The sequence below is a fragment of the Saccharopolyspora gregorii genome (assembly GCF_024734405.1).
In the GTDB taxonomy this organism is placed as follows: Bacteria; Actinomycetota; Actinomycetes; order Mycobacteriales; family Pseudonocardiaceae; genus Saccharopolyspora_C; species Saccharopolyspora_C gregorii.
The window spans coordinates 4,926,911-4,984,581 of the sequence record NZ_CP059556.1; the positions used below are offsets into that span (position 1 = coordinate 4,926,911).

At 69.5% G+C, this 57,671-nt stretch carries 27 protein-coding genes and 1 pseudogene (2 of these 28 running past the window's edge); 8 read left to right on the forward strand and 20 right to left on the reverse strand.

Annotation, left to right across the window (positions count from 1 at the left end; genetic code table 11):
* The 13 genes from H1226_RS21415 to H1226_RS21475 all read right to left on the reverse strand — a co-directional run.
* On the reverse strand, nucleotides 1-21,756 hold the 5' portion of the coding sequence (locus H1226_RS21415; RefSeq protein WP_258342249.1) for a DnaJ domain-containing protein. 11,085 nt of this gene lie to the left of the window's left edge; only the first 21,756 of its 32,841 coding nucleotides appear in the window; it begins with the start codon at nucleotides 21,754-21,756; its stop codon lies off the left edge, out of view.
* Between the two features lie 200 nt (nucleotides 21,757-21,956).
* A complete protein-coding gene (locus tag H1226_RS21420) occupies nucleotides 21,957-22,694 on the reverse strand; it encodes a hypothetical protein (protein ID WP_258342250.1) in 738 nt (245 codons plus the stop codon).
* Nucleotides 22,691-23,128 carry a YbaB/EbfC family nucleoid-associated protein gene (locus H1226_RS21425; RefSeq protein WP_258342251.1) on the reverse strand — a complete coding sequence of 146 codons (438 nt, stop codon included), beginning with the start codon at nucleotides 23,126-23,128 and terminating at the stop codon, nucleotides 22,691-22,693. Before H1226_RS21425 ends, H1226_RS21420 begins: the two co-directional genes overlap by 4 nt.
* A gap of 114 nt (nucleotides 23,129-23,242) precedes the next feature.
* Entirely contained in the window at nucleotides 23,243-26,554 is a 3,312-nt protein-coding gene (locus tag H1226_RS21430; RefSeq protein ID WP_258342252.1) for a right-handed parallel beta-helix repeat-containing protein, read from the reverse strand.
* Between the two features lie 225 nt (nucleotides 26,555-26,779).
* On the reverse strand, nucleotides 26,780-29,533 hold the full coding sequence (locus tag H1226_RS21435; protein ID WP_258342253.1) for a hypothetical protein: 2,754 nt from the start codon (nucleotides 29,531-29,533) through the stop codon (nucleotides 26,780-26,782).
* A 7-nt stretch (nucleotides 29,534-29,540) separates the two neighbouring features.
* On the reverse strand, nucleotides 29,541-30,890 hold the full coding sequence (gene eccB, locus H1226_RS21440; RefSeq protein WP_258342254.1) for a type VII secretion protein EccB: 1,350 nt from the start codon (nucleotides 30,888-30,890) through the stop codon (nucleotides 29,541-29,543).
* A 4-nt stretch (nucleotides 30,891-30,894) separates the two neighbouring features.
* The gene (eccD, locus tag H1226_RS21445; protein WP_258342255.1) at nucleotides 30,895-32,292 is read right to left on the reverse strand and encodes a type VII secretion integral membrane protein EccD; all 1,398 of its coding nucleotides are present in this window, start codon (nucleotides 32,290-32,292) and stop codon (nucleotides 30,895-30,897) included.
* Nucleotides 32,289-36,296, reverse strand: coding sequence for a type VII secretion protein EccCa (gene eccCa / locus H1226_RS21450; protein WP_258342256.1), 4,008 nt, complete (start codon nucleotides 36,294-36,296; stop codon nucleotides 32,289-32,291). The genes eccD and eccCa overlap by 4 nt, the downstream gene beginning before the upstream one ends.
* A 40-nt stretch (nucleotides 36,297-36,336) precedes the next feature.
* Nucleotides 36,337-37,410 carry a hypothetical protein gene (locus H1226_RS21455; protein WP_258342257.1) on the reverse strand — a complete coding sequence of 358 codons (1,074 nt, stop codon included), beginning with the start codon at nucleotides 37,408-37,410 and terminating at the stop codon, nucleotides 36,337-36,339.
* Between the two features lie 389 nt (nucleotides 37,411-37,799).
* The gene (locus tag H1226_RS21460) at nucleotides 37,800-39,302 is read right to left on the reverse strand and encodes a WXG100 family type VII secretion target (RefSeq protein ID WP_258342258.1); all 1,503 of its coding nucleotides are present in this window, start codon (nucleotides 39,300-39,302) and stop codon (nucleotides 37,800-37,802) included.
* A 137-nt stretch (nucleotides 39,303-39,439) separates the two neighbouring features.
* Nucleotides 39,440-40,234: a hypothetical protein gene (locus H1226_RS21465; RefSeq protein ID WP_258342259.1), complete on the reverse strand. Its 795-nt coding sequence runs from the start codon at nucleotides 40,232-40,234 to the stop codon at nucleotides 39,440-39,442.
* 115 nt (nucleotides 40,235-40,349) lie between these two features.
* A complete protein-coding gene (locus tag H1226_RS21470) occupies nucleotides 40,350-40,649 on the reverse strand; it encodes a WXG100 family type VII secretion target (protein WP_258342261.1) in 300 nt (99 codons plus the stop codon).
* A gap of 62 nt (nucleotides 40,650-40,711) precedes the next feature.
* Nucleotides 40,712-41,035: a WXG100 family type VII secretion target gene (locus H1226_RS21475; RefSeq protein WP_258342263.1), complete on the reverse strand. Its 324-nt coding sequence runs from the start codon at nucleotides 41,033-41,035 to the stop codon at nucleotides 40,712-40,714.
* Between the two features lie 317 nt (nucleotides 41,036-41,352).
* On the opposite strand from H1226_RS21475, the gene H1226_RS21480 reads away from it, so the two are divergent.
* On the forward strand, nucleotides 41,353-41,697 hold the full coding sequence (locus H1226_RS21480) for a CAP domain-containing protein (protein ID WP_258342264.1): 345 nt from the start codon (nucleotides 41,353-41,355) through the stop codon (nucleotides 41,695-41,697).
* Nucleotides 41,698-41,719: 22 nt separating this feature from the next.
* Here H1226_RS21480 and H1226_RS21485 read toward each other — a convergent pair whose 3' ends face one another.
* On the reverse strand, nucleotides 41,720-42,889 hold the full coding sequence (locus H1226_RS21485) for a hypothetical protein (protein ID WP_258342265.1): 1,170 nt from the start codon (nucleotides 42,887-42,889) through the stop codon (nucleotides 41,720-41,722).
* A gap of 666 nt (nucleotides 42,890-43,555) precedes the next feature.
* Between H1226_RS21485 and H1226_RS21490 the strand changes: the two genes are divergently transcribed.
* On the forward strand, nucleotides 43,556-44,296 hold the full coding sequence (locus H1226_RS21490) for a response regulator transcription factor (protein WP_258342266.1): 741 nt from the start codon (nucleotides 43,556-43,558) through the stop codon (nucleotides 44,294-44,296).
* A 114-nt stretch (nucleotides 44,297-44,410) separates the two neighbouring features.
* On the opposite strand, the gene H1226_RS21495 is transcribed toward H1226_RS21490, so the two are convergent.
* The gene (locus H1226_RS21495) at nucleotides 44,411-45,805 is read right to left on the reverse strand and encodes a helix-turn-helix transcriptional regulator (protein ID WP_258342267.1); all 1,395 of its coding nucleotides are present in this window, start codon (nucleotides 45,803-45,805) and stop codon (nucleotides 44,411-44,413) included.
* A 424-nt stretch (nucleotides 45,806-46,229) separates the two neighbouring features.
* On the opposite strand from H1226_RS21495, the pseudogene H1226_RS28375 reads away from it, so the two are divergent.
* Both H1226_RS28375 and H1226_RS21505 read left to right on the forward strand, forming a co-directional pair.
* Nucleotides 46,230-46,496 (forward strand): annotated as a pseudogene (locus tag H1226_RS28375) (ATP-binding protein); the annotation flags it as partial.
* Between the two features lie 264 nt (nucleotides 46,497-46,760).
* Complete coding sequence (locus H1226_RS21505) at nucleotides 46,761-48,737, forward strand: LuxR C-terminal-related transcriptional regulator (protein WP_258342269.1); 1,977 nt, start codon at nucleotides 46,761-46,763, stop codon at nucleotides 48,735-48,737.
* A gap of 198 nt (nucleotides 48,738-48,935) precedes the next feature.
* Here H1226_RS21505 and H1226_RS21510 read toward each other — a convergent pair whose 3' ends face one another.
* The 4 genes from H1226_RS21510 to H1226_RS21525 all read right to left on the reverse strand — a co-directional run bounded on the left by H1226_RS21510 (nucleotide 48,936) and on the right by H1226_RS21525 (nucleotide 53,612).
* Nucleotides 48,936-49,619, reverse strand: a complete 684-nt coding sequence (locus H1226_RS21510) for a helix-turn-helix transcriptional regulator (protein WP_258342270.1) — start codon at nucleotides 49,617-49,619, stop codon at nucleotides 48,936-48,938.
* Between the two features lie 335 nt (nucleotides 49,620-49,954).
* The gene (locus tag H1226_RS21515; protein WP_258342271.1) at nucleotides 49,955-50,305 is read right to left on the reverse strand and encodes a hypothetical protein; all 351 of its coding nucleotides are present in this window, start codon (nucleotides 50,303-50,305) and stop codon (nucleotides 49,955-49,957) included.
* 419 nt (nucleotides 50,306-50,724) lie between these two features.
* Nucleotides 50,725-51,606 (reverse strand): response regulator transcription factor, encoded by an 882-nt coding sequence (locus tag H1226_RS21520; RefSeq protein WP_258342272.1) that lies wholly within the window; start codon nucleotides 51,604-51,606, stop codon nucleotides 50,725-50,727.
* Nucleotides 51,607-52,616: 1,010 nt separating this feature from the next.
* Nucleotides 52,617-53,612, reverse strand: coding sequence for a PQQ-like beta-propeller repeat protein (locus tag H1226_RS21525; RefSeq protein ID WP_258342273.1), 996 nt, complete (start codon nucleotides 53,610-53,612; stop codon nucleotides 52,617-52,619).
* A gap of 531 nt (nucleotides 53,613-54,143) precedes the next feature.
* Here H1226_RS21525 and H1226_RS21530 point away from each other — a divergent pair.
* The 4 genes from H1226_RS21530 to H1226_RS21545 all read left to right on the forward strand — a co-directional run bounded on the left by H1226_RS21530 (nucleotide 54,144) and on the right by H1226_RS21545 (nucleotide 57,241).
* Nucleotides 54,144-54,506 carry a BlaI/MecI/CopY family transcriptional regulator gene (locus H1226_RS21530; protein WP_258342274.1) on the forward strand — a complete coding sequence of 121 codons (363 nt, stop codon included), beginning with the start codon at nucleotides 54,144-54,146 and terminating at the stop codon, nucleotides 54,504-54,506.
* Nucleotides 54,503-55,441 carry a M56 family metallopeptidase gene (locus H1226_RS21535; RefSeq protein WP_258342275.1) on the forward strand — a complete coding sequence of 313 codons (939 nt, stop codon included), beginning with the start codon at nucleotides 54,503-54,505 and terminating at the stop codon, nucleotides 55,439-55,441. The genes H1226_RS21530 and H1226_RS21535 overlap by 4 nt, the downstream gene beginning before the upstream one ends.
* Nucleotides 55,442-55,652: 211 nt before the next feature.
* Nucleotides 55,653-56,360, forward strand: coding sequence for a DsbA family protein (locus tag H1226_RS21540; RefSeq protein ID WP_258342276.1), 708 nt, complete (start codon nucleotides 55,653-55,655; stop codon nucleotides 56,358-56,360).
* Nucleotides 56,357-57,241, forward strand: a complete 885-nt coding sequence (locus tag H1226_RS21545) for a cytochrome c biogenesis CcdA family protein (protein WP_258342277.1) — start codon at nucleotides 56,357-56,359, stop codon at nucleotides 57,239-57,241. Before H1226_RS21540 ends, H1226_RS21545 begins: the two co-directional genes overlap by 4 nt.
* Before the next feature lie 152 nt (nucleotides 57,242-57,393).
* Here the strand turns inward: H1226_RS21545 and H1226_RS21550 are convergent, their stop codons facing one another.
* Nucleotides 57,394-57,671, reverse strand: the end of a protein-coding gene (locus H1226_RS21550; RefSeq protein ID WP_258342278.1) for a peptidoglycan recognition protein family protein. 631 nt of this gene lie beyond the right edge of the window; only the last 278 of its 909 coding nucleotides appear in the window; its start codon lies beyond the right edge, outside the window — the gene reads right to left on this strand; its stop codon occupies nucleotides 57,394-57,396.

The window sequence follows — 57,671 nt, forward strand, 5'->3', positions numbered from 1 at the left end:
CTGTCCTTCGGCGAGCAACCGCATCAGCGGGGCGGGCCCACCGTTGCCGTCGGACGCAAGCGCGTGCGGGAACAAGTTCTGGGCGATGGGCCAGGACTTGAGCTTCTCGTGCGCGGCAGCGGCGATCTCGGCGCGTGCTTGTTCGCTGTCCGGGTAGGACGCGCCGAACCGCTGGTTGAGCCGGCGGATGCGGGCGATGGCCCTGCCGCGATCGCGCTGGTGGAATTGCGCACCGCGCAGCTCGGCGGCCATCAGCGCCCACGACTGCGCCGGGGTGAGCCGGTCCCAGCCCTGCCGGTAGTTCGGCGATTCGGGGTCGCGCGCCTGCGCGAGCCGCGCCACTTCCGCGCCGTCGGGCACCATCCAGCGGTTCTCGTTCTCCGGGTCCCCGAGGTCGTCCAGGTCCCGGCTGCGCATGCCGAGCGGGAGCGTGCGCCCCTCGTCGAAGCGGACTTCGATCTCGCGGTCGCTCAGCGGCGATCCGCCCGGCTCACCTTCCGCACCGGGGCCAGCGGATCCGGAACGCTCGTCCCGCGACTGCGGTTCCGCCTCCGGCGTGGAACCTCGTGCGAGGTCCCCTTCGACCACCGGGTCGCTCGCTTCATCCGGCATCGGCGGGCTTTGGGCCTGCAACGGCCCGCTCTGGTCTTCCCCGTCGGAGCCCGGAATCTCGAAACCGAGGTCGACGAGCCCCTGCCGATCGACGAGGAGGGGAATGGGATTGTCCCTGCCGGTGCTGATCGGGTGTTCCCACCCCGGCCGGTTGCCCCCGCCCCGGTAGCTCGGTTCGAGCCGCCACCTGGGAACCGCCGAGACCAGGTACATCGTCCGGTGCTCGGTGTCCGCGGCCTCGATCTTCGCGGACAACGCCGTGGACTGCTTCCGGTTCCGCTGACCGAGGGGCCTCTCGAAGTCGGCGACCTGCTGGACGGGCCTGAAGTTCGAGTTCTGGATGTTGGGCTCGCGGAACTGGAGCGTGAAGGTGGGCCCCCAGTCGAGGCCTTGGTCGGCCGCCCACTTCACGAGCCGTTCCTCGACCTCGCTCGGCTTCAGCGAACCGTCCAGCACCTGGTGCAGCTTGCGCTGCGTCAGTCCCGCCTTGATCACCACTCGAGCGAGGGGGCCGCTGGTCAGCTCGGCCCGGTAGCCGGCCTCGGCCATTCCCGCGGCCAAGTTGGTGCGCAGCTTGTCGACGTGCACCTCGGTCAGCAGGGAGTAGGCGTCGCCGGGGCGGAGCCGGGGACGGCCCTCGTCGCTCCCGAGGATGAGGTTCTTCACGGCCGCGCGGAGCTTCGGCGCGTCGAAGCGACCGACGTGCACGACAGCGTTCGCCGAGAACCCGAGCGGCAGTCCCCGTTGCCGTTGATCGTGCCGAAGGGACCAGGTCTGCTCCGCGAGCGGTTCCGGGGCCGGGGAACCGGGCGTGACGGTCTCCTCGACCGGCACCGTCGAACGGATCGCGTCGGGCACGGTGAAGCTGCCCGACCACGGCTCGCTCAGCACCGGGGAAGTCAGCGTGGATATCCAGTCCGGCAGGAGCTTGCGGTAAGCGCCCGGTGACGCGTAGGGGTACACGTCGATCTCGACGTCCAAGTCGTGGACGAACTGGTGGCTCGGTCCCTCCAGCCCGGCGAGTGCACCGGTGGTGTGCTCGCGCACGTGCTCCGGCTGGGTCACCGTGTTGTAGGTGATCGCGCCGCCAGGGGCGATCAGTGCCGCCGGAACCCCGGTCTCCGCCGGGTAGGCGATGACGGCCGCGGTGAGCTTGCCCAGGAAGCCTCGCGTGTCGTACCGACGCGTCTGGTGGGTGAGCTCGTGCCCCGAGGAACGCTCGGGCGCGCCGGGGTCCGACGGTCGTCCGATCGTCTGGTGGTAGCGGCCTCCCCGCGGGGTGCCGTGCACCACCACGAGCTGCTCGACCCGGCCGAAGGCCTGGTCGGTGACCACCAGCAGCGGCCACCCCCCGTTGACGATCTCCCTCAGCACCGGGTCGCCCTTCAGCGAACCGAGCACCGGCCACACCGAGTCCCGCATCATGCGTTCGTTGAGCGAGTCGAACAGGCGCTGCGCCGCCGGCGGGGAGATCGACGTCTCCGCCGTGCGCAGCGCTCGCAGCACGGCGGACAACGTCTGGAACCGCGCGCTGGCCGACTGCCCGTTGACCCGCGACCGGCGGGCCAGCTGCCGGGCGATCCCCTCCGCCAGCTCGCCGCCCACTTTCAGGCGGTGCGCGCCGATGTCGCCCTTTCCACGCCCGACGTCGTCCGGGGGGCGGACCTCTGGGGACTCGTGCGGCGACTCGCCCCGGACCTCGTCCTCCTGCGGCTCCACTTCCCGGTCCGGCGCCGAAGACGGGGCCTCCGGCGCGCCGTCCGCCTGCGCGTCGCGCCCCCGGCGGTAGCGCTCGGCGTCCTCCGGCCGGAGCTTCGCGACGTCCTCCTCGGCGAGCGTGCCGACTTGGTCGATCACGCTGGCCGGAACCCACACCTTGACGTAGCCGGGTTGCTGGAGCGACTTCGTCGCGTGCACCGCGGTTCCGTCGTACAACTTGCGCAGGACGCTCTCCCAGCGCCGCCGCACCGAGGTCCGCGCCGTGTGCGCTCCGTCGTAGCGGATCAGGTATCCGCGCTCGTAGTGGCCCGTCTCGTCGGTGCTCTTGGCGTTGCCGGATTCGGCCGTGCCGGAGCCGCGGGTGTACGAGAGTTCGCCGCCCGCCGCCGCGCCGACGCTGAATTCCTTGTTCACCGGGAAGAAGGCGAACACCCCGGCCCGGAATCGGCCTATGCGGGACTTCTGCTCGCTGACGGCGCGGTCGGTCTCCGAGTTGCTCTTGTCCGCGAACCAGTGGTGGTCATCGACCCGGACCGGGGTCGGATTGCTCAACCGCGTCCGCAGCGAGATGTCCCCGTGCAGCTCGCGGCTGCCGATGATTCCACCGTTGTTGTGGGTTTTCAGCTCTCGGCGGTCCCCGAGCAGCACCGCCCCGCCGAAACCTGCCATCCGCTCTTCCGGCGAGCTGAAGACCTCCAGCCCTCCCAAGCCGGCGTTGCGCTCGTTCAACGCATCCTCACCCGGGTCGTTCGACCGGCCCGCGTTGAGGCGCAGCCGGTGGCCCCGGTGCTCGTCGAACTTGACGGGCGCGCGCCCGATGAACGGCCGCTTCAGCACTTCCCGCCAGCGGTGGTACGGAATTCCGCCCAGCATGTCCGCCGTGGTGCGCCGCAAACCGGGCACCGGAGCCAGCGACTCCAATTCGAAACCGGAGGGCAGGTCGCCGTCGAGCCCGTGGCGCTCCGCGTCACCGTCCTGCCAGGCGTCTTCAGGCCGGGTTTCCCCGCCGGGCTCGCCGAGCGCGGTGCCGGGCGAGTCCGACACCTCCACGTGGACTTCGCCGCTGACGCCGGGCAGAGCCGTCCCGGGGTTCGACCAGGTGCCGCCGAGGCGCGTGGTGAACTCCGCCGGATACGCGTACCGCCGGACCTGGCCCTTCCCGGTGTACGGCTGCTCGTGGGCGACCTTGCGCGCGATGGTGTCGCCTGCGGTGTTGGCGTGGTCCAGGGTCAACCCGGTCAGGCCGGGCCAGATGTTGTCGGCGTAACCCATCGCGCCGATCCCACCGACGCGGGTCCGGTCCTTGTCCTGCCCCGTGATGCGCTGGTAGGCGGACACGAGCTTGCCGCCGATGGTCTTGCCGGGCTCGTCGACGGCGGGCTTCGCCCGATCGAGGTCCATGGTCCCGTGGAAGAACACGTCCGGCGCGTCCTTGTACAACGCGCTCAGCGGGAACCTGACGCCGTCCCCGCGAGTGATCTCCCTCGCGTGATCCTGGACGAAGCGCCGCATCCGTTGCGCGGCCCGCGGCAGCTCGCGGGCCGCCACGTCGCCCCGCACGGCCAGTTCGGACAGCGCGGGACCGACGAGCGCATCGACCGCGGCCCTCGGCAACCGGTGGACCGCGTCCACCCGGTCCGGGGCGTTGCGGGACTGCTCGGCGTCGGCCTCCCGCTCGGGAGACCCGGCCGGCGTGGTGGAGACGCTGTTGGTCCACCCGTGCTGCTCGGCGTTGTGCGGCTTGAGGCGGCTGGTCGCCGTCCCGGCCACCAAGGTCGGCTCGCCCGAAGCGGCGCGCGCTTCGCGTGGCGCGACGTCGACCACGAACATCAGGTTCGCCAGGTGCTCGTCGAGCGGACCCTCGTAGTTCTCCGTGGTCTCGTGCTCGTGGCTCGCGACCGCCGCACCGTTGTGGATCTTGGCCCGGACGTCCTCGCCCTGGGGGCCGAACAGCAGGCCGGTCAGTCCGGTGACATCCCCGCCCGCGATTCCACCGCCACCGCCGTGCTTGAACGTGATCACTTCCCCGGAGGAGATCTCCCCGCCGGTCATCTCCTTGCGGGTGAGCGTCGCCTCGGAGGTGGCGGCCCGCAGCGGCCGGACATCGGCGACGCCGATGAGGACGTCGACCGGCTTGCGGGCGTTGGCGAAGTCGAAGGTCTTGCGCAGCACCTGACCGCTGAGCAGCGACTTGCCCTCGTCACCGAGTTCGGCGAGCACGGTGCGGAAATCGAGCTCGGCCGGGTCGTTCGGGCGGAAGTCGCTGCCGAGCTTGTCGCGCACAGCCCGGTAGATGCCGCCGACGCCGGAGAAATCGACGTGCTCGATCGCCTCCGGGTGCCCCATCCGCGGGCCGCTCTCCGAGTTCAGCTCCGAGCGCAGCGGCCACTTCAGCCGCAGATCGACCAGCGCATCGCTGGAGTGATGCTGCGGATGACGTCCCGCGGAGGTCGTGGAGATCCGGTAGCGGGCCTGGTGACCGGCGCCGATGACCGGCAGGTCCGGTTCGGTGATCTCGGTCGACGTACCGCGCTTCGCGGCGGAGCTCATGTTGGATCCGCGCTGGTGAGCGGACCCGACGAGCTTTCCCGACACCGCCACGAACGGAGTCGGCACTCGGACCGCGGCGGAATCCGTGCGCGCCTTGGCTCGGCTGCTGGAGACCTGGTGCAGCACCCGCTCCCGGCCGCCGGAGGTCCGGACGTCGTCGGAGCCCGGCAGCGGATTCCCGGGCTCGGAAAGGTCTGCCACGTCCAGGACCACGCGCGGACCTCGGCCGGGCTTGTCCCCGAGGTCCACGATGTGCAGACCTTCCAGGCCGGAGCGGAAGGCGTCCTTCAGGTTCTGGTCCGAGAACGCGATGTCGACCCGCTCGGCCAACTCGGTGTCGTCCGACTTCTGGTCGCGCACCAGGTCCTTGATCACCGATCGGATGCGGGTGCCGTCGATCTCGCCGTCGACCTCGGGGCGTTCGAGCAGGGCGTGCTCGACCATCGAGCCCTGCGGGGCCGTGTCCTGCTGGGTGGTGTCCTGCTCCGTGGTGTGGTCGGCGGGCTCCTCGGCGATCGTCTCCAAACCGCCCTGGCCCGCACCGCGCCCGGCGGCGACGCGATCGCCACCACCGCCCGGTCGCGTCGAGTCCGACTCCGCCAGGGCCTCTCGCGCCTGGGACAGCACCAGCGAAGGCGACTCGGGCTCCGGGCCACCGGTGGTCTCGTCAGCGGTCTCCGGCTCGGCGGGCTCCGTCGAGAGCGTCGTCAGCTCGTACGCCTCGACCCCGTCCATGCCCAACGGCGACTCGAGCCGCTGACCTCCCTCGCCCTCCGGCTCGGCCATCGGCGACGGGCTCAACGGATCGAACTCCAGCAGGGCGAACCGGGCCCGCGAGCGGATCCGCTCGTCCGACGCCGCGGATTTCGGCTCACCGGAACCAGAATCGGACGGCCGTTCGTCCGCACCGCGGTGCTCGGTCACCGGCCACGGTTGCCGTACGTCCACCGGGTATTCGCGACTGATCCGCTCCAGCTGGTACTCGTCGTACTGGGAGCCCTCCCACACCGCGGACGGAGTACGCAGCGGGTTCCGACCGGCCCGGGGATAGCTGCGGAAGCCGCGGTTGCCCGAGACACCGACCACGAGGTGGTTTCCGTCGAGACTCATGTGCAGTCCCAAGGCGCCCCTGGGGAAGTCCGCCGCGAACGGGTACCTGGCCGCGCGCAGCTGCTTCATGAACTGGAGCGAGTGCTGGTTCTCGGTCATCGAGCACGCCATCGCGAACAGCGAGCCCTGCAGGTTCAGCGCGTAGGCGTTCCGGAAGTGCTGGGAGTGCTCGTGCACGATGGCCGTGCCACGGCCGTCCGCGACGACCTCCGTCCACTGGCCCAGCGCCTGGCCTCGCAGGAACACCGCCCCGGGGGGAAGGCTGAAGTGCCCGCCCTCGGGGCCGAACTGGAGATCGGTGATGATCGGGTACTTGTCACCCCAGAGCGGCTGCACGGTGCCGCCGGGCCGGTTCTGCCGCAGCGCGTCCGCCAGGTCCTCCACCGGGGTCGTCCGCACGACCCGGTCCATCAACGGCATGCCGACGCTGGTGTAGAAGTTCGCCAGCGGGCTGGGAGTCCAGAGGAAGCTCACTCCGATCACGACCTGGCCGCGCGGATCGAACCGGGCCTGGCTGAAGATCGGCCGCTGCGCGGGGAGATCCGGGCGGAACCACACGTCCTCCCAGTACGACATCTGGCCGGAGGAGAACCGCGACCGGCCCTGCACCAAGCCGAGCTGCTCCGGTGAGAAAGCCGGCCCCGCGCTCGGGCGCGTGTCCTCGCGTTCCGGCCGAGTGTCCTGCTCGAACCCGGTGTTCCGGCGGCGGGGACGCTCGTGCTGGCGCCGCGCCCCCGCAGCGGCGGTGCCCCGACGCTTGGGAGGCCGCTGGGAAGGCCGGGCATCGGCACCGTACTCCGCGTTGGCCCGGGCCCGGGCCCGGGTTTCACGCTCCATGAGCTCGTCGTCGTACCCCTGGCGCTGCGCCGGATCCGACAAGACCTCCCATGCCTTGTTGATCGCGATCGTGTTGGCCTCGGCGACCTTCCTGTTGCCGGGGTTCTTGTCCGGGTGGTTCGCCAGCAGCAGCTTGCGCCACTTCTTCCTGATGTCGGTGATGTCCTCGCCGCGCTCGCCTCCCAGCACGGCGTAGTGGTCCGTGCTCGACGACAGGTCGGGATTCAGCTCCCGCTTCGGTTCGGGCTTCTCCGGCTCGGGCGCAGGCTTCGGCGCAGGCTCTGGCTTCGGCTCGGGATCCGGCTTCGGCTCGGGCTTCGGCTCGGGATCCGACTTGGACCGCGCATCGGGCTTCGCCGACTCCCCGGCGCGCGGACCCGAGTGCTCCCTGTCGTACCGCGCGCGCTCCGCCGGGTCCGACAACACCTCGAACGCGACCTTCGCCTCCTGGTAGCGCTGCTGGTCCTCCCGGGAAGCCCGCCGCCCGTCCTGCGGATGACGCAGTTGGAAACCGCGCCACGCCTGTTCCAACTCCCGCAGGGAGGCACCGACATCCACGTTCAGCGCGGCATGAAGCCCATCAGATGGCCGCGATCCCGCCTGCGGCTTCGACGCGGTTCCAGGTTCGGCCTTCGGCTGCGGTTTGGGCTCGGCCTCGGCCTGCGGCTGCTTCGGCTGCGACTTCGCGTCGTACCTCGACGGCTCCGCCTTGGCCTGCGGCCGGGACTCGGGACGTGCACCAGAGCTCGTCTCGGCCGCGGACTGAGCCTGCGCAGCAGACCTCAACTTCGCCACAGCACGCTCGATCTCATTAGCCCGCTCCGGCTCTATCCGGTCCGAATACAGCAGACCCGCCAGCGCACGCTCCAACCGATAGACCGGCGCATTCCGCTGAACGCCCAACTCGTCATACATGTCAACCGAACCCGACGACCGCGGCTTCGACCCCTCCGCGCTCGATCGCGGCTCGGCCGCAGGCTTCGGCTTCGACTGCTCCGCCTCCGGTTTCGACTCCGGCTTCGGCTCGGATTGCTGCTGCGGCCGGGACTCCGGCCCCGGTTCAGGGCGGGTTTCCGGTTGCTGATTCGAACTTCCTTCGGCCCGCGCCCCCGGCCTGCTCGCGCCAGGCACTTCCTCGGCGTCGGAATCGGTGTCGGAGCCGGAGTTCGAGGACCCGTCGTCGTCGACGTCCGACTCCACGGTGAAGTCCGAACCGACCTCGGACTTGTGGTCGTCGTCGATGTTCTCGGAATCGTGCGAATCCGACCTCCCCTCGGGATGCCCGTCAGCACGGCCCGCCGGTGCGGGCCGGGGGGCGCCTCCGCGCTCGATCTCCGCGAGTTCTTCCGGCGAGTACCGGGTGGAAGAGAGCGTGGTCTTCTCGACCACGTATCGGGGCTTGCGGACCGTCCGGGGGAAAGAGCTGCCCACGGTCTCGGTCTCCACTCGCCTGCGCGCTCGGAAGCGCACCAGGCCCCGGTTCTCCGCCACCGCGAATCCACCACCGGGCAGCGGCGAGGATCGGCTGCTGCCGACGAACACGTCGACGTTGTGCCCGAGTTGCGCCAACCGCCGAGTCAAGTCCGCGAGGAGCTTGTCGTTCTCCATCGAATCGGTCAGCAGCAGGAGCTCGGGCTTGCCGCCCGAACTCTGCGATTCGGCCAGCAGTTTTAGGAACCTGTCGCTCTTGTCCAGGTATTCCGCGACGGTGCTGCCGCTCACCCGACCGATCTTGGTGCCGCTTCCACGCTTGATCGGAAGCTCGAACTTCCCTCCGTCGTTGCCGATCGCCACCACGACGGGCTCGCCGAAGAACACGTCCGCTTCGCTGCCCGGGAAGGCCGCCGCGGCACGAGTGGGCAGCCCGGGAACCGTCCGCAGCACGCGGATGCGGTCCGCGGTCCTCGCCCACTTCCGGACCCAGTCCGCCCGGCGCGGATCGGGTTCCAGGGAGATCCCTATCGGATGCTTGTCGGCGGTGCGCAAGGTCCCCCTTGCGACGTCCTTGCGCCGGAACTCGAGCGGGCGCCCCCGTGAGTCCTCGGCTCTGAACCAGGACCGCCGCTTGCGACGGCTGGACGGCCCCGCACCCCTGCCGGTAGGACCGGAGGGCAGAGGTTCGTCCCCGGTCTCCAGCGGAGCCGGCGACAGGTGCAGCTCGTCCTTCGACGTCACCGGGGCGATCCACACCTCCAGCGGATTCGTGCCGAGATCCGCGAACCACCCGATCTGGTCGTCCAGGAACACCGCCCGGCCGCCGATGTTCTTGACCCGGAAGAAGTGGCCATCACCATCGCCCTGGTCCCGGTACACCACCGCCTGCGAACCCTCCGGCAGGCCCTTGACGTACTCCTCCGCGCCCGCATAACCGTCCGGCTGCTCGGAGAACTCCAGTCCCGTCTCGGCCTCCACCTCGCGCACGTACCTCGGGCCGCTCGGCTGCGCCGTGAACTCGGCCGCCCGCTCCGGATGGTTGTCCGCGTTCACGCCCTGGATCGTGGCGAGGATGCAGTTCGTGGCGCTGCCGGGAACACCGTCGAGGTAGTTCCGCCGGTTCGCCAGGCCGAAGTTCGGTGCGTTCTCGCGCAGGAAGTCCGCCCCGGACACGGGATCGTTCGCGAACGTCTCCGCCGACACCACGTCCGGCAGCGCACGCCCGCCCCGCTCACCGGGCTCGGTCGGCGCGACCGACTCCACGCCGCCCCGGCCGTACCGCACGGCCGATTCCAGCGCCTGGTAGCCGCTCCCCCGTTCGCCCGCGAAGCCGTCGCGGTCGCTTCGGCGCGGCCGGAAGATGTCGAACATCCCCGGCGTGCCCTCCGAATCCACGGCAGCGGACAAGAACCGGAACGAACCGTGCTCGGACAGCTCGTCGAACGTCTCCTGTTCGAGCGCCGTGCCGAGCAACCGCCCGCCCTCGCCCAGCGGGCCGCTGGAGTCGAGCGGACCGGTCGAGGCGAACGGCCCTTCCGGCACCAGGGGCTCGCCGGTGTCGAGCGCCATCGTGTCGAACCGTGAGTTCCACAGGTCCTGCTCAGGCCCGTTCCCGGTCGACAGGATCGACTCCCGGACCTGCCGCAGCAGAGGGGCGTAGTTCTTGACGTCGCCGTTGTACATCGCCAGGGCGTGGACAGCCCGCTGGCCGCCGAGGTGTCGCTGGAGGTGGTGCTGCGCCGCCACCAGCGACAGCCCGGACCTCGTGTAGTCGACCAGCAGCACGTTCTTGTCCGCCGGGATGTCGCCCAGGAACTCGTCGAAGTGCTGCCCGAGCAGTTCCCGCTCCGAGTCGCCGAGCGCTCGGGTGCCCGGACCGTCGAACGCGCCGTACGCGGCGGAATCCGGGTCCGGCGCCGCCCGGAAGCCGGACAGCGGGATCGACACGGCCTGGTGCCCGCGCGATTCGAGGGCCGTGACCACCGGTGCCGGGCTGCGTCCCACGCCCACGTAGGAGAACCGGTCCGGCGGGTACTGGTCGGTGATGCGCCGCGCCAGCTCGTTCGTCGCTTCGATGACGCGCTGCTGGTCGATCAGGTGCTGCCTGCCCCGCTCCGGACCGGCCGCACCACCCCTGCCGGTGGGGCGGTCGCCGTGGCCGGACCGGTCCCGTCGCTCGCCGCGCGAGGAGTCCGCGGGCACGACGTCGTCGTAAGTGGGAGGCGCGTCTCCGGGCTCGTACAGGGGAGGCGCCTGGACGTGCCCCTCCGGCATCTCGTACGACGGAACCGGATCACGGACCTCCTGCCCCATCCCGGTCTCATGCGGCGGTTCCGTCTCGAGAGCCCGCGCGAGAACCCGCGGGGCTTCCGTCACGTCCTCCGCTGCCGGATCCGGCACACGCCGCAGCTGCCGCTGCCGCTCGACATCGCGCACCGCATCCGGATCACTCTCCCGCGTGATCGGCGCCGCATCGGTCCGCAACGTGGGAACCGTCCGAGCACCCGAACTCCCCGGTGCGGACCGACGCGGGTTGCGCCTGTCGGATCCGCCCGCGTCCCTGCCCCGCGCTCCTTGCTCCACCGGCATGTGGGCAGGCGCCATCACCCGGTCGGTCGGTGCCGGCGCGAACCGGACCGCCACCGAAGGCGTGCTCGTGACCCCCAGATCGCCGGCCTGCCCGTCGAAGTACACGACCCAGCCGTGCAGGTCGTGCGCCGTGATGAAGTGCCCGACATCCGCCTGCTCCTGGAAGACCACCCCGTGGGGGGAGTGCCGCTGCCGCGTGAGGTAGTCCTCGATGTGCGCATAACCTTGGGCCTCGTCGAATCGCAACCCCGCGAGCCCCGCGAGCAAGCCCCGGTTCACCGGAGCGCTCGGCCTGGTGCGGAACTCACCCCGCCTCGCACGATGCGGGAAGTTCCTCGAATTCAGCGTGTTGATCGAGGCCGGACCGCAATTCGTCCGGTGTCCGGTGACGTCGCGCTCGAAGTTGTCCCGGTTCACCTGCAACTCCGCGGGGAAGTACCTCCGCACGAACCGGTCCCGGCGAGCCGGATCGTCCGCGAAGGTCTCCCGGGAGATGACCCTCGGCCGTCCGGTGGTGTTCGGCGGGGCTTGGGCCAGATCGTCGTTGAGCTGGTCGAGCAGGGCTCTCGTGTGCTCCGCATCGGACCGCGACGATTCCGCACGCAACGTAGGAACAGCACGAGCACCCGAACGCCGCGGATTCACACCAGAACGACGCGGATTGGCCCCATCCGGACCGTGGACGAGGTCATCGGCGTCGGTGGGCCCGTCCACCGGGGCGGTGATCTGCGGCAGTATCCGATTCTTCGGTGCTACGGCAAACCAAATCGGACGCGGGCCCGACGGCAGCCTTTCTTCCGGCAGATTCAAATGGTTGAGAACACCATCATCATCCTTGTGGAAGAACGTCGCCTGCGACCCATCGATCACCAGGCCGGTCGAACCGTTCGGCAGTTCCGCGAGCCGATCGTTGAGCTCGTCCCAGCTATCAGCGTTCCGGAAGGACATCTCGGCCGTCTGCCAGAGCTCCTGTTGAGCATGGCCGCGTCTGACCGCACCACTCGGCTCCGCCCGGAATTTCTTGCCCTGCCCAATGGTATTGATGCCCTGTAGTGCGACGTTGAGGCAGTTGGTCCGCCTGCCCCGAGCGGCCAGCACATCACCGGGATCATCGTGCTCAGCGCTATTGACCGACAACGCATCCCGGTATCTCTCGTGGAGCGGCCCGAGCTCCGCACTGTTGAGACTCCCACTCGACAGCACCCGCACCCCGGTCCGGGCGACGGGGACGCCCTGCGCCAATACGTCACCATGTACAGGAACAGAACGGCTTGCCGGCAAGCTAAGATCGGGCCCACGTTCTCCGGCCGAATCACGGGGGAACGAAGTGAAGACCTCGGTGGTTCCGTCAGGGCGCTCGGCTCGGACCGTGCGGTTCAGGTGAGTCGCCACCAAACGGCCAACCAGCTCGTCAACCGCCCTCCCATTCACGGATGGCCCCTGCAACAGAGCCTGTGACAACAGCCCCACGGCCCCGTCGATCCGGTTCTGGAGGGTGAACTTCGTGGCCGGCTGCTCGGAGAACGAAGCGCCCTTAGGCTGCGTTTCCGCATTCGCCTCCGACGCGAACAACTCAATTCCGGAGCGAACCGAATCCTCCCGCAACTGCTCAGCCGTGACCTCAGTATCGAGAGCCGACGCCACCCGCCGATAAAAAGAGTCCCCACCGATTACCATCGACGGCTTCCTGGTATCCAGGTAGGTCTCGGCGAACAATTGAAGATTTCGCATCATGGTCGGCGCCTGCGGGGATAGTGCCGCGTTGTGCGCCACGATCGTCTTGGGGTTGAAACTCTTCCCGTCACGCCCGACCGAGCCCTCGGGATCGATCGGCATCCCGATTCGGACGCCCCGCAGCGCCGAATGCTCGCTGAAACGCATCGGCATCGAGAGAGCACCGTGGACCGTGTTCCGATTCGCCCCACCCAAAGCCTTGAAGTCGGCCTTGCTGGGCGTGATCCCCCACGGGTCGGCGTTGTCCGCACCGCGTTCCTGGTAGGCCTTCTGGTACCCCTTGATGCTCGTGTCCTTCGTCGCAGCCCGGGGCGTCGAAGACTTCCCACCGCTGTCCACGCTGGCCTGCCAGAACCTGGTCCGCAGCGCGTTGGTGTCGATGTGGGTCTGCGGCAGCTTGCTCGTGGTCTGCCCATTCTCATACCAGGTACGGGCAATCCTGGTCATATCCGTTTCGATGGCGTTGTTGACGAAGCCGGTCAAGAACGGCACATCCCGGACCGGATGCCCGGCAGCGGCGTTGACCTTCGCCTCTTCGACAACCTCCTCCTTGGTCCGGTTCCTGATCTCCGGAGCTTCCCTCGTCTCCTGCTCTCGATCGGCCGCCGCCGCCTGCTCAGCAGTGTCGTAGGCCTGTTCGTACCGGCTGTCGTAGTACTCGGAGAACTCTTTCGCGTTCTCCCGGTTGAGCTTTCTGGCAAGCTTGTCGAACTCACCCGAACCGTCACCAAAACCGAACTCTTCTTCCGCACTTCCGACGGACTGCCCCTTCTTCAGCAACACGGTCGCATCGACGTACAGGTTCGGCTCTGGCGAATACGGCAACAAAGGATGGTTGGCGGCTTGCCGATCTCTGGCCATCATGTCGGCGAGGATCTGATTCCGGAATTCCTCGTGCAACGCTACCCGATCACGCCGGATATCCTCGATCACCCTGGTAATACGATCCATATCGCGCGATAGTTCTTCGCGCTCCCGATTCTCCTCGGGACGCAACGAACGATATGCTTCTGATGCCTTTTTCAGATCAGCCTCGAACGATTCAACCACATCATCGAAGACATTGCCTGAACCGATCCGATATCCACCGGACATCATCAGCGGACGACTCGATGGTAGTTCCCGCTCATCCGTCAGCGATTCAGCCGTGGCGGAACGCAAGATACCGTCGAAGTGGTTGAACACATGCTCACCGCTCAATGCGGATCGCCGCCCGGTATCAAAATCCTGGAACGAGATGTACGGATGCTTTCCGTCATCGACCATGGCGGCTACGATGTCCGCGGTCGCCCCACTGCCCAACGTCCTGTTCCGCAGATCTCCGTACGGCACACCCAGGCCCGCATTGCTCTTGCCAGGAGCGAAAGTACCGATGGCAACGAGAGCAATCGGAACATTGAGCCGTTCGACGGTACCCTGCTCCGCCTGAATCGCCTCGCGTACCTGCGATTCCTCATCACTACGGTCGTTCCGGTTTTTGTTGATCCCGTTTACACCTAAGACGATCGCAATCCGACCATCCATATTCTGAGCATTCTCGGTGATCTTCGCGACTACCTCGGCCAGCTTGCCAAGATCGCGCGCCGGAACGATGGCATTTACCACGAAGGAAACCGGCCGGTCCTCATCGACGCTCTTCTGAAGCGCACCGAGGTAGTCCTCACGGAAATCCTGACTCATACCAGGCCGGTTCGCCGTCACCATGTCGCGGAAACGGGAGTTGACGACCGTGGGGTACTCGTCGGATACCGTGTACTGGCCACGCGATTTCCTGGGAACAACATCGCTGTTTTCCCTGCTCAATACCGCCGACCGCTTGCGCTTCCCCAGTGCCGCAGCACTCGGCGCGCGCGCTACATCATCATTCGAGGGTCCGCGCCGGGCATCCGCGGGGTCACCGGCCGATGACTCGTCTCGCTGAACGTTGTCGATGTCCGCGGGGCGATCCGTCCCGCTGCGGGCGTTCGGGTTGGTCCCAGCGGCCGGTTTCGGTTGGAACGGGCGAATCGACCTGAGCTCTTGATCGCTGTATCGGGTCTCTTCGTGGACCTCGATGAATTCGCGACCGTTCTTCAGGTAACTGCTGGCATAACCGGCGTTGTTGTCGGCGTGCGCCAGGGTGCTCGGCGCCACCATGTCCCGGGCGGCGACGATGGGGTTGAGGAAACCAAGCTCACGAGCTCGTCCCGCGGCGTCCCGGAGAACTGTCCCGGGGCCTGGGGGCTGCGTGTCGGCGAACCCGGTTTCGGTGTTCTGAGCCGCGTGGCAGAAGAGGAACAGCAGTTTGCCGTTCGGGTTCGCCGCGTACATCCGGCGGAACGCTTCTTGCTGGAAGAGGTAGCTGATCGCGGTCGCCCCGGTCATGTCCACCGTGATGGCGCGACCGCCGCGCTGGAGCGAGATTTGAGCGACTTGGTTGTTGCCGCCGTAGTTCCAACCGTGGCCGCTGAAGACGAGCGGGCCCGCCATCGCCTGGACCTGAGCGCCGGTGTGCGGGTTGGTGAGCGTGGTCGGGGTCGGAGCGAACGGACTGGGAGCCAGCCGGCCGATCGGATCGCTCGTGTAGAGCTTCTGCACGCTGTCGCTGGTGATGTACTTCCAGAGCGTGTCTTCGTTCGGGCGGGTTCGCAGCACGTGGTGCTTGTTGTCGACGTCTTCGGCGAACTCCTGGTCAACCGCGCGCCCGTCGCCCACCAGCGTCATGCCGTTGGCTCGTTCCCACCCGGCGCTGCGGGTGGTGAGCGTCGTGGGGTTGCCTTCGTCCACGGTGAACTGGACGTCGCGGCGATGTGATCGCCCGGTCAGCGGCACGTCCGCATCCGGGATGGAGGAGGCAGCCGGGAGGAAGTGCTCGAAGAACGCAATGTTGTTGATGTTGCCCGGCGAGTACTGCTGGGTGGCACTCGGTACGGCAACGGATTGTTGTTCGATCCATCCCTGGTTGTCGGACACGCCGAACCGGCCATCCGGAAGTTGGGACACCGGTCCCGCTGGAGTCGCGTACGAGTACCAGGAACCTGTCTTCACCATGCCCTGGTTGAATTGGCCGAGAAGCTTCTTGTTCGGGCGCAAGAAGACGAACTTGAAGTCAAAATCAACCTGCGAAAGGTGGTTGAGGGCCTTGAGGTTCCTCACGAACTTCGCGATGCCGGCGCCGTCAATGCTGACCTCGGAGCCGTCCCGCAGCCACACTGTCGAGAACCGGCCGGAAGCGTCGGGCTCGAGGTCGTCGAGGACGAAAACCTTGCCGTGCGCGCTGGTGTTCTGGGGGCGGCTGGAGTGCTGCGCTGCGTGAGCCGGTGTCTCCCCGGGCATCGTCTTGATCGTCCTGAATGGGCCGCTGCTGAGATCAAAATCGCTCTCACGCGTGAACGCGATACCCGCGGTCCCGGGTTGACTGCCTCGCATCCACGAGTAGCCGAGTTCTGCCAATTTGACCCGGACCTTCTGAGGACCGCGCAACGCCACCACGGTCACGTCGGGATCCACGAAGTCCGAGTGAACCTGAACCACACGACTGGGACCCGGTCGTGCCGGGGCGCGTGGTGGCTGCCCGGTGGGCGGCGTGTGCTGGTCGCGTTGGCGCGGTGCCGGGGTGTGGTGGCGGGGGCGCCGATGGCTGCTCTCGCCGTCGCTGCGCGGACCATGAACCAGATCGGTACCTTCGGTCGACGCGTCGAGCGGTGCGGTGATCTGCGGCAGGACCCGTCCCTGCGGCACCGGGGCGAAAAAGATCTCACGCGGCCCGGACGGCATGTCGCTGAACTTCAGCCCCTGCGACGTGTCCAGCGGGTGCAGAAGGCCCTCGCCATCCTTGTGGTAGAGCGTGGCCTCCGGTCCGTCGAGTACCAGGCCGAACGAATCGTTCGGCTGCTCCGCGAGCACCCGATCGTTGACCTCGTTCCAGCTACCGGCGCGCTGGAGGGTGAGTCCCAGCTCGCCCTCGATCCGGGAGCGGCTGACCGGACCGCTCGGATCGGCCCGGACCAGCTCTCCTCGCGCGAGGGTGTTGATGCTCTGCACCGCGGCGTTGAGGCAGTTGGTCCGCCTGCCGGCAGCGACCCTGGTATCGCTCGGATCGTCGAACTCCGCGCTGTTGACCGACAGCACGTCCGAATAGCGCTCGCGCAGGTAGCGCGCCTCCGACGCCGGGCCGTCGAAGGCGGTGCTCGACACCACCCTCGTCGACGTGGTCGGGATGTTCCCGGCTTGCGAGCTCGGGTGAGCGGTGTCGTCCGACCGCCGCGCGGAAACGTCGTGCTCACCGCGCTGATCCCGTCGCTCGCCGCGCGTGGAATCCGCGTGCACGGCGTCGTGCGCGGGGTTCGGGGTCGACCGCGACGACGTCGCCGCTACATCGCCACCGTCTTCACCCGGCGTCTCGCGGGAGGAGCCGGAGTCCTGGACAGGCGACTGCCGTGCGCCGCCGTACCGCGAGATGCCCTCGGCACCGTCGAAATCGGTGTCATCCGGTTCCGATGAAGACAAGCCGGGCGGGTTCTGATACCACTCCGTGGGCAACCTGAGGGAATCGAACCGACCGGATTGGTTCAGCGACCGAGAACGGAGGTAGGAGGCGATCCCGTTCAGATCCTCCTCGCGGAAGGTGACCACCGTTCCCGTCTTGTCGCTGGGTGTCATCCTCACCGACACCTGCTGCCCGGAATCGTCGATCTCCACGGTGAACGTGTGCGTTTCCCGCAACCCCGGCCTGGTGTAGACGAATTCCCGCACTCGTCCGTCGTCGCGGACGTGCACGGTGGCGGAGGCATCGCTGAAGTCTTCGTAATAGGCGCTGCGCATCACATCCTGCTCGAAGCTGCGTCCGAACGCCTCGAACGCCTCCGCCACGCTCATCTCGGCGCGCTGGTCCTGGATGAGCTCGTTGGTCTCCTCTTGGCCCAGTTCCTGGGCCTCGACCGAAATGATCGTGAGCCCGTCCTCGACACGACGATCCACCTCGGTGTACCGGCTCGGTGCCAGCAACACTTCCGACTGCCCGCTGTTGACCTCCGGGGCGTTGTCGGGCCGTCCCCGAAGCTCCGGCGGATAGGACATCGCGATCATCAAGTGCGACGGCTGCGTCCTGATCTCGAAGATCGCGTACCGCGAACCGCCACCTTGGTGCCGCGTCCACTCCCGCACCATCGCTGGGTCGAACGACGTCGACGAAGGCAACCGATCGACGAAGGTGTTCGCCTCGCGACTGCCCGCGTCCATCTGGATCGCCCGGTACAACGTCACCGGGCCCCGTTCCGTCTCCCCGGCCCGGAGAGCACGGGCGTAGTCGTAGAAGGTCGCCACGTCACGTTGGAGAGCGTTCAGCGTCAGCCCACGGGAAACGACGCGTCCGCCCTCCCCGCGGTGGCCGGTGAACGGCGTGCCACCGGCCACGTCGACCAGGAACAAGAACAGATTTTGGTCACGGGCCACCTGCCTCAGATGAACGTCCGCCATCCGACCGGCCACGGCCGACTCGGCACGCACCGCGGCCTGATGACCGAAGCTTCGGGCGTCGGCCACCGCGATGACGGCGCCGTCTCGATTCAGGTCCGCGACCAACGAGGCCGGCGCTCGTGACGGCGTTGGTCCCGTCAGGTCGCCCTCGGGCGTTCGGCTCGCGAGGGCGTTGAGCGCGGCGTCGGTCGTCGTGCCCTCAAATGCCGGAGTCGGCTGCACGTCCGTTGCGACGTTGCCGCCGTCCTCATGGGACGGTTCTGGCCCAGCCGCCAGGCCACGGCCAGTCGAGTGATCGACATCGCCGTGCCGATCCACGACGCGGGACGACGCGAAATCGCCTGTCCCGCCTACCCGTCCAGGTACTCGCGCGTCCTGGGTGCTCCTGGACGACGCGGGGATCGAGTCGGCGTGGTGGTCCGGCCGCGGGGTCCCGGGCCGGTTCGGTGGCCGGACCTGGTCGTACTCCCCGGTCGTTCGGGGATCGGTCCGCGCGAGGTGCTGCACGCTGCGGTGCGGCTCCTGCATCAGACGGGGAAACTGGTCGAGCGGAATTCCGTCTGAGGTTCCCACCGGTGAATAAACGGGCTTCAGCTGTTCCTGGTTCGGGGCCAGCTTGGAGAACCACACGTCGGGAGAGTCGTTCGACGGGAAGCTCCAGTTCTGTCCGTCGAAGAGCACCACGTCATCGCCGCGTTGATGCACCGAGGAGAAGTGCCCGGGCTGTTCCCCGCGACCGATGAAGATCAACCCGATCGGGTAGCTGAGGTCCCGGCGGTCGCCGTCGTGCTCGAACTTCTGCTTGAGGATCGACGCGTACGCCTGAACATCGGCGTACCCGTTCGGCTGGTACCGCATCGGCGGCAAACCGGACTCCGGCACTCGGTTCAGATCCACCAAACCGCTCGGCCCGGCCACGAACTCCTCAGCCCGATCGGGGTAGAGGTCGGTGTTCAGCGACTGGATCGACGTGGCGAGGCAATTGGTCCGGAACCCCAGTTGACCGTTCGCATCACGATTGTAGTTCTGCTTGTTCACCCGGAGGAATTGCTTGAAGTGCTTAGCCTTGAAGTTGAAATCCTCGACCAGGTCGCCCCCGAAGGTCTCCGCCGACACCACTCCGGGAAGTGCCGCCGAGGTGACGGGTCGTTGTGATCCGACGCCTCCGAACGAGTTCACCGGAGTGCGCTGGGACATGGTGTCGTCCCGCACGGGCCCTGGCTCGTCGGTCCGAGGGACGCTCCGGGGCGGCGCGAGTTCCTGGTCGGTGTCGTTGCGCTGCGGCTGCGGAACCGTGGACTCGGGCCGAGCTTGTTCGCGACCCGCCGGAGCCTCGGTTTCGGTGCGCGGGGGCTCGGCAACGGACAGGTCCGGAGCCGGGACCGACAGCGGATCGGTGCGCTCCTGCGGTGCCTCCCGCTCCAAGGTCAGGTCCGGACCGGAGTTCTCCGCGAGCGACGATTCGCTCGCCTGCTCCTGCTCCTGCGTCGAATCGCCCCTGGCCAAGTCCTGGCGCCGGGTGCCCGGCCCGCCGCGGGTCGCGCTGTTCGCCGGTGCCGACGCGGCATCCCGGTGGGCAGCCGACGTGGTGGTCGTCTCGCCGCGGCTACCCGGAGGCATCGCCGGGCTGGTCATGACCTGTCGACCGGAGTCCTGCTGCTCCGCCACCGGGCTCCGCGCACCGGGCTGCTCGTTCTCGGACTCGGTGCGCCGCGGAGCATCCTGCTCCAGGTCGCGAACCGGCTGTTCCGCCGGACGCTGGTCCGGGTTCGGCTGGCCCGGATCCTGCCGGGCGACGTCCGGATCCACCGAGCTCGGCCGGGCCCCCGAGTCCGGGCCGGTCCCCTGCACGGGCTGGCCCTGCGGCGAGAGCTGCTGCTCGCCGGTCACGTCCCCCTGGGACCGCGGCACGAACGTGTTGAACCCGAGCAGCCCGCCGTCCGGGCCGGTGCCCTGCTGCGGCGCGGTGCCGACCGGCTGGTGGGTAGTGGCGGGCTGCTGGGAACCGACCGGCGGAGATTCGGCACCCGGTTGCCGCGACGGATCCGCATCGCCTCGGGGCGGCGTGCCGACCTCCTGCTGGGGAACCTGCTGTTCGCCCGGCGAGCGGCCCGGCACGCCGAGCGGTGGTGCCTCGGAGTCGTGCGGCGTCGCGCCGCTCTGGCCCTGCCCGCTCTCCTGCCGCGGCGCGTCGACCGGGGAGTGGTCTTTCCCAGCGCCCTCTCCGGCAACGGGAACGCCCTCCCCGGACGGGTGCTGCGCGGGATCGACCGGCGGTGTCTGGCCACCGATCTGCTCCTGGCCACCCGGCGAGTCAAACGCCGGAGGCGGCGTCTGCCCGCCCATCGGCACCTGGCCACCTTGCGGGGCGTGCGCCGCAGGCGGCTCCACCTGGCCGGGCGACTGCTGCGGAGCCGCGGTGTAGGCCGGAGGAGGCTCCTGCCCTGCCACGGGCGCCTGCTCGGGTTTCGGCGTGTAGGCCGGGGGCGGTTCTTGCGCGCCCACCGGCGACTGCCCTGGGACCGGAGCCTCCCCCTTCCCCTGCGCCTTCCCCGTGGACGGGGAATACGCGGGTGGCTTCTCCGACTTCCCCGGCGATTGGTCTTGCGGCGCCTCCGATTTCCCAGGTGGCTGCTGAGGGGCCGCGATGTACGCCGGGGGCGGCCCGGCGGACTTCTCCGGAGGAGGCTGAGGCGACGGGTTCTCCGACTTGACCGGTGGCGGATCGACGAGCCCCGGCGAGGGCTTCTCCGCGGGCGGCCGGCCGCCGTCCCCCCGTTCCTCGGGCAGCGGCTTGCCGGGGAGGTCCACCGCGGTGTCGAGGTCAGGCGAGTCCGGGAAAGAATTGCCGTGCTGGTCGTAACCCAGCTCGCGCTTCTTCTCGACCGCCCAGTTCTGCATGATCTTGGTGATCGAGCCGAGGGTGGTGCTCGAGATGTAGGTCCCCAGTGGATCTCCGGCACCGCCCGTCAAGGACGCGACGACCATCTCGACGGGGAGCTCGCCCAGGAACTCGAGGTGGGACCCGCCGTACCAGGTGTGGGAGAGCTCCTTGCTGAACTGGTTGTAGCTGGCGCCCTTGTAGAGGCCGCTGATGAGGAGCCCCGCGGAGAATCCCGCCACCCAGGAGACGTAGAGCGCCTCGCCGTCGATCTTGTCCTTCTTCTCCTGCGCGATCGTGATGACCTGCGGGAGGCCGCTCTGGACGATCTCCTCGTTGCCCTCCTCGAACCCTTCCCAAGCCATGCGCAGCCAGCCGTTGAGCGACCCTGCCATCTCCTTGCCCTGGTCGACGATCGCCTTCAGCGTCATGCGCCCGGCCATCAGGCGAGAGGGCAACAGGAAGGGCCCCCACGGCGACGCCATGATCATGGCGATGTCGGCCATGATGAACGCGGCCGTGGTGTAGAACTCGTACCAGATCTCCTCGCCGTTCACGCCGAACATGTCGACGCCGTCGGCGGCGTTGTACACCGCGCGGACCTGGTTCGGGACCTGGTTGGTCAGGTTCGAGCTGTAGTTGCGGATCGCTTCGGCGGTATCGCCCTCGACGCTGTCCAGCGCGCCCGCCGAGAGCTGGTTGATGCCGTTCGCCTGCTGCTGGTAGCTCTCCGCGTGCGAACGAAGCTCGTCCGAGAGCGAATACATGTGCGACGACTTGACGTCCAGCGGGTCGATGCCGGTCGTGATCCACGCGAAGACGTCAAGGCTCACAGCTCAGCTTCCTTCCGAACGAACAACGACTACCGACGCCGGTCCACCGTCCAGCAGGTGCGGGCGGCGACGACCGGACAGGCGGCCAACCCGGGGAGAACCATCACGAACCGCCGTTCATCGGAGCGCCTCCGATGAACGGCGCACCACTCGTCCAACGGGGGCGGAAGAATCCGCCTCGACAGGTGCTCCGCGCACCGTCAGCGAGTTTCGGGGGCGACACCGGGATCCGGCTCGTGCGCTACCTGGAAACTGGATTCGGCGGGCGCTCCGGGCGCCGACGGCTCCGTCACGAGAGCAGGTGTCCACTCGGCCGCCTCGCCCGGCTTCTCGCTCCTGACGAACTGGGATGCTTCGTGGAAGGGCACCGAGGCCGGTTGCACCCCCGGCTCGGTGACCTCACCGTCGAGCCCTTCACCACCGTTGGCGAGCACACCCACGGCACCATCCGGATCACCCGACTCGTCGAACTCCGAGCCGCCCGAACCGACTGGCTTCGTCACGTTCATCTGCTCGTTCTTGAACAGGACGGCCGGTGAGAGCGGCACGGGCTCCCCGCCCGGTGGCGCGGGCTGCTCCGGTGACACGGGCTGCTCCGGCGGCGGCTGCGCCACGTCGGTCTCGCTCTGCAAGTTGTAGGTCAGCTCGTCAGCGCTGTCCCGGGAGTCCCCGTACATCTGGCCGTTCTGGTGCAACCCCATGCCGATGTGCCCCATGAGACCGCTGAGTCCCTCGATACCTCCGGTGTAGGACGCCATCCCGTCGTTGAAGGTCTGCCGGAAATCCTGGCCTTCCTTGTCGTTGCCGAAGCTGTCGGAGTACCGGAGCATGATGTCGCCGGCGCCGGAATGCAGGTTGTTCAGCAGGGTCTGCTCGTCGTAGTAGCCCTGCCCGCTGCGGCCCAGCCGCTCGGGATCCACCCAGAACGAGTCGTTCATCGGCGCATCTCCTCGATCCGCGCGGCCCGGCGCCGCTGCGTCTCGGCGACCACCGGCGGAAGCTGGGGCTCGGCGGCGGCCAGGGATTCAGCGCTGACGTCCCCGCTGAGCACGGCTTTGGCGTTGAGGCCACCGGGCATCATCGGAGCGATCAGCTCGGCCATCTGCTCGGTCGCCTTCTCCCGGGCCGCTTCGATCGTTTTCGTGATCAGCTCGGCCAGCTCGTTCTTGGGGAGCTTGCGATAAGCGGCGGTGGGGAAGTGCAGATCCTTGATCACTCCCTGGTTCCCCACCGTCACCGACACCTCCCGCCGGGGCGAAACCGCGGTGGCCGAGAGCTCAGTGATCCGCCGCTGCATGTCGCCGAGGTTGGCGCTGACACGTTCGTACTCCTCGCGCAACATCTCGATGCTGCGACGATCCACATCGGACACAAAGACCTCCTGAATACGACTACTTCACATGGAACCCGACCCGCGCGCTGCCACCGGGCGGCGCGGAACCCATCCGGGAACACCGGGCACCCGGTCTGCCCCGACGGGCGCGGCTCACCCCACCGAGGCGAGCCCGGCGCGCACCGATTCGGCCTGCTGCCCCAGCCCGGCCAGGTCGGCGAGGGTCAAGGTGCGGGAAGCGGCCGTCCGGGCCAGCAGCCGGGAGAACTGGTGGGCGCCGTGCACCGTCGGATCGCCCGACTCCGCGAGGCGTGCGTGCACCGCGTCGCACACCTCCTCCGGCACCTCGTGGCCGCGCTCGCGCAGGTACCGGACCGCGATCGCCGCCAGTTCGGCGGTGGAGTAGGCGCCGATCTCCCACCGCTGACCGAAGCATTCCGCCAGCTTGGGCGCCCGCGCGAGCACCACGTCCAGGCTCGCTCGGGTGCCGGTGAGCACCACCACCGACTCGGCGGTGTGCTCGCGCAGCGCCGCCTGGAGCGCTTCGGCCTCCTCCGGCTGGGCTTCCCCGGCCGCGTCCGCGTCGACCACCAGCACCCCGCCGCGGGCGTCCTCGAACACCTTGCCCACCAGGCTCTCCGCCTGTCCGGGCCACTGTGGACAGAGCTCGCCTGCCAGCGAAACCCGCACCAGCTGGCCGGTTCCGACCAGCCGCAGTTCGGCGAGCCCCTGGGCGTAGAGCCGGGCGAGCTCGGAACGACCGCTGCCGCGCCGCCCGACCAGCACCGCGTTGCCGTGCTGACCGAGCGCCCGACGGCTGTTCTTGCGCTCGCACAGCGAGACCAGCGCCGCGCCGACCGCCTGCCGGGTGCCGTCCATCCCGCTGAGCTCGGAGAGCCGTCGCCACGCGTGGGTCGCGCGCAGCGCCGAGCGCGGGTCGTCGGCGGCGTCCGGTGCTGCCGACTGCTGGGACGGGAGCTGCTCCAGCATCGCGGTCTGCGGGGCGATGTCCGCGGCGGTCAGGCGGCTCAGGTCGGAATCCCGGGCCGGTGGGCGCTGGGCGAGCCGCGAAGCCTGGAGACTGATCATCTCCTCGAAGAGCTTGCGCGCCACGCGGCCGTTGCCGAAGGTCTCCCCCTTCGGCACGCGGGTGAAGTAGTTGGTCAGCTCGTCGATCGCGTCGTCGGTGAGTTCGTAGTAGTGCTTGCGGCACAGGTTGCTCGCGATGGTCACCAGTTCCTCGACGCTGTAGTTCGGGAACTCGATGGTCCGGGTGAACCGGGAGGCCACGCCGGGGTTGGACTCGAGGAACCCCTGCATCAGCTCGGAGTAGCCGGCGACGATGACCACCAGCTCGTCGCGGTGGTCCTCCATCATCTTCATCAGCGCGTCGATGGCCTCTTGGCCGAAGTCCGGGCCGACGCCACCGCTCTGGGCGTTGAGGGTGTAGGCCTCGTCGATGAACAGCACGCCGCCGATGGCCTGGTTCACCAGCTCGGTGGTCTTGATCGCGGTCGAGCCGATGTACTGGCCGACCAGGTCGGCGCGGGCCGCTTCGATCATGTGGCCCTTGGACAGGATGCCCAGTTCGGCGAGGACCGCGCCGTAGAGCCGGGCCACGGTGGTCTTGCCGGTGCCGGGTGGACCGGCGAAGACCAGGTGCCTGCTGATCGGCGGCATCGGCAGGCCCTTCTCCTGGCGGACCTGGGACATTCGGATCAGGTTGATCAGTCCGCGGACCTCTTGCTTGACGCCTTGGAGGCCGATCAGCGAATCGAGTTCGGACAGCGGGCCGTTCAGCTCGGCGCCGCTGGCCCCGAGCAGCGAGTCGTCGGCCGCGGTCTCCCCGGGTTCGGGCGCGGAGCGGTCGGCCTCGTGCGTGCCGCGAGCAGACCGGGGCGAGCCCGTCGGGACCTCGGTCACCAGGTCCCGCACGGTGATCCGGCCGTCGTCCTCCGGGCGCCGGACCGCGACCCCGCCGCTGCCCTTGACCACGCACCGGTGCAGGGAGACCGGTTCCGCGGTGTCCAGGTGCGCGCCGTCGCCCGCGCTGTCGAGCACCTCGCACTCGTCCAGTCGCGCACCGCCCCCGGCGGTCACGTGCACGCCGTGCCCTCCGGCCGAACGGATGCGGCAGCTGCCCGCCTCCACCGAACCACCGCCGGTGATCAGCACGCCGTCGGCGAGCGCCTCGACGATCTCGCTGTCGCTCATCACGACCTGGGCGCCCCCGACGCGCAGACCACCACCGCGCAGCAGCGCCGAGGTCAGCTCGGCCCGGCCACCGGTGAGCACGACCGCCGCGTCGGTTCCCGTGGTGAGGCGCGTGTCGGTGAACGCGGCCCGCGCGGACTCGGCGAGCTCCACGACGGCGGAGGTGCCGGTCTCGATCGACGCGTTGTCGACGACGACTTCACCGGTGCCCGTGAGCAGCAAGCCGGAACCCGAGTCGGCGGTGGCCCGGAACTCGGCGAAGTGGGAGCGTGCCGAGGAGGACAGCCGGGCGATCGCGTCGGTCGTCCCGCGCACCGCGGACTTGTCGAACCGGGGCTGGGCTTCACCTTCCACGACGATCCCCACCCGGGAGTCCTCGACGACGCACTCGAGGAACCGGGGAGCGGCCCGCCCGGTCACCTGCACGCCGCAACGGGCGGAGGAGAACGTGCACCCGCGCAGCACCGGCCGCGCGGTCTCGGTGACGTACGCGGCCTGGCCCGCGGCCCCGGAGAACCGGGAATCCGAGATCTCGACCGAGCCACCGCCGGTCAGGTAGAGGTCGACGTTGACCCCGTCGCGGACGTCGAGCTCGGTCGCCTTGAGGGTGCCCTGCTGCTCGACCACGAGCGCGGGCTTGGCGGCCTCGGTGATCGTGCCCCCTTCGAGCACGCACCGGCCCCGCCCGTTGACGCAGATCCCGTTGCCACCCGGACGTCGCACGACGAAGCGGCGCAACGTCAACGCGCCGTCCTCCCCGACCACCACGGCCGAGGAGGCCACGTCGGAGACCTCGCTGTCCTCCACCGTGCTGGCGGCTGAGGACGTGATCACGATGCCCGCGCCGCCGGTGCTGGTCATCCGGCACCCGCGCGCGGCCACCGAGCCGCTGCCCCTGGTCAGCAGGGCCGACCACGACGAACCGGCGACCTGGCAGCCGTCCAGCGCGACCTCGCCGCGCCGCACGTCGACCGCGGGGTAACGGCCGTCGTCGCAGACCAGCACCAGTCCGCGCAGCTGAGCGCCCTCGGTGTCGACGACCAGTGCGCTGCTCTCGGCGGCGTGCACCTCGACGGTGCCCTCGCCGTCCTCCGCGGTCAGGTTGACCATCCGGTCGACGACCAGGTTCTCCTCGTACCTGCCGGGCCGGATGCTGATCGTGGCTCCGTCGTGGGCCGCGGCGAGCGCGGCGCCGATCGAGGGGAACGCGCCCGGTCGATCTGCCCCCACCACCAGAAGTTCGCGGTTCATCGACGTTCCCCTCTCTGCCAACCCGTCCTGGAAACCGCTGTGCCGTCTTCTCCGCAGCCGGTCCCGCGGCCGGCACCGCCGCGGTCTCCCAGCGGTCGTCTCGCGCGGGCGACCCCGACGCCGCGCGCGGCCGGGGGCATCAGGAGCGGTCCCCGGGACGAGGCGACGGCTGTGATCGCACCGCCGTGCGAGGAGAGTCGGGGAACGGCGACCGCCCCGGCACCGCTACACCAGTCCCGGTAGCGCACCGAACCGGCCGCGCGCCGACTCGCCGACCGCGCCGCTGGGGCGGGCGTTCGCCCAGCGCTCGACGCACCGCCGCAGCGAGGTGCTCGCCAGCTCGTCCAGCGAGGCGCGCTCGGCCACCCGGCCCTGTTCGTCCACTTCGGAGCTCGCGAGCTCGCGCATCAGGATCCGTCCCCTGGTCCCGTCCGCGGGCTCGACGGTCTCCAGGACCTTGAAGCTGGTACCGGGGACGAACACCACGCGGTTGTCCGCGCGGTCGGCGTCGTCGGGTTCGAGCAGCTTGGTGCGCCGGGCGGTCATCGACCACACCAGCACGTCGATCTCACCGTCGTGATCCGCGCTGGGCTCGGTCAGCGCGTGGGTGAAGCCCCACTCGGTGACCAGGCGGCGCTGCCGGTAGAGCTCCCACTGCCCCGGTGTCGGCGTGCCGCTGAACACGGTGGCTCCGCGGTGCGAGGGCAGCTTGCTCAGCCCGGAGACCACGCATCGGGCGAAGGGGACGTGCGGTCCGTTCGCGGCGGTCCGCAACGAGCTGTCGATCGCCTCGCCCCGCGCGTTCAGGTAGAGGCGCACGGCCACGGTGTCGGTCAGCACGTCGGCCGAGGAGCGGGGGTCTCCCTGGAAACCCGGGTGCTCGGAGAGGATCCGGGAGACCGAGTGGGCCATGGCGTCGAATTCGCGGCTGAGCGTCCGGCGCAGCCAAGCGCGCTCCTCGGTGATGCCCTGGGCGGGCAGCAGCGCCGAAGCGTTGGGTTCCGGCACGGGTTGCGCGCGGGGTTTCGCGGGCGGAGTCGACCGGGCCGTGTCCGGGGCCGGGGGTTCCGGTGCCGATTCAGCCACGGATTCCGGCGCCTCGGTCGTGGCGGCGGGCTCCGGGCCACCCGGCGTCTCGACGCCGGGTGCGGGTGAACTCTCCAACCGGATCGGCATCGCCGAGACCGGTTCGGCACCACCCGGGGTCCTGAGCGGTGTGCCGACGGCCGGTCCGGGAGCGTCGGACTGCGCCGTGGAAACCGGAGCGGCCGTGGCGGGCTCGGGGACGGGAACCGGTCCGGGGACGGGGTTCGGGGCGCCGGTCTCCGGGACAGGGGCGGGAACCGGAGCGGGGGCGTGGTTCAGGGCGGGTGCGGGAACCGGGGCGGGAGCGGGGATCTCCCGGGCGGAAGCGCCCTCCCCGGGGTCACCGAACGCGGGCCCCGGCACGGGGCCGGGACCGACCCCCGGGATCGGAGCGGGCGCGAGTCCGCCGCCGGACCGGCCCGTCATGGCCGATGCCGCCACGAAGTCGGGCGCGGGCACCGAGACCGTCGACAGACCGGCCGGAGGCGGCGGGGAGGCCACCTCGGGCGGCTGGGCACCGGCGACCGGGGCGAGGAAGTCGGTGGGGGCCTCGTGCAGGGCGCCGCTCGGCGCGAACGCCTGGCCCGGCCCGGCGCCCAGCTCACCGCGGGCCGCTCCGGTGACGCGCGCGACGTCGCGTCCCAGTTCCGAGGCGGCCACCAGCCGGCAGCGAACGCGGGTGGCCGGGTCCAGCCGCGCCAGCACGTCCTCGGCCAGCATCCGCATCCTGGCCGCCAGTCGCTCGTCGGTCGCGTCGAAGGCCAGGACGTTGACCTCGGCGTCGACCGGCGCGGCACGCACCGCGACGGCGTTCTGCGCGTCCTGGGGCGGCCGGACCCACAGGCCCGACTGCACGACCTCCACGACCGCGTCCGGGGTGTACCAGTACACCGCCGGGGAGAGCTGCTCCAAGCCCTCGAACGGGGCGCGGTGGCTCAGCAGCGCCGGGGCTTCCCCGTGCGCCGCGTGCCCTCGGGGCACGTAGCCGATCTCGCGGGCGAAGGCGTGCCAGCCCAGGTTACCGTCCGGGCACATCGTGTAGATCTCCGGCGCGTGCGGGGAACCCACCGGCATCCCGGTGTAGCAGGCGACCCGGGTCTGCAGGAGGTCCGCGAGCGCCTGGCCCAGCGAGTCGCCTTCGGGCAGGTGCACCGGGCCGTACTGCACGAAGCGGACCCGGTCGCGCACCGAGGTGTCCAGCCGCCGCCAGAAGCGCACCACGTCGTCGAGCGAGAGCGCGGGCGCACCAGGGCAGCCCAGCACCACGGTGAGCACCTCCGGCTGGCACGGCATCCCGCTCGCCAGCCGCTCCCAGTGCCCGCTGAAGGCGGCGTCGCGGACCGTGGGGTGGATCCACACCCCGCCGGGCACCGGCTCGGCGACGCCGACGGAGCTGGTGGGCCACGCCTCGACCAGGCTGGAGTCCCAGAGGGGCCGCGGGAACCGCTTGGCCTCCCACTCCGGTGCCTTCCCCGGCCGGAACCGGACCCAGCCGCTGCCCTTCCCTGAATGCACGAACAGCGTCCCGCCGGTCCCCCGGAAGATCACTCCGTCCGGGGCCACCACGGTGCGCCCGAGGCGTTCCGAGAGCCACTGCCCGGCCAGCGCGGTGGCTTCCCGGGACCGACCGCCCACGACCAGCCGGACCCCGCGGCGCCGCTTGGGCAGCAGCGCGGCGACGGAGTCCCAAGTCGAGATGGGCATCCCGCTGGGCAGGTCGACGACCACCATCTCGTGTTCGGCGTCCGGAGCCACCGCCAGGGCCATCTCCTGGGCTTCGGTGGTCATCCGCCGCTCCGCGCACACCACGAGCGCGTTGCCCACGGTGTGCTTGGTCAGCGGCATGTTCGGTTCATCGCGACGGCGCCTGGTCAGCGGAGGCAGTGCGGGCATCAGCTGTTCATCCCTTCTCGCTCACGCCCATCGCGGCCCGGCTGAGCACCGGTCCGGTCGGGAGGGCGGCGAGCAGTTCGTTCGCGATCGGGCGCACCGGCGCGCTGCCGAAACCGAGGGCCTGCATCGATTCGTCGTCCGGCACCAAGTGCTTGGTGCCCTGGTCGGTGATCAGGTACCGATCCGGCACCCGCTGCCCGGGGGGAATCGGCAGCGCACCGACCACCAAGCCGGTTCCCGGCCGCACGTTGACCGCGCCGCCGGGCGCGGCGGCCTGGCGGGGCGCGGCGAGCACCACCTGGCTGCGGATCTGAGTTCCGGCCGGACTTTGGCGCAGGCAGAGCCCGTCCGCTCCGGCCTGCCAGCCCGCGCCGCTGAGGTCGGGGATCCGGTCGAACAGCGACCGGTCCGCCGAGCGGGGCGTCCCGGCCACCGCGGCGGCGCCGATCCGCTCCGGCGCCGGGTTTCCGGGCTGGGCGGCCAGCAGCGCGAACTCGGTCATGCTCAGCGGTGCCAGTCCGTCCGCGCGGAGCACGAACCGCTGGACCCCGCCGTTGGCGGCATGCTGTTCGAACAGCTGCCCCACCTGGCGCGGGATGCCGCCGACGGGCGACCCGGCGGACCCGGCGCCGTCGATCCGGGCCGGCTCCAGCACCGGCCCGTCCGGCACCGCGTCGAGCCACCACGGCGGAGCCGTGGACGGACGCGCATTGGCCATGCCCAGCGCGATCTGGACCGACGGATCGGCGAGCCGGTGCTTGCGGCCCTGCCACAGCAGGTAGTCGGTGCCGTCGACCGAACGCACCGGCAGGTACTGGTCGGCGGGCAGCTGCCGGGCGGTGGACGTCGGATCGAAGTCGAGGTTGAACTGCCCGGGGGCGGCTCCGGTGCTCGCCCCCGGCAGGCAGACCAGCCAGTGCGAACCGGCCAGGTCCTCGGCCGGGGGGAGCGTCTGCGGCGCGTCCGGGATGCCGATGGGGCCGCCGCGCGGGGCGCCCGCGAGGGAGGCCTGCGAGATCGTCTGCACCTCGGATCCCGCACCCTGCAACAACTTCGCCGAGGCGTAGTTCAGCGTCGGGTGCAGCACCCCGCCCGCATTGACGAACCTGGCCCCGGTCTCCTTCTCCACCACGATCGCGCCCTGGGCCTGCCACTTCTTGCTGCCGCCAGGGACGAAGAGACCGTAGACGCCGAACCCGACCGCGATCAGCAACGCGAGCACCACACCGACGATCAGCCCGGTCTTGGCCCGTTTGGCAGGAACCTCCGCGCTGGCCGGGTCGGCGAGCACCAGAGCCGAACTCATCCTGCCCATCAGGAACTGGTAGGCGTGGACGTGGTCCCGTTGGGTCTGCACCTGCTCACCCGGCCAATCCGCGCGCCCACGCGTAGAGCTCCAGCAGCTGGAACAGCAGCGGGAGCACCGCGATGGCCGTGCAGGTGTCGAAGATGTTCGCCAGATGTCCCCAGATCGGCAGCATCCGGCGGTGCAGCGGGCGCAGCGCTCCCAGCACCAGCGCCAACAGCACCAGGAGCACGCCGATCACGAGGACCGCGCGCCAGCCAGGGGTGAACTCCCTCGCGAAGTTCAGCACCACCAGGGCCAGCCCGCTGGTCCCGGCCACCACCAGCGACACTCGCTGCCAGGCGCTGAACAGCGCGCGCGAACGCAGCAGCACCGAGCACGCGAGCACGCTCACCAGCGCCCAGGGCGCCCACCCGGACTCAGCCATGATCAGCGGAAACGCGGCGACGAGGACGGCGGCGGCGCAGACCAGCGCGGCGCTGAGGTACCGGTCGGCGTTGCCGGTGCGGGAGGTGACCTCCTCGGCCTCGGCCGGGTCGATGTCCTGCTGGAGGTCCGTGGCGTTGCGCGGCAGCTGCGGTCCGCGCAGGAACGCCGCGCGAACGGTCACCTTGGGGGCGAACACCACGACTCCGAACACGATTCCGGCGAGCACACCGGCCGTCTGCCCCGGGCTCAGGCCGAAGCCGACGCCCAGCCACACCCCGCCGTGGACCACCGCGGCCAGCAGCAGGGCGGTCAGGAACGGACCGACCGGGATGGACCGATCGGCGAAGCGGTGCAGCACCAGCAGGAGGACCGCCGCGAGCGCCGCGCACCCGGTGCCCACGAGGAGGCCCGGCGGCGTCGGCACCATGCCGCCGGGGACGCCGTCGGCGGCGATCAACCCGGCGATCCCGGCGTAACCGCACCCGGCGAGACCGGTGAGCCGGACCAGCGCGACGTCCTTGGCGTTCTTGGCCAGCGGCACCGCACCGCAGGTGAAGAGCACGGCCAGTCCGGCGGCGAAGCCGGCGTGCAGCCCGGTAGGCCCTGCGCCGAGCAGGATCAGCGCGAGCACCCCCACGACCGCTCCCGAGAGCGCCTGGAACAAGCGCGGCCCGTACTCCGGCTGCCAGCGGTCCGGATGCTTCTCGACGCTGGTGGCGATCCCGTCGGCGAGATCGTCGAAGTCCAGCTGCGGAAGCGGGTCGGCGGCCGGGCGCAGGTGCAGCCGCTCGCCTTCCAGCCAATCCAGCGTCTCCGGGGTGCCGTCCGGGTCCAGCGGCGACTCGCCGAGCCGCTGCAGCACCCAGGAGCCCGGCTCGTCCTCCGCGGGCTGCCGCCGGGTGTGGCTGAGCAGCACCGGCAGCAGGTCGGCCACCGAGGTCGACACCGGCACCGCCAAATCGGCCTTTCCGTCCGGGCCGAACACCGTGACCCTGCACAGCTCCGCGGCCCTGGCGCTGGTCATCGGTTCTCCTTCCTGATCGTGCTCGTCGGCTGGGCCGCGGCGAATTCGTCTTCGACCAAACCGGTCTGGATGAGTTGGATGCCGCGCCGGGTGACCAGCTGGGCGCGGCCGGGCGGCAGCTTGCGCGGCTTCGCCTCCCCGATGAAGGTGCCCTCTTCTTTGGGGTAGGAGAGCAGCAGCGAGGGGGTGCCGAGTTCCCAGAGCCGTCGCAGCACCGGGTCCATCATCGCCCGCATGGCACCGGAAGTGCTCCTGGCGACCACCAGGTGGAGTCCGATGTGGACACCTTGCGGGATCATCGACAGCAACGGGTCCAGCGCCGACCCCATCCCGCCACGGGTGAGCAGTTCGTAGTCGTCGACGACCAGGAACAGCTCCGGGCCCTCCCACCAGTCCCGCTTGCGCATGCGCTCCGACGAGATCTCCGGGCCCGGCACCCGCTTCACCATCGAGGCGGCGATCTGCTCGGCGAGCCCGTGCAGCGCTTCGGAGTTGATGCCGAAACCGACGTTGTACTCGGCGGGGACCTCCTGGTCGAGGTCGCGTCGCGCGTCGCCGAGAACGATCTTGGCTTCGTCGGGACCGTAGCGCCGCTGGATCGAGCGCAGCGCCAGGCGCAGCAGGTTGGTCTTGCCGGTCGCGCCGTCGCCGAAGACCATCAGGTGCGGCTGCGCGTGGAAGTCGTGCCACACCGGCTGCAACCGCTGCTCGTCGTGGCCGATGCACATCCGGAACTCCCGTTCCGGGGCCGGCAGCTGCCGCGCGGGCAGCTTGGTCGGCAGCATCCGGACCGGCGGGGCGGGATCTCCCGGCCAGAACGCCCGGATCTCCTCGGTGACCGTCTTGGTCGCTTCGGAGAGGTCGTCCACATCGGAGCGCCCGTCCAACCGGGGCAGCGCGGTGAGGAAGTGGTAGCCGTCCGAGGTGATCCCACGACCGGCCTGGTTCGGCACGGTCGCGGCCTTGCGCGAACCGAACTCCGATTCCATCGAGTCGCCGAGGCGCAGTTCGAGCTTGGTGCCGAGCAGGTCCCGGAGCCAGGTGCGGATCTCCGACCACCTGGTAGCGGCCAGCACCAGGTGGATGCCGAACGACAATCCGCGCGACGCCAGCTCGCCGATCTTCGACTCCAGCTCCTGGAAGTCCTGCTTGACCGTGAACCAGCCGTCCACCACGAGGAACACGTGCCCGTGCGGATCGTCGATCTCCCCGCGCGACCGAGCCCGCAGGTACGCCGAGATCGACTCGAACCCGTGCTCGGCGAACAGGGACTCCCGGCGCTCCAGCAGCTGGGTCAGCTCGGCGATGGTGCGCACCACCCGGTCCCGTTCCATCCGGGTCGCCACCGAACCCACGTGCGGCAACCCGGAGAGCGACATGATGCCTCCACCGCCGAAGTCCATGCAGTAGAACTGGACGTCCCGCGGGGTGTTGTGCAGCGCGAGCCCCAGCACCAGGGTCCGCAGCAACGTGGACTTGCCGCTCTGCGGTGCACCGGCGATGCCGACGTGGCCCTCCGAACCGGACAGGTCCGCGGTCATAAGGTCCCGCGACTGCTCGTAGGGCCGGTCCACGACGGCCACCGGAACCCGCAGCGGGGTACGGCCACCGGTGGGCTCGACGGTCATGCCGCGGATCGGGTCCGGCACCACGCTGGGCAGCAAGCCGTCCAGGCTCGGCGCGGCCGACAGCGGCGGCAGCCAGATCTGGCGGGCGGGCGGCCCGGATCCCTTCAACCGTCCGATGAGGACCTCGATCAGCGACGGGGTGTCCTCGCCGGGCTCCTCTTCCTGGTTAGGCTCCGGTTCCGAGGCGTCCTGCTCCTCCCGCTGCCGGATCTGGTGCAGGCTCGGGTAGGGCTGCGTGCGGAAGGGGACGACCTCGGAGAACGCCCGCTCTTCCGACGTGGCCGGAGCCGCGCCGTCGCGCTCCGGGCAGGGCCCGGAGACGTAGGCGCCCTTGAACCGCACCAGCGTGGTGGTGTCGATCTTCAGGTAGCCGTTGCCCGGGTCGGACGGCAGCTCGTAGGCCTTGGCCTGACCGATCACGGCCCGCGACTCCATCGAGGAGAACGTGCGCAGCGCGATCCGGTAGGACAGGTGGCCCTCCACGCGGTGGATGCGGCCCTCGTCCAGCCGTTGCGAAGCCAGCAGCAGGTGCACCCCGAGGCTGCGGCCGAGCCGCCCGATGGACACGAACAGGTCCATGAACTCGGCCTTGCTGGCCAGCAGCTCGCTGAACTCGTCGACCACCAGCAGCAGGTCCGGGAACGGCACCAGTTGCGCGCCCCCGGCCCTGGCCTTCTCGTACTCGAACGACGACGAATGCCCGCTGGCGCGCAACAACTCCTGGCGCCGCACCAGCTCGCCGTTGAGCGCGTCCTGCATCCGGTCGACCAGCGGCAGTTCGTCGGCGAGGTTGGTGATCACCGCCGAGGTGTGCGGCAGCTCGTCCATGCCCAGGAACGTCGCGCCGCCCTTGAAGTCGACCAGCACCAGGTTGAGGATCTCCGACGAGTGCGTCGCCGCGAGCCCGGCCACCAAGGTGCGCAGCAGCTCGCTCTTGCCGGAGCCGGTGGCGCCGATCAGCATGCCGTGCGGGCCCATCCCGCCCTGGGCGGGTTCCTTCAGGTCCAGCTCGACGACCTCGCCCTCGGTGGTGACGCCGATCGGCACCTGCAACCGCGAGCGCTGCGCGGCGCGGGGCCGCCACTGCGCCGGCACGTCGAACGTGCGCGGATCGCGGATGCCGAGCAGCGTGGTCAGCTCGAAGTCGCTCTCCAACGGCTGGTCGACCACGTCGACCGAACCGCTGGTGCGCTTGGGCGCCATCGAGCGGGCCAGCGCCTCGGCCTGGACCAGGCTCAGCTGGTCGCGCCGGGCGGTGCCGGTGGAGTCCCCCACGGGGAAGCTCACCTCGTCGTCCTCCACCGTCAACCGGAGGACCTTGGCCCCGCCGGGCATCCGCCCGGACAGGTCCAGCAGCACGACGTTGCGCAGCCCGGTGTCGAGCAGCCGCGAGGACTCGGGGATCTCGGTCAGGTGCGCGACCACCACCACGAGCGGCTCGACCACGCCCGGGCGGCTGCCCGGATCGTGGTCGGGCCGATCGGTGATGTCCGCGCCGAGCACGTCCATCAACTCGTCGTGGTCGCAGGCGAACAGGCGCAGCGGGCCCGCCGCGTCGTGCGCGGTGGGGTGGGCGTTGTGCGGCAGCCACTTGACCCAGTCCCACTCGGGCTGGCACGTCTCGCCGGTCAGCACCGCCACCCGCAACTCGTCGGGCGAGTGGAAGGTGACCAGCTGACCCAGCAGGGACCGCACCAAACCGACCGCGCTTTCCTGCGCACCGGCGAACTCCACGCTGGTGAAGCTGCGCAGCCCCACCGACATCGGAATCCCCGACACCGTGGCGTAGGCCTCCTGGAACCGCCGCAGCGAGACCGCCGCCAGCGGTTCCAGGTCCTCGATCGGCTTGGTCGACGGTGCCGTGTACTCCACCGCCGCGGCCTGGGTGCCCAGTCCGATCCGGGCCCGGCCGAAGTCGTCCTGGTTCGCCCGCCGCTCCCACAACCGGGGTCCCGCGGCGATCGACCACAACCAGGACGGCGCCGGGTTGTTCCACACCACGGCCTGCCGCTGCTGATCCGCGGACTCCCGGGCCTTCTCCCGCAACTGCGCGATGTAGCGCAGGAAGTCACGGCGTTCGGAAGCCATCTTGCGCTTGCGTTCGGCCCCGTTGCGGCCGAGCTGGGTCAGCACCATGACCAGCATCGCCAGCGCCATGCCGCCGCCCATGATGTACATCATGGGCGAGCTGCTCCGCGACGAGACCATCATGATCATCGCCATCGAGCCGATGCCCATCGGCACGATCATGGCCACCGATCGGAAGTCCATCGCGGCCGGTTCCTCCATGACGGGAGGTTCCTGCAGCTCGACCGTGCCCTCGGGCATGTCCGGCCCCGTGGCGCGCGGTGGCCGCTTCACCGTGATGGTGCTCATGGTTGTGCCTCGTTCGTGTCGACCGATGCGGAAATCGACCTCATCCCAGCGCGCCGGGCGGCGGTTTGGCGGAACCTCCGCCCCAGGCAGAGTTATCCCTCACGAGGAGGTCTGAGCTGGAGCGCTCCTTCTCCTCCTCGTCCTGCGCTTCCGCTTCGGCTTTGGCCTCGGCTTCGGCCCGCCGCTCGGCTTCGGCCCGCTCCTGCTCCCTCATCGCCGCCAACTCCTCCGGGGTGAAGTCCGGTCCGCCGCAGCGCGGGGGCTGCTGCTCCTCCACCGCGACCCGCTCGCCACCACCCAGGCTCGCGCGCCGCCAGGCCGCGTAGCCCGAACCGTCCGAGGATTCGGCCTCCCACGGGGCGGTGTCCCGCATCGAGTAGTCCGAAGTGGACTGCTCGCGCTCCCGATCGGCACCTCCGGCCACCGGGAACGGAACCAGCCAGGGCAGGCCGCCAGTGCTGTCCCACGCTCCGGTGTCCTTGTCCACGTCCTCGTGGCGCACGACCGGGACGTGGTCCTCCGGCAGATCCGGCCGGTCGCCCTCGGCGAAGACGGGTTCGACCTCCTGAGCAGTGGTGTCGGCCGGGGCGGGGCCGCCGACCTCGTCCGCGGGTGCGTGATCGCTCGGCGGCCACCCGCCTGCTCCGGACGAGTCCACGGGTCGCTCGCGGTCCCGGTTCGGGCCGGGACCGCCGAGCGGTGGCACCACGAGGGGAACCACCGGCATACCACCTGCGACCTGACCGGATTCGCCCACCGGAGCGGGCGCGGCGGTCCGCTCCCGCGGCTCGGATGGCACCTCGGTGTGCGGAGCTTCCAGACCGGGGCCGTCCTGGATCGCGGCGACCGGGACTTCCGGATCACCGGCGACCGAACCCGCGCTCTCCCACGGCTCGCTCCCGGCATCGAGCAACCCGGAAGCCTCGGAACGCTCGTTGCCGCCACCGCCACTGGCGCCCGGCGGCATCATCGGCGGCATCATCGGCATTCCACCGCGCACCGGTTCCCCGGGCGACTGCTGCTCGCCCGCATCCGGCACGTCGACCGGCGAAGCCTCCCCGACCGAGGGTGCCTCGACCGGCGAAGCGCCGAACGGAGCCTCCGGATCGCCCACGGGCGGACCCGAGCCCGCCCACGGCTCACTCCCGGCATCGAGCAGACCGGAAGCATCCGAACGCTCACCACCACCGTTTCCACCACCGCCACCGGCGCCCGGCGGCATCATCGGCGGCATCATCGGCATCCCACCGCGCTGGTCCTGCCCAGGCGTCTGCTGCTGGCCCTCACCGGGCGACCAGCTCTCCGACGGGACACTTCCGGGTTGGTCGCCGACCGGCGGTGCCTCGACCGGCGGTGCGCCGAACGGAGCCTCCGGATCGCCCACGGGCGGACCCGAGCCCGCCCACGGCTCACTCCCGGCATCGAGCAGACCGGAAGCATCCGAACGCTCACCACCACCGTTTCCACCACCGCCACCGGCGCCCGGCGGCATCATCGGCGGCATCATCGGCATCCCACCGCGCTGGTCCTGCCCAGGCGTCTGCTGCTGGCCCTCACCGGGCGACCAGCTCTCGGACGGCGGAGTCCCAGGCGGTTGACCCATTGGAGGCCCATCGCCGACCGGGGGCGGGCCGCCGACCTCAGGTGGACTGCCGACCGGGGGCGTGCCGCCGACCGAAGGCGGACCTCCCACCGAAGGCGTGTCGCCGGCAGGCGGCGGAATCGCGCCGGGACCGCCCCCAGTATTCCCGGGCCGGGGCGAGGTTCGTTGGGGGAGCGACCGCCCGGAAGGTTGCCGACCGGAGGGTTTCCGACCGGCGGAATCCGCACCGGCGGCGGGTTTCCGACTGGCGGGTTGCCGACCGGCGGAATCCGCACCGGCGGCGGGTTTCCGACTGGCGGGTTGCCGACCGGCGGATTTCCCGCGGGCGGGTTTCCTCCCTGCGGAGTCCCCACTGGAGGCGGTGTGCCCACCGGCGGCGGCGGAATCGCGCTCTTCACGGGTGGCTGCTCGGGACCGCCCCCGGGCGGCGGTGTGCCTCCAGGGCCGCCCACCGGCGGCGGTGTACCTCCGGGACCGCCCACCGGCGGCGGATCACCCACCGGCGGGGGCGTGCCTTCGGGACCGCCCACCGGTGGCGGTTCCGGAGGCGGCTCGACCGGCGGGGGCTCGTTCGGGGGCGGCTCGACCGGCGGCGGGTCCGGCGGGGGCTCGTTCGGGGGCGGCTCGGGCGGGGGCTCGACCGGCGGCGGCTCGGGCGGCGGATCGACCGGCGGCGGATCCGGCGGCGGGGAAGCCGGTCCCTCGCCCTTGACCGGGTCCGGGGTGACGACGTCGTCCTTGCGCCATTCGTAGTTGGACGAGACCTGCACGATGACCTGGCGCATGGACTCGGTCATGGCTTTGACGACTTCCTCGTCCTTGCTCACCATGACCTTGTTGTCTTCCATTTTCGGGGCGACACCGCGCTGCAACGCCAGATCGGCGTAGTAGCGGTCGTAGTAGTCGACGGTCTGCCCGCCCCAAGCGAGGTAGTTGCCGTTCATCCGCAGCGTGTCGGAGATCGACCCACCTGCCTCGCTCTCCAACGCACCGTCGCTGAGCAGCCTGGCGTGCGCGTCGATGTTGTTGGCGAACGTCTCCATCTTCGCCAGGAAGGCTTGCGCGGCAGGCCCTTTCCAGATGCCGTCCGGACCCGCCGTGGCACGGGCCTGATCGCGGAGGTTCGTGGCGACGGACTCCATGGTCTGCCGGGCGAAGTCGAAGTTGTTGGCGGCCTGCTGCAAGGTCACCGGGTCGACCAGTCCTCGCAGCCGGTCGTCCTGGCCCCCGATCACGGCGGCGCCACCGGTCAACGCGGCCTTGATCCGCTTCCAGTCCCACTCGTTGAAGTTGTCGTCCCCTTCAGCGGTACCGGCGGAATCGGCGAATACGGAATGCTTGTCGTCATCATCCGTAGTGGTGTTGCTGCTGTTGTCGTCGTACTTTTTCTGGTGCGAACCCACGCCTGCTCCTACCGCCTCTGAACCGCTGATGACATGAGATCACCCGGTTCGGGAAGATCTCGAATTGGCCGCCCCCAAGGGGGTACGCGGACCGCTCCCTCTCGCACCTCACACCACTACGGCGTGCCCGACTCGCGCTACTTGCCGGACTCCGTTTCACCGATGTAGGAGTACGCCTTCGCCATGATGGCGTCGAAATCGCTGCCGGCCACCTTGTTCAGGTCTTCGGCTTCGGCGTATTCCTTCAACACCCGCGCTAGGTCTTCCTCTAAGAAGTCGAATCCCCTTTCCGTGTTGTGCAGGAAGTCGTAGATGGCGGTCTTGAGCCCTGCGGAACCGTTCTCCCCGGAGGATCCCATGACCCGGTCGCGAAGCCGGTACGCGTTGGCGAAAGCTCCCGGCAGGATTTCCACGTCGCTGACGTAGTCCTTCGCCGGGGTGATCATGGCTTTCAGCTTCAACATGTTCTGCGCGAAGGTCTTGAGCGCCTCGGTGCTCACGACGACCTCGTCGCCTTCCTTGCCCTCGTTGTCGTACTTCGGGACCTTCGGCGGGTCTTCCACCCCCGGCGGCGTCTCGTCGTCACCCAGCCCCCAATCGAGCTGGTCGACGTAGTCGGTGTCCTCGTTCGGACCTTCCCCTTCCCCATCCGGTTTGGGGAGGTCCTCGGCATTGCCGTTCTCACCGAACCGCGGGTCGTCCTTGTACTCCTCCTTCAGGTCGAGGTACTTCTCCCAGCTGTCGTCGGTCTCCCCCGGACTGCTGATCTGCCCGAGCGCGGCGGCGCTGCCACGTGCCTGGATGAGATCTCGCTCATCCTCGGTCATGTACCCCTCTTCGACGAATGCGTCGATCTTGTTCCAGTCGGCGTAGTCGGTGTCCTTCCACGCGTCGCTGTCCCGCCAGTAGTCGATCCCTTGCTTATCGCTCATGACAACCTCTCCAAGCTCGTTCTCCGGGTGTGGCCTCGATGGCCACGGCGGTGGCCGTCAGGAAAGCCGGGGTCACCTCCCCGACGGCCGAGCCGCATCGCGATCGCGGAATCGCTCAACCCCGGGTCTGGTCCCAGATCTGCCGAGCGCGCTGCTCGGTCGTGCCGTAGTTGTCAGAGATGTTGAGCAGGGTCTGACGCCCCGCCTGCAGGTACTGCGGCATCAGATTGGCCTGCTGGTTCCAAGCCGCCTTGGCCTCCCAGTAGGCGTTCTGCGCATCACCGGTCCATTCCGAAAGGCTGGACTCGACGGCCCGCTCCATTTCGGCCAGCGCCGATCGAACCTTGTTGTTGACCGCGTCCATGTCGTAGAGAGTCGCGTCCGCGACACTGAAGTTGAAACGATAATCAGACATCTGCACTCCTCATCAATCCGCAAGCGAGCGGACTCGATAAATGGGGAAACCGACGGGCTCGCTCAGACTCCCGGCAACGGGAGCGCGGAGCTGAAGGAACCGGCCTGGCTGGTCGCGTCGTCCTCTGCCGCCACGTAGTCCTTGGAGTTGATACCCATGACCTCCATCATGCCGATCAGCTTGTTGATCACGATGCTGAACGACTTCTCCCAGTTGTCCATCGCCTGGTTGAAGTTCCTGGAGGCGTCGCCGTGCCAACTCGTCTGCAGGGTCGCCATCATGGTGTTGACGGACTGCATGTCCCTGGTGAAATCGCTGGCGGTGTCGCTGAACTTCTGACCCGCGGACTGCATGCCCGGAGTCGCGGTCTGCACCTGCTGTGCCATTCGAAAGCTCCTCTCGCTGTGCTCGCCGCGTACCGCACCGGAGAACCGGCGCGCGTGCGCGGGCACCCGCAATACTCGTCGTCGAATTCGAATCTGGGAGCCGACGTGCGCAACCCCTACCCGAACGCGGGCAACGTTGCCTACTCGGGCACATCCCTCCTCGCACCGCATTCGGCGGCGGACTTCGCGATATAAGAGATACCGATGGCGGACGTCGAGTTCGGAACCCGCGGACCGAGGAGGGATGACGACGTATGGCGCTCGGAGCTGGCCGGGACGCGGTGCGAGCCCGAACCGAGGACAAGGTCGTGTCGCTGGTGAACGCCGAGCGCACCAAGCGAGGACTGAACCGGCTGGTGGGCGACGAGCGGCTGCGCCGCTCGGCGCGATGGCACAGCGCCGACATGGCGCAGCGGGATTTCTTCGCACACCAAGGGTTTCGCGGTCCGTCGCCGTTCGAGCGGATGCTGACCGAGGGTTTCGAGGACCCCGCCGGGGAGAACATCGCCGTCGGCCAGGAAACCCCGGCCAGCGTGGTGCGCGCCTGGATGCAGAGCATCCCGCACCGGGAGAACATCCTCAACGGCGAATTCCGGGCGATCGGCGTCGGACTGCACATCGGCCGCGGAATTCCCTGGTGGACGCAGAACTTCGGCTACTGAGCCGCGCCGAGCGCGAGTCCGCTCACCGTTGCACCGCGGCCCGCTTTCGCAGGTGATCGGCGATCGCGTGCGCGTACTCGCACACGAGGTGGTGCCGCCGGCCGTAGAGGTTCCAGTTCCGGTTCACGTCGCGCAGCGCACCTGAACCCGATTCCTCTTGCTCCAGGGCGAGGTCACCGGCGTTCCGGGCGTCCAGCACGGATCGATGGGCGAGCCGCACGGGGCGGGCGGAGTTCGCATCGCCGGTCAGCGCGAGCAACCGTTCCAGATCATCTCGGCCCAGCAGCCGAGGCAGCGAGTCGTTGATCCAGTTCTCACCCCAGCACCGGATCCGGGCCTGCTGGACCAGCCGCGCCGGGGCGATGCTCCCGTGCCACGTCCGGTACGGACTGGTGGCGGCCACCCTCCACAGCTCGGCATCCGGTTCACCGGCGGCGGATTCCAACGCGAGCTGCGCGGTGTCGACCCACCACCCCACCGAGCCGACGTAGCGCGAAAACCACATCTCGCGAACGCCTTCGGCCCTGAACCACCGATCGCGCCGCGCGTCGGCCAGTGGCGCCACGCCCAACCCGTTCGGCTCCTCGTTCCCAGGCTCCGGTGGTACCGCGCGGACCGACTCGATCCACTTCGCCCGCACCATCGCCACCGCCGCCGCCTGCTCCGACATGATCGCCAGCAGCGCGTCGGCACGTCGCGCGGCCGAACCACCGCCGACGGGGACGGACCGCGCCACTTCATCGGTGATCGCACAAGGGGGCATCGAACTCGCCCTCACCGTGTCCGGTCGCGGTTCCGCGCCGAAGCCGCTCGTGCGCCGGCCCCGGCGTTCGCCCGGAGCGATCCCACGAGGCGGCCCGGGCATTCGTCCGAGGCGGACCAAGGCATCATCAACATCCTGGACAACCGGGGCAGCACCCGGGCGAGACTTCGCGCAGCGCCGTCGTGACTGCGCCTGGCCCGGGTCAGCACACCGGAAGCAGGGCGCGGTCGAGAGGTCGCGGAAGTGCGCTCGTTCGCTGAAAACGCAGTTGAGGAAGGCTTTGTCCGAGTTCGCTTCGGGGCCGCCGCGGCGAGCTTTCACCGGCGCGGGAACGTCCTCGCCCGGGCCGTACTCCTTCCCGAGCGCAGGGACCTTCCAATCATTGTTGTCGACGAAGTGGTCGGAATACGGCAGGAAACTGTTCGCCATTCTCACTTCTTTCGATCGTCCGCCACACCGGACCGTCCGCGCGAGCCGGGATCACGTCCCGAGCGAACTCACTCCGATCAAAGTACCCGCACTCGCCACCGATCTGGCGCCGGACATGACGGGATAGCGCGTCCAGGAATCAGAATTGCCCGGAGAGGCACCATCGAACCGGGATAGTTCACCGATCCACCAATCGGCGAACAGGCGCACGAATCACGCCCTAGCTCCGGACGACCAGCCGGACACGAGACGCGCAGGGCATCAAAACCCGCTCTGCGCAGCACGAACGTGTGCGCATTGCTTCGCTCGGCGATCACCCCGCGGCGTCGGGCGAACCGCGTGGAAACGGCCACCTGGCCGCCCGGCCGACACCGCGAACGACGTACAAATCCGCTACCGCCACAGGCGTCGCGTGACCTTATCCGGCCATGGCCGGCCACCGAGGGAATGTGGCGAATAATGGCCAGGACACACCACTCGCAGGCCGACCGGCGTTTCGCGCGGACGTCACCGCACCTGGCCGAATTGTCATCCCCCGCTCGGCGGCGAACATCCGAACCGCCCCCGGCCCCAGGCTCGACACCGCGCGGAACGGCGACGCCCTCGCCCGGTCGCTCGACCCGAAGTGGAAGAAATGAGCTCGAAATCAAGAAGCAGGTTCATGAGATGACCCCGCTGAATCGCGCCCGGCACGACCCCGCACGCGCACCCGGACCACGAATCCTGGTTCTGGAGGACGATCCCGCGATATCCCAGCTGATCGCCGAGCACCTGCACCGGGCCGGCTACACCGCGGTCGTCGCGTCCGACGGCCTGCTCGGTCTGGAGCTGGCACACGAGCTGAGCCCCGAGTTCATCGTGCTGGACGTGACGTCGCCCGGCCTGGACGGCATCCGGTTCTGCGCGAAGCTGCGCACCAGGAGCCGAGTACCGGTGATCATGCTGACCTCGTTGGACGCCGATGAGGATCGGCTGCGCGGGCTGGAGGCAGGCGCGGACGACTACCTCACCAAACCGTTCGACCAGCGAGAGCTGGTGATGCGAGTCCAGTCGGTGCTCCACAGGACGCGGACCAGGCCGTTCCGCGACGTCCGGCGCGCAGGAGACCTCGTGGTGGATCGATCCGCGCGAGTCGTCAACAAGGCTCGACGGCGGCTGGCGTTGACCAACCGGGAGTTCGCACTGCTGGTGTTCTTCATGGACAACCCCGGCCGGGCGTTCCGGCGCGATGAGCTGATGCGCGAGGTGTGGCGTCGCGACTCCGGCGACGCGTCGACCGTGACCGTCCATGTACGACGGTTGCGGGAGAAGGTCGAGCTCGACCCGTCACGTCCGGAGATCCTGGTGACCGTGTGGGGCGTGGGCTACCGGTTCGACCCGCCCCGCGCCCCGGACGAGCTCGGCTGAGGAGGCTCGGGCGAGCCCGGCCGGCGGGACCTCGGCGGCGTCGCCGCTGACCGGTGCGCGGCACGAAGTGCTCGAACGTTCCGCGACCTCACGAACGTCCGGTGCGGGGAGTTCCTAGCCGCCGAGGGCCTTGCCCGCGCCGGATCGCCGGGTCGCCCAGGCGGACGCGGAACTCCGGCTGCCGGTGACACCGCCGGATCCGGGCCGCGGCGCGTTCGCCACCGACACCAGCTCCACGCGGGACCGGCAGCCCGTCTTGGCGAACAGCCTGGTCAACTGGCTCTCCACGGTCTTCTCCCGCAGCCCCAGCTTCGATCCGATCTGCCGGTTGGTGAGCCCCGAACCGACCAGGCCGACGAGCCGAGAGTCCGCGGCGGACCAGGACTGCGCCCGCGCGGCGGATCGCAGCGAGCCGGCGGAGCCCACCGACGACAGCGGCTGCGCGGCCACCCGCGCGCCCACCACCTCCGGTGCTGCCAGGCGCCGCACCACGTCGCGCTCCTGGCGCGCGACGGCCGCCGCCAGCGCCGGACAGGCGCAGCGCAACCGGCCTTCTTCGTCCCCCACCAGCAGTCCCTTCTCGACCAGCCGGTCCACCGCCCGTTCGCAACCGGCCACGTCTTCGCGCAGGACGTCGGCCACCAGCGGCAGATCGTCGAGGTCGAGCGCTCCGAACGCGGCCGCCGCGATGAGCAGTCGCGGCGCGAGCGGGCCGAGCCGACGGGCGCGCAGCACCAGGGCGTGGTCTGCAGGAAGCGCGATGTCCGCCTCCGGAACGGTCAAGCGGTGGTCGGTGATCCGACTGTGCTCCCGCAGATCCCGCACGGTCGCCAGCACGGCGCCCGGATTGCCGTAGAACGGCCCCAGTGCGGCGCGCAGCGCCTCGTGGACGCTCTCGTCCAGATCACCGCCCGCGATCGTCGCGACGTCCTCGTTCCGCAACGGTTCCAGGTCCAGCACTTTGTCGGCCAGCTCCAGCAGTTCACGAGCGCCAGCGGAGGACTCGGCACCGGTGCGCAGGGAAGCGACGACCAGATTGCCCGGACGGCGGGCGGCGAGCAGCAGGGGAACGGGATCCGTGATCTCCAGGACGTCGTCGACGAGCACCGCCCTCGGCCCGGTACTCCCGATACGGCCGAACACCCGGTTCAACTCGGCGACGGCGGTGACGAACCGCGCTCCCGGCTCTTCCGGCTCGTGCTCGTGCAGGCGGGTCAACGCACTGATGCAGTCGATCAGCTCGGGCCCCCCGGACCGGTCGAAGTCCGCACGGAGCGCTTCGACCACCGCGTCGATCCCGTAGCGCTCACGACCCGCACGCACCTGGGTCACCCGCACACCTCGGGACAGCCAGCGCCGGGCAGCGGCCTCCAACAGCCGGGTCCTGCCGATGCCCTGCTCTCCGCGGACGACGATCAACCGACCGCGTTCCGCACCGGACCGCAGCGCGGCCCGCAGTTCCGCCAGCGCCTCGTCCCGCCCCGTGATCGACACCCGTTCCCGCGCCATGACCGCCGTCCTCCTGCACCACGTCGTCGCGCCGCTTTCGGCGCATTTGCCAACGGAGCGCACGCTATCGCCGGTCTCACCTGAACAGCAGGAATCCAAGAAGCACGAATGACACATTTCAGAACGGTGTAACAATTTTCATTCAGCCAATATTCGAGCAAGAAGTGTTTAAGACTCTTGTCATCGCACGAATGCAGCCGGTCTCGGAACCGCTGGCAATACTGGGGTTGTGCTCATCACTCACCCCACACACCGGTCGGCCGGCCTGGAGAACTCGACACTTCCTGACGCGGCCGCCCCGCACCCCCCTCTGCGGGGCATCACTGCCCGAGAACCCTCGACGGGTGCCCGTTCAGCCGTCCACGGCGAGGTCGTCGACCGAGTCGTCGACATCTGCCTGCACCGCCCGGACGTCCCGCTCGTCGTGCTCACCGGCCCCGCAGGGATCGGCCGCAGCACGGTCCTCGCACGAGCACGTCAACGGCTCACCGACGAGCGCGCGTCCGCGGTGACCGTTCCGATGCCGCGCAGGGAGAACGACACTGCGCACCTCGCCGCCCGCATCGCCGACGAACTCGGTGCGCCACCCTCGCGCGGCGACAACGGCTCGGCCGCGTTCCGGCGGCTGCTGACCGCCTTGGCCGGACGGCGCGACCGGCTCGTGGTCTTCCTGGACGACGCGCACCGGATCAACGCGGAACCCGTCGACTCCGTGATCTCCTTCCTCCGGGCGCTGGCGGGCACCCGGATCACCGTGGTCTGCGCCGCACGCACCGGCGCCCACGACCGGGCGAGCCTCGATCCGCTGCGAGAAAGCGGGCTGGTTCACGAGGAACGGCTCCGCCCGCTGGGCGAATCCGAGGTGGAACAGCTCCTCTCGGGCCTCCTCAACGCCGTACCCGCACCCGGCGTCGCCGCCGCGATCCGGAACTCCTGCCGCGGGCTCCCCTCCGTCGTGCACGCCGCGGTCGAGGGTTACCTGGCGTCCGACGGCGTGCGGGTGGTCGACCACCGGGCGCATCTGGTCGGGAACCGGTCTCCTCGCCTGCCTAGCACCCATCCCCTCTTCGCGGACCTGTGCGAGCCGGAATCACCGGCCTGGTCCGTTCTCAAGTCGCTGGCGGTACTGCACCCGCTGGGCGAAGCCGCCCTGTCGTTGATCGCCGGCTTAGTCGGCCGCGGCGAGGACGAGGTCGTCGAAACCCTGCGGGCGCTGGCCGAAAGGGACGTGCTGCTGCCCGGCCCGCGTCCGAATTCCTGGCGCTTCCGCGTGCCGATGCTCGCCACCGTGCTCGCTTCCTGCCTGGGCCCCTTCGAACGGCGCAGGGCAGCGCTGCTCGCCGTGAACGCCATCTGGAACGACGGCGCGTCCTGCGCGGATCCTGATTACCTGCCCGAGCGGCTGGTGGACGCGGGCAGGCTGGTGGACCCGGAACGCGCCGCGGCGCAGTTGCTGGCGCACAGCGCCTCGGGCGCGAACGACGACCGGGAGGCTCGATCGCTGCTGGCGGCGACCAAGCTGATCACCGATCCCACCCGCCGGGCCGCGGCGCTGCACCGGCAGGCCGTGTCGTGCGCGGTGCAGCAGCGGTTCAGGTCGGCCGCAGAGGCGGCCGACCTCGCTCTGCGCACGCTGCCGGACGCGCTCTCGGCCGATTCCGCGCAGCAGCTGCACCTCAGCTACGTGGCCGGTTTGGCCTCCCACGGCGACGCGACCGCGTTGGACGAGTTCGTCCTGGACGGCTGGCGATCGCTTCCCGGTGGTGAAGCGGCCCGGACCGTGACCCGAGCCGTCGCGCTCGGCCTGCTCAACCGATGGCGAGAAGCGCACGAGCAGCTCAACGCCGAACCCGGGCGGTGGCAGTCAGCCGGCCCTGCCACGGCCGCGTGCGGCCGGGCCATCGCTCAGGTGACCGCGTCGTTGCTGGGGCTGCCGTCCCGCCAGCACCAGGCCGAGGTCGACGCGAGCGGTGTCGCTGGTCAGGTATCGCGGTTGCTGGCAGACGCGCTCCACTTGCGCGGCGGGGTGCAACGCGGTGGGGCCGGGGCGCACGAGGGGTGGGATGAGGCCCTCGACATCGCGCGGTCCACGATCGCTGCGGCGACGATCCACGGCCAGGCTCCAGGGCGGACACCGATGTACCGCGAGATGGCGACGATCCTGACCGCCCGGGGCCTGCTGAACAGGGCGCGTGCCGTGCTCGACGAAGCCCGCTCGCAGCACCTGCTGCTGCCGCACCTGCTGGCGGTGCCCGCCGCGGACCTGGCGCACACGCTCGGCGCCCACGACCGCTCGCGAACGATCATCGAGCAGGGGCTCGCTCGCGCCGCCGCCGACGGGCTCGTCATCGGCACCGACGAACTGTGGTTGCGGCTGGCCGCATGGGAGTCGCGGCACGGGAACCCGATGGCAGGGCGGGAATGCGCGGCGCGAATCGAGCGGATCGCCGAGCGCGCGGGAACGACCGCCGCGCGACGCAACCACCTCCTCGCGCGAGTGATCGTCGAGCGCGACCCGGCTGCCGCGAGCGAGGTGATCGGACTCTCCCGTGCCGGCGGCCGACCGGTCGAGCTGGCCCGCATTGCTCTGGTCGTGGGCGAGAGCGGGCTCGGGGACCCGAACCTCCTGCGGGAGGCTTACCGGACGTTCGGCGAGCTCGACGCCCTGATTCCGCGAGCGCGGCTGCGTCTGCTGATGCGCGCGCGCACCATCGCGGTCTCCGGCCGGAGTGCGACCCTCGCCGAGAACGAGCGGTTGCTCGCGACCCTCATCACGGACGGGCTGAGCAACCAGCAGGTCGCCGTCGTCCTCGGAACCAGTGCGAAGAGCGTGGAGGGACGGCTGACCCGCTTCTTCCAACGTGCCGGTTACCAGTCGCGCGCCGAACTGGCGACCGCGACGTTGCGCGGCGGCACGTCCGTGTCCGCTTGACGACCCGGCGCGGCGGCGGCGCGGATTTCGTTCGCGCGGATGGCCGAAACCGGCCACGGCCCCGACGAGATCACCGAGCGGTTCACGTCGCCGGCCGTGGCTGGCGGTGGCGATCGGCCCATCCCCGCGCGGCACCGGATTCGGAGTGCCGCGAGGGGATCCGGCTCCACCGCATGCCCATCCGCACCTCGTGTGCTGCTAGATGATTCCGGTTCGCATCGCGTATGCGACCAGCTGCGGACGATTGCGCAGGTTGAAGCGGCTCGTCATGGCGTAGATGACGTTCTTCACGGTGCGTTCCGAGTAGCACATCCGAGTCGCGATCTCCTCGGTGTCGCACCCTTCGGCCAGCAACCGGATCACGTCGACCTCTCGGCTGGTCAGGCCGGAAGTGTTCAGGCCACGCGGGGTCAGCACCTCTTCTTGCAGATTCTGCACCTGGCGCAGCAGATCACCGAGCAGGTTCGGCGGCAGCAGGCCGCCACCTCCGGCCACGACGTCGATCGTGCTGATCAGCCGCTCCTCGGTGGCCGCGCTGCGGTGCAGCACCGCGACCACGCGGCACTCGACCGCGCCCAGCAGCCGGGTTCGGTCGAGCTCGTTGGTCACCAGCACCATCGGTGCCGAGCACTGGGCGGCTGCCCGGCGCATGCTGACCATGACTTCCGAGGTGACCCGGTCGGCCGCGACCACCAGGACATCCACGTCCGCGGGTAGCTCGCCCGCGGCGACGAACACGTCCAGGCGTCCCATCAACGCCTGGGTCAAACCGTTCAGCGTGAGGGGATCGGCCGCCCATGCCGCTACCCGCACGCGCTTCACGGGCGCTTGCTCGTCGTGCAGAGCCGACGACGGTTCTGTTGATTCGGACTGGGAAGTCATCCGCGATCATCCTCCGAACACGCGATGCGAACAGTTCGGTTGCGCAGCCCCTCCGAATCACACCTCTTGAGGGAAATCAGCGGCAACGCGCGACCACCACAAGTGTGGGCAGTCGACGCCGACCATCCCGGATTCATTCCGGTGAACGGGGATTCCCCCCACTTTAAACCGGCTCCCGCGCCCGAGCACCTGCGCACCTGCTCGAACCGGTCGACGAGAGCGTGCGAATCCTCGCCCGCCGACGCGCCGGGACCGAGGAATCATCGCCGGCATGGCTGTGCCGTTGCCGCATGGTTCACGGCAACGGCACATTCCGGCCATGGACCGGCGTGGGATCAGAACGGGTAGAAGCTCGGCCCGTCGACCGTGGCGATGTTCAAGCCCGCGCGACCGTCGTAGATGGTGGAGCCGATCACGGCGCCGCCGCTCTGGCGGATATCAACTCGCTCCGGCTTGTTGCCGCCGAACTCGACATCCGTGCACTTACCACTGGGGACGACGACAGTGGCCATGCCACCGCGATCCGGGAACACCGCGTAGGAACCGTAGGAACCCTTCGAGCACAACGTCAAGACGCCCGGAGTGGCGGCCTGCGCGGTCCCCGCCGTCGCCATGGCGAACGCGGCACCCACTGCTGCCGTCAGCGCCATTCCACGCCCCATCCGGCGCCGTGCGACCTGCTTCATCGGATTTTCCTTTCTGCTGATTTCCCTTGCCCACACGAAGTAAATCAGATGGAACGACAATCGGAGCGCCAGCACTTCGAACCGATCACATACGAGAAAGAACCTTGCCCGATCGCGCATTCCAATATCACGACGGCGACGGCAGAAGCCATTTCATCGATCTTAAATCAGTGTTTCCGGTTTCGGCGTACTCGCACGCCGGGAAACACTGCGCGAGAACAGTCGCAAGATGCGCGGACCGTTTCCACGATGCCGCCTGCAGGGTTGCGGCAGCAGCCGTCCCCGTCGAAGATCCGGACTCTTGCGGTGTCCGCGAGCGTCCGGCACGTTCGCCCGCCTACCGGGCTCGGACCCGCCCGGAACAGCACGTGATCACCGAGGTGCGCTCTCCTCGAACGGCCAGGACCACGGCAACGGATTCACCGCATCCCACCAGTCGCCGCAGGAGGGTCGAACCGGTACCCGACACCCCACACGGTGATCAGGAGCTCGGGCCGCGACGGTTCATCCTCGATTTTCTCCCGCAGCCTCCGCACGTGGACGGTCACGGTGGACGGGTCACCGAAGTCCTGCGCCCAGACCTCCCGCATCAACTCCTCCCGCCGGACGACTCGTCCGGGATTGGCCAGCAGGAACAGCAGCAGCTCGAACTCCTTGTTCCGCAGGCTCAACAACCGCCCGCCCTTGGTGACCGTCCGCGCCGACGGATGCACCACAAGATCACCGGCGCTCAGCGCGGCGGAAGGCTGCGGAACGGTCGTACGCCGGAGCACCGCCCGGACGCGCAACACCAGTTCGCGCGGACTGAACGGTTTGGTCAGGTAATCGTCCACACCGGCGTCGAACCTGCGAAACCGATCGTCCTCCTGTTCCCACGAGGTCAACATGATCACGGGCACCTGGCTGCGGACGCGCAGTTCCCGGCAGAATCCGATGCCGTCGTCTCCCCGGAGCACCAGGTCGAGCACGACCAGGTCCGGCATCAGCTGCCTGGCGAGTTCCAACCCCGTGGCATCGTCCATGACGACGACCGGGAGGAAACCCGCCTGCTGGAGCGAACTGGTGATCACGTGGGCCGCAGCGGAGTCGCTCGCGATGACCAGGATCCGGTGTTGCGCCGCGGAAGGGCGGGTGCCTCCCGCCGGATCCGCCTGCGTCGTCCGCTCGGAGGTCTGCCGCGGCGAGTCGGCGAACCCCGCGGCAGGTCTCCCAGCGGCCGAGTCCGACTGGAGAGGCATTCGCCCCAGCGCTACCTGTCGTACGTCGGCGATTCGAATCGTTCGCACGTGATCACTCCGCATCCACCGCGACCACCGCGGCATCGAGTCCGGAACAGCCCCGCGCCACTTCCCCGCTCCGTGCGCCCGCACGCCTCCGGGGCCCACGCGATCCGGGCCCGGCGAGCCGGCTTCCTCCGGCCGGTTCCTGCTGCTCAACGTCTCCGGTGCCGTCGCTGCGACGACGACAACGGGCTGACGCGGTCATCCGCATCCTGATTCCTCCTCGGCCGACGATGTCGAATCAGTCCGGGACGAGCCGACAAGACGACTGGCGGTGCCCCGAAGGGGAGCTGTCCCCCTCTTGATCGGATCGGCCTGCTGAAAGAAGAACCCATGCCGCAACGGCACACTCAACACCGGATGTGACGTGATGGACGCCACGGCCAGCGGTGGTCCGTGGAAGTACCCCGGCTGATCAGGGTTGTGGGCCATCCACTCGGCGACCGAACATGCCGTTGCGGCCGGATTCCCACCGGCCGCCTACGCCGCCCGCCCGCTTGGGCGGCCTCATCGACCCAGGATCTACGGACGCCAGCAGGATCCGTTTCGCGGCCTGTCCCGAAAGGGAGCGAGGACTCGGCAGCAGCGCCAGAACCACACCCGCGACAACACGTTCAGGTCGTGACGACGGAACCCCGCCCGCGCAAACCGATGAACGGATCCTCCCGCCAGCACCCCAGCAGCACTTCACGACCACAAAGGACAGACAGCCGAAGTCACCGAAAATGCCGAAAGAGGCCCACCGGTCGACGGCGCGCGGGTGACGACGCTGATCGACAATTCCAGCCATGCCCTGCTGCCGGACGGACATCTCGTGAGGCGGTGGGGCCGGGGCGGGAGCCGGGGCGAGGGCCGACACCGAACTCCTGAAAACTCGCACCTAGCGCACATTCGGCCCGCTGCGCGGTCTTACCCGAGTCCGGGCACGCACGTCTCGGAATCGGACCAGGAACCATGGAGAGCTGCTGCGGAAGCACGGCGCCGACCTATCACCGGCCGACGCCAGCAGCACGATTCGCCCCCCTCGGGCCCTAAGCTCGGAAGGCGACGTAGGGGCTGCCCGCCTCTTCTGCTGCGGCGCTCTCGACGAGCATCTGCCCCGTCGAGTTCACGGCTTCCGGCACGGTCCAGTCGCCACGGGCCACAACTCGGCCGGTGCGGAGATCGATGTGGACGGTGCCGAGGTCGTCGGTGCCGTACCCGATGCCGCGGGAAGTGTTCGCCAGGCTCAATCCGGACTGGTGCGCGGGCTGCTGCCACAGCTGTGCACCGGTTCGCCGGTCAATGGCGGTGATGCGGCCGTTCTCGCCCGGACTCTCGGCGACGATCACGCCTTCCGCCTCGTCGACGTGGGTGGTGACTTCGCGTCGGTCACCGAGATCAGCCACTTGTCGTCCGGTCCGCAGATCATGGAGCGAACTCCCCAGCATCCGGCTATCACCACTGCTCCAGTCGAGCGCTACGACGTCCGCATCCGAGGCCCCCGTCGCGGATGAGAACGCAGGTGCGACACGCCGATCACCGGCCTTCGACACCACGGATGCCGGTGCCGCGAGGTCTCGGGCGTTCCACAACGGTTTTCGGTCACCGCTGTCCACGGCTTCGAGCACCCCGCGCCTTTCGATCAGCACGGTCCCGTCGTGTTCGTAGTGCGGCACCACGTCGCGGCCTTCCCGGGCGACGACCCGGCCGTCCTGCGAAGACAGCACCATCCGCTCACCTCGAGACTCACCGAAGGTCAGCCCCGGCCCGCGGAGGGATCCGGATACCTCGACCGGACCCCACGCCCGCCGGCCGGTGTGCACGTCGAAAGCGCTCGCCGTGGTCCTGGTTGCGAGCTTTCCTCCGCTGGCGTCCGCGTCGCTGAACAGTACGACGGCGAGCGAGCGGTCGCCGCTGCGAGTGACCCCGAACCCGGCGCAGGCGGGGTTGGTCCGCACTTTCCATCGGGTCGTCCCGTTGCCATCCACCCCCGCGACGGTCAGGTCCGGTTCGGACGGAGTCGGGTTCACCAGACCGATGAACATGTCACCGGCCGAGTACGGCGAACTCGAGAACGGGGCCGTCCACAACGGCTGCGCGGGCGGACCGTCCAACGGCCCTGGTGGCACCGGGCTCGGCGGCTCGTCCAGCAGAGGATGCGCCTCTGGGCCCGCCAGCGGAGGTGCCTGGGCCGGCGGGGTCCCGCAGCCCGCCGTGAGCGCGAGGAGCAGAACGCCGGTTGCGGCGCTGCGGGTGGGGCGCGGTCCGCTCGAATTCCGCTTGCCTGCCCGGAACGGGCCGAGAGGCCACATATCCCCTCTTCCTACGAGAACCATCTACTATGCAGCATAGTAGATATTCTTCCGGGCCCCGTCCGACCTGCCCCCGCAATCCTTCCGCCTCCGGCTTGGAGATCGTGGATGAGCATCGTCGGTGCCGTGGGCGCTCTCGGCGCCCTCCGAGGGGCGTTCGCGCGCCCGGCGACGCCCTCGGGCCCACCCGACAAGGGCGTCGGCGGACGGTTGTGCGCAACGCCCCAGCGGGACGTCTTAGACTGGACCGCCGCAGGAGGTGCGATGCTGGGACTCGGTGAGCTGGAACTCAAGGTGATGAACACCCTGTGGGCGGCCGATGAACAGCTCCGCGTGCGCGACGTGCTCGCACGGCTCTCGGCCGAGCGGACCTTCGCCTACACCACGATCATGACGGTCCTCGACCACCTGCACGACAAGGGTTGGGTGCAGCGCACCCGGGTCGGGCGCGCCTTCAGCTACTGGCCCGTGCGCTCGCGAGAGGAAGCGGGTGCCCACGTGCTCCGCGAGGTGCTCGACTCCTCCGGTGACGCCGAGTCCGTCCTGCTGCACTTCGCCGCCTCCGTCTCCGAGCGCGAGTCGGAACTGCTGCGGCGAGCCCTCAAGAACGGACGCGGAACACCATGACGATGGCCCTCGGGCTACTCACCGGCGCGGTCCTGATCGGCGCTTTCAGCCCGACCTACCTGCGCGGCCTGATCCACCCTCGGGTGCGCCCCGGCATTGCGCTGGCGGGGTGGGTCGCGTCCCCGCTGGTGGCGATCGGCGCGGCGGTCGCCGGGGCGACGCTGCTGCTGATCCCGGACAGCGGATCCGTCGACGGTGTTCTCGGCATGGCTCGCAGCTGCGTCAACGTGGTGCACGGCCACGCGTGGGCCTGGGAGTACGTGATCCGGCTCGGCGGTGCCGCGCTCGTGGCAGCCGGAGTACTGCGCGTGCTGGTCGTGACCGTCGGACTCGTCCAGCAGGACGCCGTGCTGCGGCGGCGCCACCTGAGCGCAGTGCGATTGCTCTCGTGCGAGGACCCCGACTCCGCTGTGCTGTGGCTGGACCAAGCCACGCCGGTGGCCTACAGCGTCGGCGGCCGACGCGGCACGATCGTGGCGACCACCGGAGTGCGGCACCTCGAGGCCGAGACCCGGGACGCGGTCCTTGCACACGAGCGGGCGCACCTGTCCGGACGGCACCACGCGCTGGTCCTGGTCGTCACCGCGCTCGCCAAGGCGTTGCCGTTCGTACCGCTGTTCCACGCGGCCCCTCCGGCGGTGCGCGTGCTCGTCGAACTCGCCGCGGACGCGGGAGCCGCCCGGCGCTGCGGCGCGAGATCGGTGCGCGCCGCGCTGCACGCGGTGACCGGCGACACGACACCGGCGACGTCGCTGGCGATGTCGCGGGAGTCGGTGCAGCTGCGGTTGCAGTGGCTGCGGGCGGCGACCCCGGCCAACCGGCACCGGGTGTGCTGCGTGGCCGCCGTGGCCGCCTCGACCTCTCCCGCCCTCATCGCCATAGGCGCTGTGGCGTGCCTGGTGCTGTTGTACTGCTCCGGCGCCCGGGGCTTCTGACCGCGCTGGCGGGACGAACGACCGCGAGCACGGGCGACGATCGCGCGGACGATTGAACGGCCCCCATGCCCCGACCCGGCCTTCGGCAGCAGCGGACACCGCTCGCCCACACCGAACGTCGTGCGGCGCCCCGTTCCTCGACACCCGGCCTATTTACTACGTTTCGTAGTAGATACGCTCGTGGCAGCCGAGCGAAGGAGAGTGGCGACCGGTGGGCGACACAGGCGCTAAGGGGAAATGGCTGAACGTGACCGCGGTGGCGCTCGCCGTCGCGGTCGTGTTCCTGCTGGGATACATGCTGGCCGGGCAGGTCGGGTCGAACCAGGCTGCTCCGCAGCAGACCGACGAGCAGCAGGAGAGCCCGCTGGCGAAACTGGCACGTCGCACCCCCGGTGATCCGGTGGCGCTCGGCAAGCCGGACGCACCGGTCGTCATGCTCAATTACTCGGACTACCGGTGCCCGTTCTGCGCGAAGTTCTCCCGCGACATCGAGCCCGAATTAATCAAGCGCTACGTCGATGCCGGCGTGCTGCGCCTCGAATGGCGGGATTACCCGATCTTCGGGGAGGAGTCGATCGAAGCCGCCAAGGCCGGGCGTGCGGCAGCAGCCCAAGGCAAGTTCTGGGAATACCTGGGCGCGGTCTACCAGGCGGCTCCGGAACGGGGACACGCGTCGCTGCCGCACGACCAGCTCATCGACTACGCCAAGCAGGTCGGGATCACCGACATCCCCGGATTCGAGGCGGCCATGAACGATCCCGCCACGCTCTCGGCCATCCAGGCAGACGCGACGGAAGGATCCCAAATCGGCGTGTCGAGCACTCCGACGTTCCTGGTCAACGGCGAGCCGATCCTCGGCGCCCAGCCGCTCGACCAGTTCATCGGCGCCGTCGAACAGGCGAAGGCGACCTCGGAGTGAGCGAGATCGGACTGCTCGGCGCGTTCCTCGGCGGACTGCTGACCCTGATCAGCCCGTGCTCGGCGATGCTGCTGCCGTCCTTCTTCGCCTACGCCTTCGACGGCCTCGGCAAGCTGGTCGCCCGGAGCGCGGTCTTCTACCTCGGACTCACCACCACCCTGGTCCCGCTCGGGGCCGCCGCAGGATTCTTCGGCGCGCTGCTTACCCAGCACCGCACGGCACTCACCGTGGCCAGCGGCGTGGTGCTGATCGCGCTCGGGCTGCTGCAGATCTCCGGCAAGGGCTTCGGATTCGCCGCGGCGCAACGCATGACCGGCCGGATCCGCATCTCCTCCGGACTGTCCGTGTACGCGCTCGGCACGGTCTACGGACTGGCCGGGTTCTGCGCCGGACCGCTGCTGGGCAGCGTGCTCACCGTCTCGGCCGCCGGAGGCGAGACGCTCTACGGCGCGATCCTGCTCGCCCTGTTCGCACTCGGCATGGCCTTCCCGCTGTTCCTGCTGGCACTGCTCTGGGAGCGACTCCGGCTCGGCGAGCGAGCGTGGTTGCGCGGGCGCGAAGTCACCATCGGCCGCATGCGCCTGCACACCACCAACATCATCTCCGGGCTCGTGTTCGCGACCATCGGCCTGATGTTCGTGCTCACCGAAGGCACCGCGAACCTCGGCGGACTGACCGATGTGGACACCCAATTCGCGGTGCAGGCGTGGTTGCAGCAGACCAGCAGCAGAATCTCGAACACCACCGTGCTGCTGGCGCTCGCCGTCGTCGCCCTCGCCGCGGTGCTGTGGAAGATCGCACGTATCCGCCGCTCGGAAGGCGACGTCTCCGACGCTGCGTCCGACGAGACCGCATTCGTCGCAGGCCAGCAGAACGACTGATCGAAGCCGGAGATGCAGGCCTGCGCGGCCTCCATTCCGGAGAAACCCGTGGAGCACCGGAACGCAGTCCGCACGGACGAGCAGCTACTCGGCAGGAAAGCCACCCGTGGTGCGACGCGGCCTCGGGTGCTCTCGGGCCAGCGGTGTGACGATCAGGCTGGTTGCTCCGGACGGGGAGACTTCGAGCTGCCGAGCGAGGCCCGTTCGAGCTCCTCGTTGATCGCGGTCGTGATCGCGGAGAGCAACTGGTCGCCGTCGATACCGTGTTGCTCGGACACGGCCTGCGTGAGATCGCGCAATGCCTCCTGCTGAGTGTCGGAGTGCGCCAGCAGCGTGTTCACGCGCTGGTCGATTCGCCGCAAGAAGTCCACATCGGACAGCTTGACGGTCGGATCCACGAAAGAGGGGAATCCGGGGAACTGACCCGGTT

Excerpts from the sequence above, each read along its gene's own strand:
- H1226_RS21490 (WP_258342266.1), top strand. The coding sequence starts at position 43,556 with ATGACCCCGCTGAATCGCGCCCGGCACGACCCCGCACGCGCACCCGGA.
- H1226_RS21535 (WP_258342275.1), top strand. The coding sequence starts at position 54,503 with ATGACGATGGCCCTCGGGCTACTCACCGGCGCGGTCCTGATCGGCGCT.
- H1226_RS21420 (WP_258342250.1), bottom strand. The coding sequence starts at position 22,694 with ATGAACGACTCGTTCTGGGTGGATCCCGAGCGGCTGGGCCGCAGCGGG.
- H1226_RS21475 (WP_258342263.1), bottom strand. The coding sequence starts at position 41,035 with ATGGCACAGCAGGTGCAGACCGCGACTCCGGGCATGCAGTCCGCGGGT.
- H1226_RS21525 (WP_258342273.1), bottom strand. The coding sequence starts at position 53,612 with ATGTTCATCGGTCTGGTGAACCCGACTCCGTCCGAACCGGACCTGACC.
- H1226_RS21530 (WP_258342274.1), top strand. The coding sequence starts at position 54,144 with ATGCTGGGACTCGGTGAGCTGGAACTCAAGGTGATGAACACCCTGTGG.
- H1226_RS21520 (WP_258342272.1), bottom strand. The coding sequence starts at position 51,606 with ATGCGGAGTGATCACGTGCGAACGATTCGAATCGCCGACGTACGACAG.
- H1226_RS21495 (WP_258342267.1), bottom strand. The coding sequence starts at position 45,805 with ATGGCGCGGGAACGGGTGTCGATCACGGGGCGGGACGAGGCGCTGGCG.
- H1226_RS21515 (WP_258342271.1), bottom strand. The coding sequence starts at position 50,305 with ATGAAGCAGGTCGCACGGCGCCGGATGGGGCGTGGAATGGCGCTGACG.
- H1226_RS21465 (WP_258342259.1), bottom strand. The coding sequence starts at position 40,234 with ATGAGCGATAAGCAAGGGATCGACTACTGGCGGGACAGCGACGCGTGG.
- eccCa (WP_258342256.1), bottom strand. The coding sequence starts at position 36,296 with ATGAGCACCATCACGGTGAAGCGGCCACCGCGCGCCACGGGGCCGGAC.
- H1226_RS21430 (WP_258342252.1), bottom strand. The coding sequence starts at position 26,554 with ATGAACCGCGAACTTCTGGTGGTGGGGGCAGATCGACCGGGCGCGTTC.
- H1226_RS21435 (WP_258342253.1), bottom strand. The coding sequence starts at position 29,533 with ATGCCCGCACTGCCTCCGCTGACCAGGCGCCGTCGCGATGAACCGAAC.
- H1226_RS21485 (WP_258342265.1), bottom strand. The coding sequence starts at position 42,889 with ATGGCGAACAGTTTCCTGCCGTATTCCGACCACTTCGTCGACAACAAT.
- H1226_RS21510 (WP_258342270.1), bottom strand. The coding sequence starts at position 49,619 with ATGACTTCCCAGTCCGAATCAACAGAACCGTCGTCGGCTCTGCACGAC.
- H1226_RS21470 (WP_258342261.1), bottom strand. The coding sequence starts at position 40,649 with ATGTCTGATTATCGTTTCAACTTCAGTGTCGCGGACGCGACTCTCTAC.
- eccD (WP_258342255.1), bottom strand. The coding sequence starts at position 32,292 with ATGACCAGCGCCAGGGCCGCGGAGCTGTGCAGGGTCACGGTGTTCGGC.